The sequence below is a fragment of the Moraxella catarrhalis genome (genome assembly GCF_001656295.1).
Lineage (GTDB): Bacteria > Pseudomonadota > Gammaproteobacteria > Pseudomonadales > Moraxellaceae > Moraxella > Moraxella veridica.
The window spans coordinates 1-57671 of sequence record NZ_LXHE01000017.1; the positions used below are offsets into that span (position 1 = coordinate 1).

Below are 57671 nucleotides of genomic sequence, written 5' to 3' on the forward strand. Positions count from 1 at the left end.
ATCAGACATACCCGTTATTAATATAAAAGAACACTAAATCAAAGGCTTTAAAGTGATTCTCGAGTTTTTTGGAAAAGTTACAACTTCGCCTAACTGCTCGTTTTATCCTATGCCGAATACGGCAATTATTTCCTTCGATGCCCACGGTGAAAAATTTACCAATTCTTTGAGTAAAGCCTTTAAAGCCAGTGACGAAGCTATCCCAATTATCACTGGCAATAACAGCACAAGTTACACCCAAGGCTTGAGGTTTTGCGCTTAATCGTTTAACCGTTTTAAGGTCTCGCTTTCCCCATACATAGGCAACAATTTCGCCTGTTTGACGGTGGTAAGCATAGATGAGCCATTGTTTGTTGCTCTTTTTACCTACGAACATCCATAGCTCGTCTACTTCTAGTTGGTCATAGTGACTTTGCTTTGGTATCAGTCGGTAGTTGCATTTTTCCAAAGTAGCTAATACTTTACCTTGGCTAATCCTTTCAACGCAAGCGATGTCTTTTATGCCACTACCTCGTACCATGAGTTGGCGTATTTTGCTTTCTTTTTGAGAGTGACATCCAAGATAACTTAACGCATGGTCGCCAATAAATTGCCGCCTGCAGTCTTTGCATTGGTAGTTCTGCTTACCATAGCTTTTTTTACCGTTTTTCTTTATACTGTCCCCTAAACAGGCTGGGCAGTTGATGTATAGTGTGATTTGCATTTCACTATTTTATCAATTTCTCAGCCTGTTTTTTTACAGCATACTTTTTAAAGCACTACCCAAGTTCAATCGGTGGGCTGTTGTTCATGCGCTTGGTGTAGCTTCACCAAAAATTTGCTTAAGTGCCACTTTATAAAATTCAAAGGCTTCTATTGCCCCTTGAATGGCTGTATCTTGCTCATCTTTACTAAGATTGAGCTGGTTTAAAGATTCACGAAATGCATTCCAATGCTTACCACGACCATCAGGATGGGCATCTAAATGACTTGCACCAAAATTCTCATCAAAACCCAATTTTTCTTTTGTATCTTTAAATAAAAAGGCTGCACCAATATTGGAACCTTCAGCACAATAAAGCCAGCCAATGGCTTTGGCACCCGTTGGTGCTGGTAATTCTGTCTCAAAGGTATTTGGCTGTTGTTCTAGGTCTTTTAAATCATTTAAAACGGCACCATAACGTGCCATTGACGCTAAGTTTTCAATGGATTGGTTTAGTGCTGGGTCTTTGTAAATAGGATCAACAATTTTATGAAAAACAGATTGTAGATTTAAAAACTTAATATAATTTTCGACACTGTCAAAAGGTCTAACTGACATGACCATCTCATCGACGCTGTCGTGTATGTTGCGAGTATCTTCTTTGAGACGCTCGGTGAAAGTTGGTTGTGTCATAAAATCTTTCCAAGGATTGATCAGATGTGTGATAATCTGTGCAACTTAGCTGCCTAATTGATGAAATAAGCAAACAAAATTGAAATAAGCAAACAAAATGAACTGTATCAACAATAAACATCATATATTATGAATGATAATAGTTATCATTCATAATATATGATAACCAAATCAAAGTATGATTGCAATAGGTATTTTTATCAATTTAGCTCAAAATGCCAGAAAGCAAGTTAATCCAAATCTTTTAACGCCCATCGCTCTTTGTCTTTGAACATACATTCATCAAATACCACACAAGCACCACATTTTGGCTTACGAGCTGTACAAGTATAACGCCCATGTAATATCAAATAATGATGCGCATCCACCAAAAACTCATCAGGGATACGCATCATCAAGGCTTTTTCAACAGCAAGGACGGTTTTACCTGTGGCCAATCCTGTGCGGTTACTAACACGAAAAATATGCGTATCTACCGCCATGACGGGTTCACCAAAAGCGGTATTTAGCACCACATTGGCAGTCTTTCTACCCACGCCCGCTAAAGCTTCCAGTTCAGAGCGAGTGCGGGGTACTTGACCATTGTGTTTAGTGATGAGGTCTTGGCAAGTTTTGATGACATTGGCAGCTTTAGAGTTATACAATCCAATGGAGCTGATATAACTTTTTAGGTTATCTAATCCCAAATCCAAAATAGCTTTGGGAGTATTGGCAACTTTAAATAATTTATCGGTGGCAATATTGACACTTTTATCGGTTGCTTGAGCTGATAGCATGACAGCAATCAGTAGCTCAAATTCTGAAGAATAGTGAAGTTCGGTGACAGGTTCTTTGATGTGCTTAGCAAGTTTTTGGAAAAATGCCAAACGCTTGTTGACATTCATGGGGCGTGAGGGTGGCGTGTTAGCCGTTTTGCTCGTAGTTAATTTAGGTTTGGTTGTCATAGTTTTACAGTTTGTGGCATGCTGGTTTAGTTTTTAGCTGTTCGATTGTCTTTATCGTCTTTATCATCTTGTACCCAGCTTTCAAGGCGTTTGACAATTTTGCCAAACAATGTATTACGCTTATACTCGCCATGCTTATTTTTGTCATCAATGGGCATGCCTGACAAAAGGGCAAGGGCGTCGGTAATATGGTCAATGGCATAAATATGAAATTGTTCATCTTTAACAGCCTGTACGATGTCATCACGCAGCATCAGTTGGGCGATATTAGCGCGTGGTAATATGACCCCTTGATTGCCATCAAGTCCTTTATCACGGCAAGCATCAAAAAATCCAGCGATTTTTGCATTCACGCCACCAACCGCTTGAGCTTGCCCTAATTGATTCATTGAACCTGTGATGGCAAGGTTTTGGGCAATGGGAATATTGGCTAAAGCAGATAACAAGGCACACGCTTCGGCAAGCGTTGCACTATCGCCATCAATTTGCCCATAGCTTTGCTCAAATGCCAAAGACGCACTGAAATTTAATTCATGAAATTCGCTAAATAAGGCACGCAGAAAGCTGGACATAATGAGCATACCTTTGGCGTGTAAGCTACCACCAAGCTCAACATCTCGTTCAATGTCTAAAATCTCACCTTGACCAAAGTTGGGCTGAATCAAGGCGGTCAGGCGCGCAGGCAGACCAAATTCGCTGTCGGCATAGCTGATGACGGTAAGCGCGTTGATTTGTCCAACCGCCCAGCCTTTGGTGCAGATGATTTGTTGACCGTTTAGAATTTCTTGCCAATACAGATCTTTTAGATAGCTTGTGCGTTCGGTGATGTCATCAAGCGCGGTTTGCACATGTTTGGCGGTGACGGTTTTGTCATTTTGAAGGGTGGCAATGCGCGCAGATTCCACGATCAAGCCTGCCAATCGGTCAGCGTGCAAATCCAGCTTATTTTTGTCGTCGCTAAGCTCTGATAATTTATCAATTATCACCGCAAACGCTGTATTATCAAAGGCTGGCAGTTGATACGCTTTAATCATATCTACCATCTTTAGCACCATGCCGTGTTCGCTTAGGTCGTCGCGCTTGATGTCGTCATGAAAATCAGCGCGAACTTTAAATACCGAATTAAATTCAGGTTCAAACTCCAAAAGTTCATAATACAAATCAGCTTCGCCCAACAAAATCACCTTAACATCCAGCGCCACGCTGTCAGGCTCAAGCGATAAGCTGCCTGTCAAGGTGAGCATCTGCTCCAGGCTTGAGATTTTGATTTGTTTTGATTGCAAAGCACGCTTTAACCCCTGCCATGCATAAGGATGTTCAAGCAGACTTTGGGCTTCTAATAAAAGATAGCCGCCGTTAGCTTTATGCAGAGCGCCAGCTCGGATCATACTCACATCAGTCAAGACGGTGCCAAGCTCTGTGGTGTACTCAATATGCCCAAGTAAATTAAGATGCGTTGGCAAATCTTCAAACACAATTGGTGCGCCAGCTGAAGGCTTATGACTGACCAAGACATTGACCGCATATCGGCTAGGCACATCAGATAACGCTGCCGCCACAAAATTTTCATCATCTTCATTGATGATCCGCGCGACATTCTTGACCATATCATCTAGCATGGCATTTAGATGGCGCACGGCTTTTGGCTGATGATTAAAGCTTGCCAAAATGGGCTTAAACATCGGCTCAAGCACTTTTTGGGCGGTGCTTTGGTGTAGCTCTTCTAGCTGATCATGCGTGCTATCTTCAAGCTCACCAAGCTCAAGCTGTGCTTCTGAAAGCTGTTTTTGAAGTTTGCTGAGCGCTTGGGTGTCGATCGGTTTTTGGTCATCAATCGCCATAAAATGCACGCGCCCATCAGCAGCTGTCTTTAGCATCAGATTATGATTTTTGGCGTCATCATTGATACTGCTAAAGCGTTCATGTTGCAGTGTCACGGTGGCGGATTTGATGACTTCGATGTGGCTTTGGTGGGTGTCACCAAGCAATTTGGCGGCAAGTTTTTTCTTGGCGTCCTGCCAAAGCTTATGCACTTTTTGCTGAAATACGCTTGCCATTCCTGCAGGAAAATCAATCGCGATCGGACGGCGCGCATCTGCGAAGTGATGGACATACACCCAGTCATTGGGCGTGGGCATCTGCTTGGCACGCTCAGTCAAAAGGCGCGTAACCAAGGTGCGCTTGCCCAGCCCATTTTCGCCCACTGCGAACACATGATAGCCATTGGCGCGGATATCAAGCGCTGTGTTTAAGGCCTTGATCGCACGGCTTTGACCAAATGCCAAATCAGGCTTAGGCAGGCGCGCGCGGCTAGATTTGGGCAGCTTTTTGGGATCGGTATAACGCTTTAAGTCGCAGGCTTGTAATCGGTGGGTGTTTTTTAAAATGTGATATGCGTTATCTTTCATAAAATCGAAATCAGCTCAGCCTGCCTATCCTTTGTGCAAAACGGTAAAATGTGATGAAATGCTCAAAAAACGCAGTGGGTTGGTTAAAAAGGGTATTTTAGCAGATTAAAGCATGATAAAATAGGCTTTGCTGTGCGCAAACTTTTATTTTATGCTGCCGTGTTTGGCAGTCTTGTGTTGTTTGTTGATGTGTTAAATTTATTAAGAACGATGATATGACCCCCAAATTTTCTAAAATCTCCCACAAATCTCAAAGCTTTGCAGCCGCCATTGAGGCAGCCGCTCAATCGCTTGGATTGACCATCACTGACGAGCAGATTGTGCAGATTTTACGGTATTTAGACGGTCTTTTATTGTGGGGTAAAGCGTACAATCTCACCGCCATCACAGATCCTGATGAGGCTTTGGTGAAGCATATTTTTGACTGTATGGCGATCGTCCCAAAATTGCCTTTTAAGACGCAGTCAAACCAATCGTTGCTTGATATTGGCACAGGCGCGGGTCTGCCGTCGGTGATCTTAGCGATTTTAAAGCCTGATTGGCACATTGATGCCCTTGACAGCAATCAAAAGAAAATCCGCTTTATACGCCAAATCACCAGTGAAATTGGCTTAAAAAATATCACACCAATTGCTTCTAGAATTGAGCACCATCATGCCCAGAAGGCGAATGCGTACGATGTGATTACTTCACGCGCATTTGCGTCACTTGCTGATTTTGTCAGCCTTGCCGAGCCGTGCTTGGCTGAGTCGGGTGTCTTATACGCGATGAAAGGCAAAGTCCCGACCGCCGAAGAGATGGCAGATTTACAGGCTTGGCATATAGACATTGAGCCCATCTTAGTACCCAAATTAAATGACGACAGGTGCGTGGTTTATCTCACAAAACAGTAATTTTTAATCATTTTTATTATATATTTTGAAGGTTTTATTATGGAAGTTATTGCAATTGCCAATCAAAAAGGGGGTGTTGGCAAGACCACAACCACAGTCAATTTGGCGGCGGCGTTGGCGATGATTGCCAAAAAAAAGGTGCTGCTGATAGATTTGGATTCCCAAGGGAATGCCACCACCAGTGTCGGCTTGGATAAAAATACCTTAGAATACACGATGGCGGATGTGCTACTTGATGGCGTGTCTCTACAAGATGCCATCTTATCTACAGATATTGGCTTGGATGTCATTGGTGCCAACCGAGATTTGGCAGGGATTGATGTGTCATTGGCTGGTGTTCCTGATGCGCCTTTTTTGCTCAAGCAAGCTATGGCAGATGCCAAGGCGGCAGGCAAGCTTGAGTATGATTATATCGTGATGGACTGCGCCCCAAGTCTTAGCATGATTACGGTCAATGCCTTTGCGGCGACTGATGGCGTCATCATCCCGATGCAGTGCGAGTATTATGCGCTTGAAGGTGTGGCGGACTTGATCGCGACGATTGATAAGCTTAAATCCATCAACGATGCTTTACACATTCGCGGCGTGGTGCGCACTTTGTTTGATTATCGCAACACATTGGCGCAAGACGTTTCTGGCGAGCTTGAACGTCATTTTGGTGATTTGGTTTATCAAACCAGTATTCCAAGAAATGTGCGTTTGGCAGAAGCGCCGAGTTTTGGGCAGTCGATTTTTACTTATGAAAAATCATCCAAGGGCGCGATCGCTTATCATAAACTCATGAATGAAGTGGTTGCACAGACCAAAGCCAAATAAAACGGATACATAGCCATGGCAAGAAAACGCGGACTTGGGGTTAAATACGGGTTGGATGCGCTCTTGAGCGGCACAAAAGTCGGTCGCCAAGTTGTTGATGTGATTGATGATGCCAAACTGGTGATGGCTGATGCAGACAACTCTGCCGATCAGTCGCAGGTGGCATCAGTTACCGCTGAGCCTGATACCGCTCATGATGCTGATGTCTCAAAAGTATCTGAGTCAGCCACTCATGATGCTCATGAAATTACCTTACAAGATGATAGCGCCGATCAACTTGATAGCCATCATCAAGGCGCGGATGATAAGCTTGGGCTGGTTGATGAGTCTGTGTTGCTAGAGGCTTCTGGGCAAACTGATCCAATACTACAAGGTACCGACGAGCCCACTGGCAGCGATGATGCTAAGGCGGTGAGTGTTTTGGATAACCTGCCTGAATATCAACAAAAACAGATCGCTTTGTTTTGGCAGTTTGGTTTGGCTGAGCCGCGATACTCTGATTTGGCGGATGCGCCAAAGATGAATTTTAACTGAATAATCACTAATACAGACTGGAAATTTTCATGATTAAAAAGCGTGGATTGGGTATGAATCGTGGGCTAGATGCGCTGCTTGGCAACATCTCAGCAGAGAAAAAAATCATCGCAGGCGCCCAGTCTTTGGCGGCGAGTGCCGCCAGTGAGCAAACCGAAAATAAGTCTGATCAAGGCGTGGATCAGTCGATATCAGAAGTCGATACTTCCAACTCTTTGGAAGAAGCGCCAAAAAAGACCCCAAAAAGCGATAAAAAATCCAAAAAAAGCAAAAAAACCATCGATGATAACCCAGCTTTAGAGGCTGGCACGGGTGAGAAAGTTGCCCTTGTGCAAATTGCTACCAATCGTCTACAATCAGGCAAATATCAGCCGCGGCGTGACATGAACGAAGCGGCGCTCAATGAGTTGTCGCTTTCTATCAAACAGCATGGCGTGATGCAGCCGATCGTGATTCGTCCGCTTTTGTCAGATGAGGGAAAGTCCAGTGATACGGTAACGCACGAGATCATCGCTGGCGAGCGTCGGTGGCGAGCGGCGAAACTGGCAGGGCTTGAGACCATTCCTGCCATTGAGCGTGTCTTATCCGATGAGATCGCCATTGCCTTGGCATTGATTGAAAATATTCAGCGTGAAGATCTAAATGTCTTGGAGCAAGCGGCAGCGCTGCAGCGATTTCATACCGAATTTGGCATGAGTCATGCCATGATCGCATCTGTAGTCGGTAAGGCGCGCACGACGGTTTCCAATTTAATGCGACTGAATCATCTGCATGATCAAGTCAAACAATATATGCTAGATGGCGTGATGGACATGGGGCACGCACGCGCACTTTTATCGCTATCTCAAGAGCAGCAGCCAGTCATCGCCAAGAAAATCGTTGATGGCGGTATGACTGTGCGAGATGCCGAAAGACTGGTCAAATCAATTTTAGATCCTGATCCTAAGCACACAGTTCAGCCAGACCATGAGGTGTTGGCGCTGTCTCAGCAGATATCGGACGCCTTAGGTGCTAAGGTTAAGCTAAAGCAAGGCAAAGATGGCAAAGGCAGTGTGGAGATTTTCTTTTATAGCCACGATGAGTTTGGCGAGCTGGTAAATAGACTATGCCAAATATCAGATTATTGATCATCAGACATTAAAATCAGCAGGGCAATGGTCATGAAGAAGCTTGAGTTGGTGTTGACGCAGGCGTGGCAAAAAAATGCAGCTTGGCTAAAGGTATTAACACCTCTATCGGGGCTATATCGTGTGGTTACGCATGCCAGAAAATCTTTGTATCACTCAGGTAAATGCCCAATTTATCGGGCAGCTGTACCTGTTCTTGTTATTGGTAATATCACCGTTGGTGGCAGTGGTAAAACGCCATTCATCATTACTTTGACTAAAATTTTACTCAAACAAGGTATCAATGTCGCTGTCATCAGCCGAGGTTATGGCGGTGACAGCACACAAATGCCTAAATTGGTCACGCCAACAAGTACACCCAATGAAGTGGGTGATGAACCTTGCTTAATTGCCCAAAGCCTGCATTCTGATGGATTATTTCTACCCATGGCAGTTGCACCAAATCGTGGTCAAGCCATTGATTTATTACTACAAAATTTTCCTGAGACGACACTTATCATCAGTGATGACGGGCTGCAGCATTATGCACTGCATCGTGATGAAGAGTGGATTGTGGTTGATGTTGCCAGAGGTTTTGGTAATGGTAAGCTTCTGCCACAGGGTTTTTTAAGAGAACCCATTGACCGATTACAAGACGCTTTGGTCATTTATCATGATAAAGATATGACCAAATATCCTAATGAAGCGATGGCAATGAGCCTAACAGCAGGGCGGATTGAGCCACTGATGGACAATCATAAAAGCCCTGTACCATCTGCAGGTACATATGTTCATGCGGTCAGCGGTATTGGGTATCCTAAGCGGTTTTTTGATACTTTATCAGATCAGGGGTTTTTGGTTATTCCGCATCCGTTTGGAGACCATCATAATTTTAGACTTGAGGATTTGGTGGATTTGATCAATCATCCCATCATTGTCACCAGTAAAGATGCGGTAAAATTGCGTCATTTGGCTGCACAAACGACTCATGATATTTTTGATCAGATTTGGGTGCTGCCTGTAGAGGTGGTATTGTCTTGTGCGGTTTTTGAGCAGATCGATCGTTTGATTACCAATTATCAATTAAATTAATCAGCTGTAACTATTTTAAGGGTTTGGATGTCAGTTTTTTCTGTGATTGGTCAGCAGGCGACGCGCTTTACCACGATCATTATTATTTTGGCAACACTGATCGCTATCATAGCTCCCGAGGTTTTTTCTTGGGTTAGGGGCGATATTCAGCTGCTGCTGGTGGGTGTCGTGATGCTAGGAATGGGCATCACATTGGGAAAAAAAGACTATAAGATCCTAGCGCAGCGCCCATTGGATATTTTTATAGGATCTATGATTCAGTACACCGTGATGCCACTTCTTGCCATCGGTATTGGGCGAGGGCTTGGGCTGTCGGATGGCTTAACGCTGGGCTTGGTTTTGGTGGGCTCTTGTCCTGGTGGCGTATCGTCGAATATCATGACATATTTGGCGCGTGGTGATGTGGCTTTTTCGGTGGGTATGACGACAGCCTCGACACTGCTTGCACCTGTGATGACCCCACTTTGGCTCATGCTACTGATGGGTGAGACGGTGAACATGGATGCTTGGGGTATGTTCAAAGTCATGGTTTTGGTGACTTTATTTCCTGTCATATTAGGATCGATCTCAAATATTTCATTGCATAAACAGGCCTGGTTTTCAAGCCTTAAAGATGTGATGCCTGCCGCCGCTGTACTGGCTTTTGCTTGCATTGTCGGTGGAGTGGTGGGGGCAAATGTGCATCGTTTTATGGAATCGGCGTTAGTGATGTTTTTGGCTGTGGCTGTCCATAATACCGCAGGGTATGTTTTGGGATATTACGCAGCTGCGACAGCGGGCATGACCACCGCAAAAAAGCGGACAGTGTCGATCGAAACAGGCATCCAAAATACTGGTCTTGCCACAGGGCTTAGCGCCAAATTTTTCCCCGCCAATGCGGAAGCCGCCATCGCTGCAGCAGTCGCAGTGGTTTGGCATTCGATCTCAGGAACTTTGCTTGGAAATGCCTTTGGATGGTGGGATAAGCGCAAAAATACCTAAATTTAATTTTTAAGGATAGCTATGCAAAAAATTCATCTGATTATTCCAGCTCGTTATCAATCTTCTCGCCTACCAGGTAAGCCTTTATTGCCATTGCATGATCAGCCGATGATTCTGTGGACAGCAAAAAAAGCCTTAAAAGCAAGCTTTGCAGATACCATCTGTGTGGCTACCGATAATGAGCGGATTTATCAAACTTGCGCTGATGCAGGCATACCTGTGGTGATGACCGACAGCGCTCATCCATCTGGAACGGATAGATTGGCTCAAGTGGCATCGGACTTAGGCTTTGGTGATGATGATATTATTGTCAATATGCAAGGTGATGAGCCTTTGGTACCAACGGTGCTACTTGAGCAAGTGACGCAGTTGTTGATTGATAATCCAGATTGTGCAATGGCGACTTTATGTGAGCCAATCTACAACCAAGAGGAATTTTTTCGCCCCTCTGTGGTCAAAGTGGTGATGAATCAGGCAAAATGCGCCTTGTATTTTAGCCGTGCGCCCATTCCGCATGACCGTGATGGCTTGTTGGATATGCCTAATCATGCATTTCGTCACTTAGGCTTGTATGCGTATCGTGTGCGTATGCTTAAGCAGTTCACAAACTGGGCTCAAGGGGTGCTTGAAAAATTAGAAAGTTTAGAGCAGCTTCGGGTACTTGAAAATGGTGAGCGTATCACCATTGATATCGCACAAGTTGCCCTGCCAGCTGGGGTGGACACACAGGAGGATTTGGACAGACTAAATGCCATGCCGATTGATGAGTTTTTGAAGTTTTAGGAGTGGCGATGACCACAGTTTATTTTATTCGCCATGCCGAACCCAATTATGCCAATCGTGATGAGTTTAGCCGAGAATTGACCCCAAAAGGCATTGCCCAAAGCGAGCGGTTGCTTGATGTATTTGGGGGCATTGATATTGATGTGTTTTTTTCAAGCTCTTACAAACGGGCGGTGGATACGATTTATCCGCTTGCCAACAGTCGCAAAAAAAACATTCATCTAAAAGAGGAGCTGTGTGAAAGGCGGATTGGCACTTGGGTGGATGATTTTGATGAATTTAGCCAAAAGCAGTGGCAAGATTTTGGATTTCATCTAAAAAATGGCGAAAGTTTGCACCGTGTCCAGCAACGAAACATTGCTATGTTGCATGAAATTTTGATAAATTATCCCAATCAGACGATTGTCATCGGCACGCACGGTACAGCATTATCTACCATCATTAAGTATTATCAGGCGGATTTTGGTTATCAGGATTTTAATGCCAATAAGCATAAATTTCCGTGGATAATGGCATTTGAATTTGACGGTATCATGCTAAAACACTACCACGAAATTCACATGGATGATACGCCATGAGCGAGCAAGAACAGTTGCCCTATTTTGCCTCGTTACTGCCTTGGCAAACCCACGCTTGGGAGCAGCTGACAGGTCAATTTATTGAGCAGCATTTGCCACATGGCTTACTTGCTGCAGGTCAAAAAGGCATCGGTAAGCGTGAGTTTGTTTGGCGATTTGTGGCGTATTTATTGTGTTTGCAAAAAAATCAACATGGTGCGTGTGGTCACTGCCAGAGCTGTCAATGGTTGCGTTCTGGAACGCATCCTGATTTATTGGTGCTGCCGCAAGGCGATAGCATCAAAATTGATGATATTCGTTCGCTCCAAGAATACAGTCAAACCAAAGGGCATGGGGTAAAAGTCATTGTGCTTGATGGGGCAGATACACTGACATTGGGTGCTGCCAACGCATTTTTAAAGACGCTTGAAGAGCCTCGAGATGGGGTATTTTTGATACTCATTACCGACCATCCTTCTAGGCTTTTACCCACCATCAAAAGCCGTGTACAGACAATGCCTTTATCTTATATAGATAAAGTAGAGGCGATTAATTATCTGAATGAATTTATGTCACCTAAGCTAGCAAAGCTTTTATTGGATATCAGCGATGGGGCGGTCTTACAGGCTAAGGGCTTATCTTCTGCCAAATGGTTTGATCAGCGTACACTTTGGCTAAAAACCTACACCGCTCTACAATTATCCAAGCGTACCGCCAGTGCTGCCAGTAGTTACTGGCAAAAAACCTTAACTTTGGCTGAATTTATCACGCTATCAAGAGTCATGTTAATGGATTTGTGGCGTGTATTCTTGGGGATACCAAGCTTACATCAAGATATCGATGTGGCAGCGTTGTTGGCTCAAGTTCAGCTTGACTCTTCAAAACTTGAATCATTGCTAAGCTGTATTGATGATACGCAGATAGCTTATGCCCAAAATGTACAAGAGACTTTGGGATTTGACCGCATTTTAATTGAGATGGCAAAATGACAATCACCGCCATTAATACAAGTCATGGCGGTGATTATTAGTGATTTAAATTTTTAAAATACTTGTCGATAAATGATTAAAAATTTAATCATAATGATATGATAGAATAAAAAGGCTTTGGCTAATAATCTATGAGCCAAAGCCTTTTTTGATGGTAATGTCTTGGTAAGTTTTATTAGTTTGGTAAATTTACTTTTTATTGAAATTACCAGCGAATTGGCGTAATATGTGGCTGGTTGGCTTTGAGATGCTCATAAGTACCCTTGACCAAAATATCAGAATTTACCGTACTGATATTGGTATGACCACAAAATGCCATCGTGACATCACATTCTTTATAGATAATCTCCAGCGCACGACGCACACCATCTTCACCATAAGCACCCAAGCCGTACAAAAATGAACGCCCAATCATCGTACCTTTCGCCCCCAAGGCGATGGCTTTTAGCACATCTTGACCTGAGCGAATACCGCTGTCTAGCCAAACTTCACAGTTAGAATTTTCGGCTTGGGATGCCTGTACGCAGTCAGTCAAAGAAGCAATAGAGCTTGGCGCACCATCAAGCTGACGACCGCCATGATTTGAGATTACCATCGCATCAGCACCAAAGCGAGCTGCCATAATGGCATCTTCAGGTTCCATAATACCCTTTAAAATTAAAGGACCGCCCCACATATCCTTAATGCGCGCCACATCATCCCAGCTAAGGCCTGGGTCAAATTGCTCTGCTGTCCAAGCCGATAAGCTAGACAGATCGGACACATTTTTGGCATGACCTGCGATATTTCTGAAAGTATGGCGTTTTGTACCAAGCATATTGTAGCACCATTCAGGCTTGGTCATTAAGTTTAAGATATTTTTTAGTGTCGGTTTTGGGGGTGCTGATAGTCCATTTTTAATGTCTTTATGACGCTGACCTAAGACTTGTAAATCTGCCGTTAAAATCAGTGCTGAACAATTTGCAGCCTTAGCACGCTTGATTAAATTTTCCATAAATTCTTTATCACGCATGACATACAGCTGAAACCAAAATGGTTTGGTGGTATTTTCGGCAACATCTTCGATTGAACAAATTGACATGGTTGATAGCGAAAATGGAATACCAAATTTCTCAGCGGCACGCGCTGCGTGAATCTCTCCATCTGCCCACATCATGCCAGTAAATCCAGTCGGTGCAATCGCCACAGGCATACTGACATCTTGACCAATCATTTGTGTGGCAAGCGATCGATTATCCATATCAACAAGGACACGCTGACGCAACTTAATGCGATCAAAGTCCGTTTCATTATTACGGTAAGTGGTTTGTGTCCACGAACCTGAATCCACATAATCATAGAACATTCGTGGTACTTTACGCTCAGCAATACGACGCAGATCTTCAATTTCGGTAATTTTACTTAAATCAGCCATGGTAATTTCTCACTTAATTTTTTGAGTATTTAATCGTTGATATCATGTTTTTGGATAATTTTAGCCATCAATGGGTATTTTACTTGGTTTTATCTTAAATCGGCAAGTAAAAACTAAAACCAAATGCTTATTTTTGGCTTAAATGGCATAACCAACCCAACCTTAAGATTGGGTTGGTTTAATGAGTGTTGAAATGCTGTCTTTAGGGGCATGCTAGGCTTTATTACCCACCTTGCTCATGATAAATAAGAATAATATTGGCCAAATGACAGCACCTACCCAATAAGTTGGGTTAAATATAATCGCCATACCAATTAAACCTGCTTGAATCACATAATAGGACATGGCAATTAAGGTTTTACGAATGACATAACCTTCACGATTGACCAAACCAACAACAGCACATGCCGCAACAACATTATGAACCGATATCATGTTGCCCGCTGCACCGCCCACCGCTTGCAAGGAAACAACTTTAGCGGCATCCATAACACCTAAGCCGATTTGGGTTGCTGTCCCCCATTGAAAATGCGAAAACATCATGTTAGAAACTGTGTTAGATCCAGCAATAAACGCGCCAAGACTGCCAATCCAAGGTGAAACCAAAGGCCACATGCCCTCAAATGCTTGTGCTGCTGAGGTAGCCAATACTTTTGGCATGGCAAGAATCTGTACAGCAGCATCTGGCGATGTGCCTGAATTGATAAATACCTGCACCATCGGCACCGAAAATAGTAACGCAGGTGCGGCAGCAAGCATGGTTTTGCCTGACTCTGACCAGCTTTTTTTGACCATATTGCCTTTCATGCCAAAAATAAAAATACACAAAATTGACACCAATAAAAGCACGCCACCAGGAGAATAAAGCAACTGGGTTTTATTGGTGATATTTGTGCCCAAAATGTTGGCAAAAACGATAGAAACCGCATCACTGGTGAGCCATGCCTTTAATGGTGCAATCGTCCGTGTGATGATTAAAATGGTAATGATGAGTAGATAGGGTGAAAACGCACGCATGACCGAAAATTTTGGGGCGACATTACTGGTTGAATTGGTGATGGTAAATTCGCTGACCCATTCTTTCTCCCAGCCTTCTCGTGGACCAAAGTCAAAGGTTTGTTTTGGGGTTAAAAATCCACGCTTGGCAGCAGGAATAACCAAGGATAAACCAACGACCGCTCCCACAATAGATGGTAGCTCAGGGCCGATAAACTTAGCGGTCAAGGCATAAGGAATGGTAAACGCCAAGCCTGCAAAAATCGCAAAGGGTGCCGCTTTTAGACCTTCGGTAAATGAGCGTTTTTGACCAAAAAATAGTGTCAAAAATCCACACAATATCAACGGAATTAAAAATCCGACCATACCATGAATCATGCCCACATTACCTGAGATGTTGAAAATATAGGCAGGTAAATCCATACCAATACTTGCCAGTGCTTGAGTAAGGTCGTCTTTATTTTCAAGACCTGAATTGACACCAATCAAAAGTGGCGTACCAACAGCACCATAAGATACAGGTGTGGACTGAATGATTAAAACCGCCATCACACACGCCATCGCAGGAAACCCCAACGCAAGTAGGAGTGGTGCTGCCACTGCCGAAGGCGTACCCCAGCCTGTTGAACCTTCGATTAAACAGCCAAATAGCCATGCTACGATAATCATTTGAACTCGGCGGTCTGCAGAGATATCCATAAAGCCTTGACGAATGGCATTAATTGCACCACTGTATTTTAAGGTATTTAAAATCAAAATGGCAGAAAAAACGATGAATAAAACATTCACCGCAGTCAGTACGCCATGGATAGTTGCAGCGGCAACTTGGTTACCGCTGGTTTGCCAAACAAAATATGACAAAGCAGCCGTTGCAAGGTACGCCAAACTCATGGCATATTTGGCTGGCAGACGCATCACCACCAAGAGCAAAAAAACAATCATGATTGGCAACATCGCCAAAAAAGTAAGCATGCCCACTCCTTGTTTGCATAAAATTGAGCCAAAAAAGTCGCCTGCCGAGAGATGTTCAGGCGACTTTTGGAAAGATAGATTTGTGATGATGCTTTTTAACAAGTGTCAAAACCTGTGAGCGATATACAAGCAGTTGTGCGGTGAACGCTTAAAGAGACAATGTTAAAAACTCATGAAATCTACTAGACAAATAAAAATGCGGTATTTTACCTAAAAAATTATCTAATAGCTAGATTTTAAATTAAAATAAGAATTATTTATAAATAAATCTATGATTTATTTTATGTTTTCGTCATGTGATGATAATTGATAATCAATGATCACAGGTGCATGGTCGCTAAACCAAGAATCTTTATAGACCCAAGCGTTCAAAGTGCGTTTTTTCCAATCAGGTGAGCAGGCGTGATAATCGATACGCCACCCCACATTTTTGGCACGGGCTTGACCACGATTTGACCACCAAGAATAAATATCGGCATCCTTGCGAACCACTCTGAATGTATCAACATAGCCAAGTTCGTCATAGATGTGATCAAGCCAAGCTCGCTCATGTGGCAGGCAGCCTGATGCTTTTTGATTACCCGACCAGTTTTTGATGTCAATGCGTTTATGCACAATATTATAATCACCACAGACAATAAGTGATTTATTCTCATCTCGCCACTGTTTGAGAATGTGGCGGTATTTTTCTAAAAAAAGATCTTTTCTGGCTTGAGCTTCTTCGCCCGATGAGCCAGAAGGTAGGTATAAAGAAGCAATGTACACTGGATGGTCGATGCCTTGGGCGGACAAATCAAACTGTGCACAGATAAATCGCCCCTGACTGTCGGCAAGATCAAAGCCCAAGCCATCTACCACCGACACAAAAGGTAGGCGGCTATAAATGGCTGTGCCAGCATAGCCTGCTTTTTGGGCAGCAAATAGATGCGTGTGCCAGCCCTTGGGGCGAAATTTATCCGTCCACTGTTCGTGAGTGATGCGTGATTCTTGGATGCAGACCACATCGGCATCACTGATAGCTAGCCACTCAAAGAATCCTTTTTTTTCAGCCGCACGCAAGCCATTGACATTAATAGAAACGACACGAAGCACTTGATTGGCATCTTGATAGATTGACTTAGATGGCACAATGTCATTTGGCTTAACGGCGACAACCTGAGATTTGGGTGTTTTTTGCACGCTTTTAGTGGTCAAAGTGGCAGCTTGTTTGGGCAAGATAGTGCCTAATGTATCTTCTTTTGGGTTGATTTGAGACTTGGTCTGGCTGTTATTGAGAATAGATTTTGGTTTATTTGGCGTATTGAGAATGTTTTGGGTCATGATAGTGCTTAATATTAGTATTAAAAAAAGGGCGAGATGATCGCCCAGATATGGCAGATTAGGTATTGGCAGGTTCATCCAATAAAGTTTCTTCGCTGGATTTCCAGTTATAAGCACCATACAGCACCATTTGCATTTGGCGTGTGCAGCGGTGTAGCATTTGCTGTTTTTTGGTGTCCAGCTCACAAGATGATAATCGTTCTTCTTCGTCCAAAAAAATTGGCATATGCGTCAAATCCAGCCACTCAATAATCCATGAAAAAGACAAATTTACACCCGTTTCTGCCAATAAATAACGGTCATAGCTGTTGATATGCTCAAAAGCAGGCTGTAATGCCAAATCAGCGCTCATAATTTTGGCGAAGGTATTGATTTGTTCATTGATGGCACGGCGAACCGCTTCTGACCCACCAAACCGTTCACTGGCGATAAATTGCCAATAACGCGGCTGAGCATTAACCGCTTTAAAAAATAGCTGTACACTTTTGGCGATCTGGCGGTCAAAGCTTCGCTTGCGTCCAAGCTGCATATGCTCACGAAGTAAAGCAAGCGCGCTTCCAAGCTCATCTTCAACCAAGGCTTTACCAAGGCTCTCCATGTCATCAAAATGGCGATAAAAGGCTGTCGGTACGACACCAACCTCACGCGTCACTTGACGCAAGCTGATTGAGCTATAGCCTTGACCGCTCATACACAGATCAAGCACGGCATTAAAAAATGCTTGGCGAGTTTGACGCTTTTTTTGTTCACGGTTGGTTGTTTTTTCGATGCCCATAGTCCGTCCAGTGATAAACTTAAAGGTTGAGTGAATAACTGTATATTATGGATAAAAACCTCGCCAGTTGCAAGTCATTCAAAAAAGCTTGCCAAAATTTTATAGCATCAGTGCTCTTATGTGCATGACAGCGATGACTTTAACAGACAAATAAAAATCACTCATTGCTAAAATGAGTGATTTAAAATCAGTATTAAGATACTAATCAGCTGGCTTTGACGCAGTCAAGCAGAACTTGATTGGTGTCACCAGTTACGACAGCCTTGTTGCCATCAATGGTGAGTATGGTTTTTTGGTTATCAGCAAATCCATGATTGCTGGTGTATTGATTTTTATTGCTGGGATCTTGATTAAAATCATACTCAATGCCATCATGATTTAGGTGAGCCTCAATTTCACCTTCATGATTATGAACGACAATATGAACTGTCTGATCGCCACATTGATACGCATCACCATCAGCGTGGACATGCATATGACCTGCATGGTCATCATGATGCTCGTGTGCGTGATCATGCTCTTCTTGCATAGTTGCATGCTCTGCTGCATCATCTGAGGTAGCAGGATTGGCAACTTGCTCGGCTGGGGGATTTGCTTGACTAGACTCATCGGCAGGTTTGCTACATGCGGTCAAAGTTAGCGCAGCCACGACAGAGGCTAAAAGTAATTTTTGGTTCATAATCATCCTTTGAGATAACATTAACATCATTAAAAATATTGACCGTGATAATATAACAAAACCAACCAACAATTTCAAATCAAGCCAAAATTTTTTATGAGATAATGATGGATTTAATACCACACATCAATAAAATCAGCCAAGCATAACTTGGCTGACAAAATTTGACATATTGATTGATTATACATTAAATCTAAAATGCATCACATCGCCATCTTGAACAATATAGATTTTGCCTTCTAAGCGAGACTTACCAGCGGCAGCGGCACCTTTTTCACCACCGTATTCAATAAAATCATCATAGCCGATAACTTCAGCACGGATAAAGCCACGCTCAAAGTCGGTATGAATCACACCAGCAGCTTCTGGAGCGGTCGCTCCGACAGGCACTGTCCAAGCACGCACCTCTTTGACCCCTGCAGTAAAGTAGGTTTGTAGGTTTAACAGTTCATAGCCTGCACGAATGACACGGTCAAGACCTGCTTCACTCATGCCCATGCCCTCCAAAAACTCTGCTTTTTCTTCTTCATCAAGCTGGGCGATTTCAGCCTCAATTTGATTACATAAGGCAACCACGATGGCGTCTTCATTGTTAGCAAATTCACGCACCGCATCTAAATGTGGATTATTGTCAAATCCATCTTCTGCCACATTGGCAATATACATGACGGGTTTTAAGGTGATAAGACCATAGCTTTTAATCAGCTTTTTTTCATCGGCATCTAAGCCCGCCAACCGTGCAGGCTTGCCATCAGCAAGTAAAGGTTCAATTTTTTGGAAGACCGCAAGGGCGGCTTGAGCGTCTTTATCACCGCCTTTGGCTTTTTTATTTAAGTTTGTAATGGCACGAGTGACCGCCTCCAAATCCGCCAAAGCAAGCTCTGTATTGATGGTTTCAATATCAGATAACGGATTGACCCGCCCATCAACATGGATAACATTGTCATCATCAAAACAGCGTACCACATGGGCGATGGCGTCAGTTTCACGGATATTGGCTAAAAATTGGTTGCCCATACCCTCGCCTTTAGAAGCACCTGCCACAAGACCTGCAATATCGACAAACTCCATACTGGTTGGAATGGTGCGTTCAGGATTGACAATAGCCGCCAGTGCTTTTAAGCGTGGGTCTGGGACAGGGACAATGCCAGTATTTGGGTCTTTGGTACAAAACGGAAAATTCTCAGCAGCGATACCTGCTTTGGTGAGTGCATTAAATAAGGTAGATTTACCAACATTTGGTAAGCCGACAATACCACAATTAAAACCCATAATAAATTCTCGTATGTTGTGTGAAATTTTGTCATTATACCAAAATTTATCAAATTAAGGTATCAAAAAAGACGAATTTGCAAGCTAAAACCGTGCAGATAACTTGTTTAGAATGATTTGATAAGTCTATAAACCAGCGGTAAAAATTTCACTAAAAACTGATTTAAAAAGATGCAAGTTGCTAGAAAAATTGTTATAATCAATCATGATTTTACTGTCACTTAACCTAGCATAAGGAAAAACTATGGCTATCGAACGCACTTTATCTATCATCAAGCCAGACGCTGTTGGCAAAAACCATATCGGTGATATCATCGCTCGTTTTGAAAAAGCAGGGCTTAAGCCAGTTGCCATGAAATATAAGCATCTATCCCAAGCTGATGCGGAAGGTTTTTATGCTGAGCATAAAGAGCGTGGCTTCTTTGGTGATTTGGTGTCTTTTATGACATCAGGTCCTGTCGTTGTGTCAGTGCTTGAAGGTGAAAACGCTGTTTTAGCCCACCGTGAAATCTTGGGTGCAACCAATCCACAAGAAGCTGCACAAGGTACTATTCGTGCAGATTTTGCTGTCAGCATTGATGAAAATGCAGCTCACGGTTCTGACTCTGTGGCATCTGCCGAACGAGAAATCGCTTACTTCTTTGGTGATGACGAAGTTTATCCACGCACTCGCTAATCGCTCAGGCGTCCAAGCACTTATGAAACAGCCGTCATATGATGGCTGTTTTTTATACAAAATTTTTGAGTATTAATATAAGTATTGATACATGCTTTAAATAACCTGCCATAGTATCTTCAATAAATTGCCATCATTTGCCCCACTAATAGAACCAAATAAGCGTTTTTATTGATTAATTATTTTAATTATTGGCAGCGAAATTTTACGGTATATTCAAAATCATCATCACGGCTCAGTTTTGGTGCTGATTGACCAAAAATAGCACCTGCAACACTCACACCTTGCTCAATCATACGACCTGTATGCTCATCAAGAATACCATTATAAGTCATCTTATCAGATACCACGATGGGCGATCGGATACCGCATTGCTTTTTGGCAGCTGCCAAGGCAGACTCTCGTGCCTTGGTTTTGGTTGCACCCAAACCTGTTGTTTCGTGAACGCCATCAGTGCGTGTGATGACAGGTGCGGTCGTAGATGTGCTGGTGCAAGCTGATAATAATCCGCCCAAGATGGCAACTGCTAGTAATTTTTTCATCATAAATTCCCAATGCCCAATGATAGATCAATTTATTTAATCAGTATAACAAGAAATCACGGCATTTCAAGTCAGGTATTTTGTGCCACTGTGGGATTTTTGTATATCATACTAAGTTTTGCACAATCGTAAATTATGTTATAATGCGATTCATTTACCAAACTGATTTTAACGATGAAACAAGAGATTTTACTGATTGATGCACCTGCAGGTGTGCTAGAGGTGGATGCCATTTGGCAGTCGGGGGAGCGGCAGGCCAAAGATGGCTTGGCGATTCTTTGCCATCCCAATCCTGCCCAAGGTGGCACGATGAATAATAAAGTGGTTAGCACCATGTATCGATTTTGTCGTGATGCTAGTATGGATGTGCTACGGTTTAACTTTCGTGGTGTGGGTCAGTCAACTGGAGTCACGGGTACCGGCGATGGCGAGCTTGAAGATGCGCTGACGGTACTGCGTTATGCTTTGGATAAAACCAAAGCCCGTAAGCTTTGGTTAGGGGGCTTTAGTTTTGGTGGATATACTGCCGCACGCTTAGCAAGTCTGATGACGGATAATGAAGAATTTGCCGATGTGAATTTGCATAATTTAGCGCTCATTGCACCTTCAGTGATGCGTGTTGGCATGGCGTCTTTACGCTGGCAAGCTGACCATACTTTTATGATTTATGGCGATCAAGATGAACTGGTCAGCCCTAAGCATTTGGCACAGTTTGCCAAACAAAGAGACATTGCCACTACCGTGCTTTCAACAGGTCATTTTTTTCATGGTAAACTGGTTGAGCTTGGGCAGATTTTACAAGAACACACCAAAATTTAAATGAAAAATATAACAAGGATTTATTATGTCAAATCAAACGCCACTAGAGCGTTATCAGGCTGCTTTGGCTACTGGCGATTTTAGTGAAGATGCCGTTCAACTGGCGGCAGTGACTTATATGGATAATTTGTATCACGAAATTATCAAAGCAGAAGATAATGCAGGCGGTGGGTGGTTTTCAAGCCTATTTAAATCCAAGCCAGTCATGCCAAAAGGTCTGTATATGTGGGGCGGAGTGGGGCGTGGTAAGACTTGGATGATGGACATGTTTTATGAAAGTCTGCCAATCAAGCGTAAGATGCGAATGCATTTTCACCACTTTATGCAGCGTGTTCAGCGCGAATTGGTGGCACTTCAAGGGCAGGCTGACCCCCTTAAAAAAGTTGCCGATATCATTCATCAAGAAGCTGTAGTTATTTGCTTTGATGAATTTTTTGTGTCAAATGTATCAGATGCAATGATTTTGGGCGATTTATTTAGCATGTTGTTTGATCGTGGCATTACATTGGTGGCAACTTCTAACATTGAACCATCAGGGCTATACAAAAATGGGATTCATCGTGATCGATTCCTACCTGCGATCGCTCAAGTTGAAAAACATACGACGGTCATGAATATTGATGCTGGTATTGATTATCGTCTCAGGCTTTTAAAGCAGGCCAAACTATACAGCTCACCTTTGACTGATGACACAAAAGATTGGCTGTCGGAGCGATTTGATACTTTGGCAGGGGGTCAGACCATCAGCACATCGCCCATTGAGATTGGCGGTCGTAATATTGATATTATTAAGCGTACAGAAACCATGCTACTGGCTGATTTTCGAGCGCTGTGTATGCAGCCGCGTTCGGCAGCGGATTTTATTGAGATTGCCAATGATTTTGATACCGTCATGGTGGATAATGTGCCTGCGCTGAACGATACTCTCATGGATCCGACGCGCCGCTTTATTTATTTGGTGGATGAATTTTATGATCGCAGGGTAAAACTCTTGATACGAGCTGAGCAGTCTATTTTGGAGCTTTATCAGGGCGAGAAATTGGCGTTCGAAATTGAGCGGACGCGTTCACGCTTATTGGAGATGCAGTCAGAAGAATACTTGGCAGAAGAGCATCGCTTGGATTAATAGGGTGATATTGATTTTTAATAAAAATTAAGGATAAAATAATGACAAATGAGATTTTGACTATCATTCACCAGCGCCGTAGTATCGGTAACTTATCCTTGCCCATGCCTAATGAAGCTGAACTAAAAGCGGTATTGGAGGCTGCGATGGTCGCACCAGATCATAAGCAGCTTAAGCCATGGCGATTTTGGGTATTGACAGGTGAGGCGCTGGCCGAATTTGGTCAAGTACTGCTATCAGCAGCGGAGCATGAAGCGGCATCACGCGGTGAGGTTTTGGATGAAGTTGCCATCAAAAAAATGCTGAATATGCCACTTAGAGCACCCATGATTATTGTTATCGCAACGCAATATCAGTATCACGAAAAAGTGCCACCATTTGAGCAGTTGTTGAGCGCAGGGGCGGCTGCCCAAAATATGCTACTCACGCTTGAGTCTTTGGGCTATCGAAGTGTCTGGCGCACAGGTCCTTTGTGTAATACGCCTAAAGTCAAAGATTATTTTGGTATGACAAAAGAAAATACCATTTGTGGCTTGATTTATACTGGTTCAAGCAGCGTTCAGATGCCAGATCGTGAGAGTGTGGATTTGTCTGACTATGTTGAATATCGCCAATAACTGATTATTTATGACCATTGAAAGGATGCATGCCGTATGAAGCTGCGCAAACCGAATGTCAAAAACCAAAAAGTACAAAAAATTGTCGATGCTGCCAGCACTGGTATTGATGATGCGGTCAGCGCTATCAAAGAATCAGGCTTGCCGAACAAACCACTGATTTCAAGCATCGCTGAGCTTGCCGGTCTAAAAAAGAAAAAATCAGCTCAGCTTGCTGAATCGATGCAAGCGGCAGAGCAGGCAGCGTCGGATATTAATCAGATGAGCTTTGCCTTTTTGGGTGGTGGCAGTTTTGGGACTGCCATGGCAAATTTGGCAGCCAAAAATGGTTGTGATGCGACATTGTGGGTACGAGATAAGCGCACTGTCAAGTCTCTGCACAAAACTCGAATCAATAAAAAATACCTGCCAAATCATAAGCTTGATGAGCGTTTGAAATTCAGCCATGATCTTCAATCAGCAGTGGCAGGCGTGGACGTGATTTTTGTTGCTGTGCCTAGTTCAGCGTTTCGCGAGATGCTGACCAATATTAAGCCATTTATAACCCACCAAGCGGTAGTTTCATTGACCAAAGGCATGGAAAAAGAGACGTTTGCGATGATGAGCGATATCATCCAAGAGGTATTGCCTGAGGTGAATTTTGGCGTCATGAGCGGACCAAACTTAGCGGTAGAAATTATGGATAATATGCCTACTGCGACAGTCATTGCTTCAGAATCAGAACCGCTTAGAAAAGCCGTTCAAACCGCTTTACATAGTGCATTTTTTCGTGTTTTTGCCAGCAGTGATATTAAGGGAGTGGAGCTTGGCGGGGCGCTAAAAAATATCTATGCCATTGCCATGGGTATGGCGGCAGCGTATGATGTGGGTGAGAATACTAAAGCCATGCTACTCACTCGTGCATTAGCCGAAATGAGTCGTTTTGGTGTGGCGGTGGGTGCTGATCCTTTGACTTTTTTAGGTCTGTCTGGCGTGGGGGATTTATATGCCACGTGTAGCTCGGTGCTCAGCCGAAACTATCGCATTGGTTATATGCTTGGTCAGGGTGTCAGTCTTAATCATGCCATCAAAAAACTGGGTCAGACTGCCGAAGGTGTCAATACCATTCTTCAGGTGCACTCTCGCGCCAAAGAGCTGGGTATTTATATGCCCATCACTCATGCTCTGCACGCGGTATTATATGAGGATAAATCTGCGCTTGGTGTGGCACTCAATTTGATGGAGACAGGTTTTAGAAGTGATGTGGAATTTGTTTTGCCACATGATGAAAGCAATGTACGCTTGAGCCATGAGTTTAGTGAGGTGCTAAAGACCAGTGCTAATGCTAAGCCCAAAGATGAAATTCAATCCAGTGATATGCCTTAGTGTTGGTATATCAACGGTATCAAGGATTAATTATGAAAGTTATTTTTGTACGACATGGAAAAGCGGCACCATATTGTGAAGATGATGCGGGGCGTGATCTCACCGACTTTGGGCGTCTGCAAGCACAGCAGACAGCTGATTATCTTACCGAGCATTACAAGCTTGATCTTATCATCGCCAGTCCCTACAATCGTGCCGATCAGACTGCCAAGATTTTATTATCACAGGCGCTTGCCTTAGGTCAAAATCCAAGCTTTCTTAGTTTAAGCAGCATTACGCCTGACGATGATCCTGTGATTGCCATCGATGATCTTGAGTATGCAGTGCGCACCAAGTTAGGCGAAGATTTGACGGGTAAATGTGTTGCGGTGGTCTGCCATATGCCGATTGTGGCATCTATCGTTGCTAAGCTTGAGAATTTAAATCCTGCATCTTTTGAGTTAGCAGAAGCGCGAGTTTTACAGATGTCAGTTTTGGCTCAAGGCTTGGCAACGACCCAAGATACATTTATTCCTGATCAGCCCAATAGCCGCTGCAAATGATCAAATTTTACTTGCAAATTAGCAAGAGATTAATTATAATACTGACTTGGCTTCATCGGTAGCTTCGCAACTATGTACTATGAACCCCGCCAGGACCGGAAGGTAGCAACGGTAGTAGATACACAGTGTGCCGGAGATGTGCTGATGAAGTCATTTTTTTGCTTATTAATTGGTAAGACCAATAAAGACAAAGCCTCGCCACATTCAGCGAGGCTTTTTTAGTAAAGTAAACACTCGGTCAGGATTCAAGATAGGGATTTTGTATCCCAAGCTTTTCTAGGATTTGGATCTCAAAGCTTTCCATCTCATCAGCATCAGCATCATTGATCTCATGATCAAAGCCCAATAAGTGGAGTACGCCATGGATGATCAAATGGGTCAGATGCGCTTCGAACGTTTTGCCTTGTGCGCGTGCTTCATCATCAATGACTTGGTGGCACAGAACCAATTCTCCAAGCTCAATCACTTCCATCATGTTTAAAATCTCTGATGGCAGGGCGCTTGGGTATGACAGTACATTGGTGGCATAATCCTTGCCGCGCGCTTCAAGATTTAAAGCTTGACCCTCAGCGGTATCAACGATGTACAGGCTTAATGATTTGGGCTTATCCCAGATCGTCTGCGCATCGGGAAAGTAGGGGAATGGGGTGCCTTGATGAAGCTTTTGAGTCATGACCGATAATGCTGTGTCCAAGACCGCTGTCCAATCTTGACTTGAATATACTGATCGAACAGCGGGCTCTAACCCATCGGAAAATCCCAAATCAATCTCATTTGGCATCAATATCACCTGCTTGGGCGGCAAGCTTTTCAGCGATACGCGCCGCTTTTCTTTCGGCAGCTGCTACCTCTTGTTCTTCGTCAAATTGATCATAAGCTTGAACGATTTTTTGAACCAAATGATGGCGCACCACATCTTTACTATCAAAGCGAGTGATATGAATTTCATCAATCTTGGATAAAATCTGCAAGGCTTGAGCTAAGCCAGATTTGTGACCGCGGGGTAAATCAACTTGCGTCATATCGCCTGTAATTACCGCTCGAGAACCAAAACCCAAACGCGTCAGGAACATTTTCATCTGCTCTGGGGTGGTGTTCTGCGCTTCATCAAGGATCACAAATGAATTATTCAGCGTCCGTCCGCGCATATAAGCAAGCGGCGCAACTTCAATGACTTGGCGTTCAAGTAATTTGCCAACCTTTTCAAAGCCTAGCATTTCATACAGTGCATCATATAAAGGGCGCAAATAAGGGTCGATTTTTTGAGTCAAATCACCCGGCAAAAATCCCAATTTCTCACCCGCCTCAACCGCTGGTCTGACCAGTAAAATTCGTTCGATCTCTCCGCGCTCAAGCATATCCACTGCACAGGCTACTGCTAGATAAGTCTTACCCGTACCCGCTGGACCAACGCCAAAAGACACATCCGAAACTAAGATTTTTTTGACGTACTCTTGCTGATTATAGCCTCTTGGCGTGATCTTGCCTTTGCGTGTGCGCAAAGAGATATCGGCATAGCTTTTGTCTTTTGAGTTGCTGCCATTTTTCTTGCCCAGAGTTTCATCATGATCACTATCACGCGATAAGCTGGATTGAACAATTAAATGAAGCTCTTCTCCACTAATATCATGCTGTTCGCCAGCAAGCTCCGCCAATTTATCAATGATGATTTCGGTGCGCTCAACAGGAGTAAGCTCACCTGTAATAATAAACTGATCTTGTCGCTGAGTGATTTGGACCTCAAGTCGTTCCTGAATGTATTTGATATGCTTGTTATATTCGCCAAGCAAAGTGCGTAATTCATGCGTGTTTAGATTGGTTTGGATGGTGCGAGTGATGCTCAAAGAATATTCCTTTTATTGTGGCAAATACCTTGGCTGACAGTGATAAATTACAATCAAATAATCAACCAATTGCCATGTGATGAAATTAAACAACGCTTACATTGGGATTGTTAGCGATAAATTCAATCTTTTGAGTAGATTTTAGCGATCGTCTTTTTGGTGTATCAAATAATTATGCTAAAATAATGAAAAGCAGTCAAATTTTGACTGCTTTGTAACATATTGAAAAATGCCTAATCACTGCGTTTTTAGCATATGACCTTCAAGATAATGAATATTTTGTGCCTCTTCACAAAATGCCTCATCTTGCAAGATGACATCTCGATGTAAAGGAATATTAGTTTTGATACCCTCAATAACCAGCTCATCTAAAGCGTGCAATGTCTTAGCAATGGCTTGTCGGCGAGTTTGGGCATGGCATATGAGCTTACCGATTAAAGAGTCATAGTAGCTTGGGATGGTATATCCCTGATAAAGATGTGAATCAAAGCGAATCCCTGAACCACTTGGGGTAAATAAACGCTGAATTTGACCAGGTGATGGCATAAAAGTTTTTGGGTCTTCAGCATTAATACGGCATTCGATGGCATGACCTCGAATCGTAATTTCATCTTGATGATAGGATAAGCCATACCCTGCGGCGATTTTTAATTGTTCGACCACGATATCGATGCCTGTAATCATCTCGGTTACGGGGTGTTCAACTTGTACACGGGTATTCATCTCAATAAAGAAAAATTCACCATTTTCGTATAAAAATTCAAAGGTGCCTGCACCACGATAACCGATTTTTTTACAGGCGTGAACACATGCTTCTAAAATTGGCGTACGAACCTCATCAGGAATATCTGGAGCGGGTGCTTCTTCAAGTACTTTTTGATGCCTGCGTTGTAATGAACAGTCTCGGTCAAATAAATGTAAAGCATTACCATCACCATCACCCAACACCTGTACCTCAACATGGCGAGGATTTTTTAAAAAACGCTCCATGTAGACGGTATCATCACCAAAGGCATTTTGAGCTTCGGTTTTGGCGGCTTGAACTTGGTTTAATAGCTCTTCAAAACGCTCAACAACACGCATACCACGTCCACCGCCACCGGCTGCAGCTTTGACAATCAATGGAAAGCCAATTTCACGGGCTTGCTCTTCAGCATTACCTAAAGTGATTGCACCGATAGAACCTGGTACAGTTGGTACGCCAGCTTCTTTCATGGCATTGATTGCAGAAACTTTATTGCCCATTAATCGAATGTGCTCTGGGTGCGGACCGACAAAAGTCAAGCCTGCTTCTTCGACCCGTTCGGCAAATTCAGCATTTTCTGACAAAAATCCATATCCAGGATGAATGGCATCAGCTGCGGTAATCTCAGCTGCAGCCAGCAGGGCATTAATATCCAAATAACTTTGAGAGGAGGGTGCATTACCGATACATACCGCTTCATCAACAAAGCGTAAGTGCATCAAGTCTTTATCAGCAGTAGAGTAAACGCCTACTGTCGCAATACCCAATTGCTTGCACGCACGAACGATGCGTAGAGCAATCTCGCCACGGTTTGCAATGAGAAGTTTTTTAATCATAGTGTCTTCCTGTTAGGCTTTGTAGCGAATGACAGGCTGACCAAATTCGACCACTTCGGCATTCTTAACCAAGATTTCTTCAATAATACCGCTTTGGGTAGCTTCTAAAGGATTCATGATTTTCATGGCTTCGATGATACCAAGCGTATCGCCAGCCTCAACTTTTTGACCCACTTTGACAAAAGGAGGGTCATTAGGGCTGGGTGCTGAATAAAAGACGCCAACCATGGGCGAAGTTTCAAGCTGACCACTTGGCTTGACGGCAACAGGCATGGTGGCTGAAGGTGTTGCCGAAACAACTTGGGTGGTAGCGACTGTCTGCACGGCGGTATTACGAGTAAGGCTGATGTATTTGTCATCATGACCATATTCCAAATTTAACAGATCTTTTTCTTCCATCAGATCTACCAGTTCACGAATTTTTTTGATGTCCATCAGCATCACCTTTAATATGAATGTTAATACAAAACCAACCACCAGCTGATATGCTAAAGCGAGCAAAGAAATACAATCAGTAAATCAGCTTGCGCGATTGCTAAAATTATCTTTATATAGTGTACATTCGTTTTATTTTATTGCAAGTGTTTTTTGTCATATTTTGTACAATTTGGCAAACTGATGCGTGCTTAAGTAAATTTGGGCGCAGTATAAGCCGATGTATCATCCATCCAACTGGGCTTGACCCATTTTTGAGATTCGCTAAACTGATAATTTGCCATTTTTGTCAGCAGTGCAGGGATGTTATCAGCCACACAAATCAAATCAATGTTTGAAATGGGCATAAATCCTGCCTCTGCCGTCTGCTCAAGTAGCTTAAGAAAAGGATTAAAAAACCCGTCAATGTTAAGAACGCCGATCGGCTTGGCGTGCTGACGCAATTGTGCCAGTGATACGACCTCAAAAAGCTCTTCATAGGTACCAATACCACCAGGAAGAGCAATAAAAGCATCTGCTAAGGATATCATCTTTAGTTTGCGACTTGCCATATCTTCTGTGATGATCAGCTCGCTTAGGCCATGATGAGCGACTTCTTTATCCCTCAAAAATCTGGGAATGACGCCGATGCTTTTGCCGCCATGTGCGATGATGCTGTCTGCAATGGTCCCCATCAAGCCGACATTGCCACCACCATACACCAAAGTGATACCATGCTCCGCCAAGGCTTCACCCAAGCTCTGGGCGGCATGATAATAAGCAGGTGTATCGCCAAAGTTTGAACCGCAATACACGACCATGTGCGCAAATTTGTCTTGGTAATTCATGTTTATGATCAGTAATTATATTCAGGTGTATTTAAAACTTCTAAAATATGTGCTTTATAAGGTCTTAACGTCGGTAAAATGCCGTTTACGATCAAATCCTTACGATAACCTAGTAATTCTGGCGGTAACTCTTCGACCAAGCCATCATAAGCAACCAAGAGCAATAAGTCATTTATCCAACGATTTTTTAATAATAAATTGGAGGGAATGTGATGGCTTTGACTGTAAGTATTAATCACATCATTTAAGTCGTTCTTAAAAGGCTTGGCTTTACTGTGATAAGTCGGCGGTGGCAACGGTGGCAGTGCGTCTTCATTGGCGCTTTTGACTTGACTGATAATACGCACGATTTCATCACCATAGCGCCTTAATACAGCTCGGTTAATGGTCGTGCGAGCCAAAAGCTTGATGCTATCAGGCATCTCTTGGACAATTTCTCTGAGTGCTTGTTTACCGATAATAAAGCTTCTAGGCTCATTGGTTGCTCGTGCCAAAGCTTCGCGCCAGATGGTCAGCTGCTGAAGCACACCCAATTGACGGCGATTATAAATCGGCGCTAATAAGTCTAAATACAATATCTCATCGGGCTGATTTTGAATGGCATGTAATTCACGAGCATAGTGGCGACTGTCTTCGATGACGCACTCTAGGATTTTACGATTGCTGAGTTCTGCCTTGACGGCTTCATACAGTTTGAGCAGGTAGCGCACGTCATTGGCAGCATAAGTTTCTTGTTCATAAGACAAAGGTCGCGCTAGCCAATTTGATTGACTTTCGCCTTTATCAATCTCAATGCCCAATATCTCATTGATGGCTTGGCTATAGCCTGCTTGCAATTTACCTGATAAATACGCCACACCAATTTGCACATCAAACACATTTGTCAGTGGCGGACATTTGGCAAGTAAATAAAAAATCCCCAAATCTTCACCACAGGCGTACCACACCATCGTCGGCACTTCAGCAAGCGCTTGCCAAAATTCAGTCAAATCAAGCTTAGGGGCATCAATCAAATAAATTGCACTGCCAGTATTGATTTGTATCAGTGCCAAAATTGGATAGTAGGTGGTTCGTTTGATAAATTCAGTATCAAGTGCGACCACATCGCTCGCATCAATCTCATCGATCAAAGCGTATAATTCATCATCAGTGCGCACCCATAGCGTGGGCAAATCATCACAAGCCGTTTGATCGATTGTAAATTTTGGGAACTCGAAAGTTGGTGTCGTCATAATTGTAATTATATATTGCCGCGATTTTGTAGCGCTTGATGAAGGGTGATGCTATCCACATATTCAAGTTCACCGCCCATAGGGATGCCCTGAGCAAGACGGGTGATCTTGGGCACATGGGCACGGATGGCATCATGAATAAAAAAAGCGGTCGTTTGACCTTCGACTGTGGCGCCAGTGGCTAAGATGACTTCATGAATCGGCTCATGTCTGACACGATGAACCAATTGATCAATGTGTAAATCACTGGCATTGATGCCATCGATGGGCGATAAATGTCCGCCTAACACAAAATATTTACCACGATAAGCGCCGCTTTGCTCAATTGCCATCACATCTGAGGCGCTCTCAACGACACATAGTAGCCCATCATCACGGCGATGATCCAAGCAAATTGGGCAAATCTCATCATCACTAAAGGAGTGACACTGCAAGCATTCTTTAATGTCGTGCATCGCAGTCTCAAGTGCAGCCGCCAAAGATAATCCTTGGGTGCGTTTTTTGGTCAAAAGTTGTAGTGCCATTCGCTGAGCTGATTTTTGTCCCACACTTGGCAAGACTTGTAGCTCTTTGATGAGTTTATCCAGTTTTGGGGTGAGCATTTAGCCAAACAAGCCTTTCATGCTAGGTGGCAGACCCATGCCAGTTGTCGCACCAGCCATCACCTCTTCATACAATTCATCTGCTTGACGCACCGCATCATTGATCGCTGCAGCTACCAAATCTTCGATCATGTCAGGCTCATCATCCATAAGATTTGGGTCAATGGATAAGCGCTTAACCACATGGCGACCTGTCATGGTAACTTTGACCAAGCCATTGCCTGCTTCGCCTTGTACTTCCTTGGTTGCAAGAGTTGCTTTGGCGGCTTCAACATTTTTCTCAACTTGTTTTTGCATGGCTTGGGCTTGTTGCATTAATGCTTGAATATTCATGGGCAATCTTCCTAGTGATATAGATAATTGACACATTATAGCATATAATTTGAGTGATAAAAATGCAAGAAAATCCAAACTCAGCAATTCATGATTAAGGGATATTATGCCATAAACATAAAATTAGCCCAACTTGTCAAACAAATTGGGCTAACTCTCAAAGCTTACACGCACCACCTGCACAACCATCGTCCAAGTCACCTTGGGCATCATCAGCACCATCACGAGTATTATGGTAATACAAGGTTTTGACGCCAAATTTATAAGCGGTTAGCAGATCTTGAATCAGCACTTTCATCGGTACTTTGCCACCTTCAAACTTGGTCGGATCATAATTGGTGTTGGCAGAGATGGACTGATCAATGAATTTTTGCATGATTCCAACCAAACGCAGATAGCCATTATTATCAGGAATATTCCAAAGCAGTTCATATTGACTTGCCAAGCGTTCAATCTCAGGCACGACTTGCTTTAAAATACCATCTTTAGACGCTTTGATGGATACCAAACCACGCGGCGGTTCAATGCCGTTGGTTGCGTTGGCAATCTGAGAGCTGGTCTCTGATGGCATCAAGGCGGATAGGGTAGAGTTACGCAAACCGTAGGCTTTGATATTTGTGCGTAGACTCTCCCAATCAAAATGCAAAGGTTCGGTACAAATGCTGTCCAAATCCTTTTTGTAGGTATCAATGGGCAAAATGCCTTGGCTGTAGGTGGTTTGATCAAACCAAGGGCAAGCACCTTGTTCTTTGGCGAGTTTGTTTGATGCTTTGAGCAAATAATATTGCAGTGCCTCAAAGGTACGATGGGTTAAACCAAGTGCCGCTGCATCGGAGTAACGGGTGCCATTTTTTGCCAAATAATACGCATAATTAATTACGCCAACGCCCAAAGTGCGACGATTCATACTGCCTTTTTTGGCGGCGATGACAGGGTAGTCTTGATAATCAAGCAACGCATCAAGCGCACGAACGATCAGCTCAGCAGGCTCTTCGATATCAGATAATTCTTCGATCTTACCTAAATTAATCGCTGATAAAGTACACAGGGCGATCTCGCCTTTTTCATCATTAATGTTATCCAAAGGCGCTGTCGGTAGGGCAATCTCCATGCACAAATTAGATTGGCGAATCGGCGCGACCGTCGGATCAAAGGGGCTATGTGTGTTGCAGTGGTCAACATTTTGAATATAAATACGGCCTGTGCTTGCTCTTTCTTGCAGCATTAGGCTGAATAAATCACGGGCAGGCACTTTACGCTTGCGGATGCTCTCATCGGCTTCATATTGGGTATATAATCGCTCGAAAGTTTCTTGATCGGCAAAGAATGCTTCATAAAGCCCTGGTACATCTGAGGGTGAAAATAAAGTAATATCAGTGCCTTTAATTAATCTGGCGTACATGGTTTTATTAATCTGTACGCCATAATCCATATGACGCACTCGGTTATCTTCAACACCACGATTATTTTTTAGCACCAATAAGCTTTCAACTTCCAAATGCCAAATTGGGTAAAATAAAGTCGCTGCACCGCCACGAACACCGCCTTGAGAACATGATTTAACGGCAGCTTGGAACATTTTGAAAAATGGAATGCAGCCTGTGTGCTGAGCTTCGCCGCCACGAATTGGGCTGCCAAGCGCACGGATAGCACCAGCATTGACACCAATACCAGCACGCTGTGAGACATAACGCACAATGGCAGACGTGGTGGCATTGATGCTATCAAGATTATCACCGCATTCAATCAAAACGCATGAACTAAACTGACGCGTCGGCGTACGCACGCCAGACATGATCGGTGTGGGTAGCGAGATATAAAAATTTGAGGTAGCATCATAAAAACGCTTGATATAGTCAAGACGCTCAGCCTGATCGTAGCCTGCAAATAAACACATGCCAACCAACATATATAAAAATTGAGGGCTTTCATAAACGCGCTTGGTGACACGATCTTGTACCAAATATTTACCCATCATTTGCTCAACGGCAGCATAGGCTAGGTTCATGTCACGGCTATGATCAATATAATCATTTAGCTCATTAAACTCATCAATGCTGTAATCTGCCAAAATGTGCTGATCATATTTGCCTTGTTCGGTGAGATGCTTAACATGAGCATAAAGATGTGGTGGCTCAAACTCTCCATAAGCAATCTTACGCAGGTGAAAAATTGCCAAACGAGCTGCCAAATACTGATAATCTGGCGTTTCTACCGAAATCAGGTCAGCGGCGGCTTTGATGATGGTTTCGTGAATGTCACGGGTGCGAATTCCCTCATAAAATTGAATATGAGATTTTAGCTCAACTTGAGAAACAGACACATTATTTAAGTCTTCAGCAGCCCAAGCAATGACTCGGTGAATTTTATCAAGATTAATGGGTTCAAGGCGACCATCTCTCTTGGTAACTTTAATTTGATCAATATGTGTCATTATTGCTCCAAAGTTTTTTATGCAGTTTTGCCAAGTGGATTTTTGGCATATACACGCAATGTAGTAAGAAAATGAGTCAGTATAGTCCAATAAGGCTTATCAGCTGTTTTGGCAGGTTATACACTATATCTAGTGTATGGATGGTTGTGAGGCAACAATATAGCCTATTTTTTGTTAAAATAAAAGATTGATTATTTAAAAAATTTGTGATTCAAAATGGCTGTTCTTGTATAATACTAGGCAAATCAAAGCGTTGCTTCATAAAAGCTCTGTCAACTTTTTTTGTAACCGAATCATGAATAATTTTTATGATAAATTTTATAAAAATAACAATGTTTATAAATCAGTTTATTCAAATGGCTTTGTCATAAAATCATCATAAATGTGTGCTAATGAAAAAATTAAAACACAAAAAAAGCCGCCCAATGGCAGCTTTATGTTTTATCAATAATTTAGAATAACTAATTAAATTTGCGTAAATTTAGCGGTTTTTAGATTTGGGGTGCGTTTTTTACGCTCTTCACGGCGCTCATAAGCTTCATGCTTTTGGCGGCGGACTTCGCGAGATTTTAAAGGTTTTTTATGAATACGCGCCTGCTTTTCTTTGGCGGCAGTATTTAAGCCGGTACCCTGACGCTGACGCAGACCTACAGACTCGACAAGTTTGCCAATATCTTTGGCGTCAAGCTCAATAAAACGACCTGTGCGCAGCTCTTTGGGCAAGATGACCGTACTATATCTTGTACGAATCAGGCGAGATACTTTTAGCTCTTGGCTTTCAAACATTCGGCGAACTTCACGCTTGCGACCTTCTTTGATGGTGACGTGATACCATTTATTGACGCCGGTACCGCCGCCTTCTTTGATATCATCAAATTTAGCCATGCCATCTTCAAGCGCCACGCCTTGAGTTAGCTGACTGGCAATTTGCGGTGTGACTTCGCCCAGCACTCGCACCGCATATTCTCTGACCACTTCATTTGAAGGGTGCATCAAGCGATGCGCAAGTTCTCCATCATTGGTGAATAGCAGCAGGCCTGATGAATTGATATCTAACCGACCCACCATCACCCAGCGATCACCGGTAAGCTTAGGCAGACGATCAAATACAGTAGGGCGACCTTCAGGATCAGACGCTGAACAAATCTCGCCTTCAGGCTTATAATAGGCAATGACGCGGCGGCGTTTTTCACGCTCGGCTTTTAGGCGTACCAAGCGACCATCGACGCGTATCTCGTCAGTTAGGATAGCTCTATCGCCCAATGTGGCGACTTTGCCATTGATTGAGATGCGACCAGCTTTGATGACTTCTTCAAGTCCGCGGCGTGAGCCCAGACCCATTCTAGCGAGTAGTTTTTGTAGTTTTTCACCCACAGGCTTTTCTAGCTCAGCTGTGGTTTGTATGGTTGGGTTATTCATAAAAAATTCCAGAAAATTGGTTATAACATTATCTCAATGTGAAATATAATCGGTTCAATGATCAATGAACCTAAGTAACATTGCCCATTTAAGACGATTTGATTACCAGCTCGATAAATCGGCTACTAAACTTGCCATCATACGTGATTTATCTCATTTTGACAAGTTAATTATAAATTTATTGTCTGACTTTTAGGCGCTCAAGGTCAGGCAGAGGCGGCAGCTCATCCAAGCTATGAAGCCCAAACGCATCTAAAAATGCCTGCGTGGTATGCAATAGTGCAGGACGCCCCAAAGTGTCCTTATGCCCATTTTCAACAATCCAGCCTTTATCAAATAATTGACGCAAAATGTTGCTAGAGACTGTGACGCCCCGCACCTGTTCGATGTCTGAACGAGTGACCGGCTGTCTATAAGCAATCACGCTCAAGGTTTCAAGCAGGGCTTGACTTAAGTTTTCTAGCCGCTCAGGGAAAACCTGCTGAATTAGGCTACTATAGCTGTCTTTAATTTGCAAGCGATAGCCGCTGGCGGTCTGATTGAGTGTAAGCACGCCATGAGACAGCCGCTCTTGAAGGACAGCCAGAGCATCTTTGAGCTCACTACTACCAATCATAAGATGCTTTTTTAGGTCATTATCAGTCAGTGGCGTCTCACTGGCATGCAAAAGCACCTCAATATAACGGCTGAATGTTTCGGCTTGCTTATGTGCTTGCAAAAATTCTGTAGAAGTATTTTGGGTCATAAAGAGTCGTATGATGGTGGTGACAGTTAGTGTAGCCAATGTAGGCTTTGCTCAGCCAAATTCTGTCCGTGATTGAATATTTCGGGTGCAGATTTTGGATTGGTGGTCGAAGCTTTGGTGTGATCATTTAACTCAGATTCATCAAACCCAATTAAGCCACGCTTAATCAGCTCAAGCACAGCGACAAAACTCACCACAATGCCAATTTTACCTTGAGATTTGTCAATCAGTTCGGCAAACGTGCTCACGCCTTTTTCGCTCATTAGTCGTGTAATGCTCGCGATACGCTGAGGTAATGGCACGCTGTCTGCTTGAACGGTATGGGCGGCGGTTTCGGGACGGATTTGCATATTAACCAAGCTGTTTACCAAAATTTCAGGCGAATAATTGGGTAGCTGTTTTTGCATGGCTTCAGGACTTGGCATGCTAGCAAATGCCAAAAAAACATCTCTTTCAAGTCGAAGTAGGCGATCAATGCGCTGAGCGGCTTCTTTGATTTGTGCATATTCCTCAAGCCTTTGAATCAGTCTGGCTTTTGGGCTGGCTTCTTCATCGCTAATCTCAGGCTGGGGCAGTAATAGCTCAGATTTGATGGCAATCAGCGTACTTGCCATCAATAAATAATCGCCTGCCAGCTCAAAATATGCTTCATCCAAGTCATTGATATAGCTCAAATACTGCTCTGTGATGGGCAAAATCGCTGTCTCGGTCAAGTCAAAGTTATTTTTCTTAACCAAATATAATAAAAAGTCCAATGGTCCTGCAAACTGCTCAAGCCAAATGGCGAACGCCTGCGGTGGGATGTATAAATCCTCAGGCAAGCTCAAGACTTGCGTATCAAAAATTCTAACACTTGACTGGCTTGGTGAATTGACAGGATTTGCCTTAAGAGTATCGCTCATTTTAGCTTAGCAAGGGGCTTGATGCCAATGGCGCGGCGAGTTTTGTCCAGCTGCTTTTGTGCCTGACGACGAGCCTTAGCGGCACCCATCTGCAAAATCTCTTCAAGCTCTTTTGGATTACTCATAAGCTCTAAATAGCGAGCGCGATACGGGGCGATTTCGTCATTGATTTTATTAAATAAAATTTCCTTGGCTTCACCCCAACCTATCCCGCGGCGATAATGCGCTGCCAGTGCTTCAATCTCTTCAGGTGTCGCAAAGGCTTTGTAAATTTCAAAAATGGTGCAGTCATTTGGATCTTTTGGCTCTTCGGGGGGCTGTGAATTGGTAACAATTTGCATGACAGCCTTTTTCAGCGCCTTTTCAGGATCGACTTGCGGATTACCATCGCCAAACAGTGGAATGGTATTACCGTAGCTTTTTGACATTTTTCGTCCATCCAAACCAGTCAGTAACGGCGTATTTTCATCAACAACCGCCAAAGGCTCGGTAAATAATGGCTTATATTTAAAATTAAATGTCCCAGCGATGTCCCTTGCCATCTCGATATGCTGAATCTGATCCTTGCCCACAGGAACATGCGTGGCATTAAACATCAAAATATCAGCCGCCATTAACACAGGGTAGCCAAACAGACCCATGCTGATCCCGTAGTCAGGATCGGTATCTTCTTTGCTTAAATTGATATCAACTGCAGCTTTATAAGCATGAGCGCGGTTCATCAAACCCTTGGCGCATGAGCAGTTGAGCACCCATGCTAACTCGGGAATCTCAGGAATATCCGATTGACGATAAAAGGTGACTTTTTCAGGATCAAGTCCACACGCAATCCAAGTCGCAGCAATGGCTCGTGTCGATCGATGAATTTCATCAGGATCAAAGCACTTGATGATACCATGATAATCTGCCAAAAAGAAAAATGCATCACCCTCATGATTTTCAAAAGCTGTAGTGGCTGATGCGATCGCAGGGCGAATAGAGCCAACATAATTTCCCAGATGCGGAATGCCCGTCGTCGTGATGCCCGTCAAAATGCGTTTTTTGGTTTCGCTCATAATTTTACTCTTATTTGATGCTTAAAATTAATAAAACTAATTAAAATATATCAGATTGTCTTTAATAGATTAGATAGGGCGTCGCCTGCGTCGCCTGTCTTCATAAACTGTTCACCGATTAAAAAATGGTGAATGTGATTTTTTTGCATCAAATGAATGTCGGCGGCGTCATTGATGCCACTTTCGCTGACAACAAGTGCGTCTTGTCCAAGTTCATCAAACAGTCGCTGACAGAGGCGAATACTATGTGCCAGATCGACTTCAAAAGTATTTAAGTCACGATTATTGATGCCATAAATGTTATGCGATGATTTGGGTAGCTTGAGCGCGCGAGTCAACTCTTCATCGGTGTGAATCTCAATCAGCACATCCAAACCCAAATCTATCGCTGTTTGATGCAGATGCAAAACGGTAGCATCGTCCAAGCAAGCCATAATCAACAAAATGCAATCCGCGCCCATTGCAGCCGATTCAATAATTTGATATTCATCAACCATAAAATCTTTACGAAGTACAGGCAGGCTAACAGCATTACGGGCTTTGATCAGGTAGTCATCATGACCTTGAAAATAGTCGCGATCTGTCAGAACAGATAGGCAGGTGGCTTGGGCTTTTTGGTAGTCTTGCGCTGCTAAGACAGGATCAAAATTATGGCAAATAATGCCTTTTGAAGGTGAGGCTTTTTTGATTTCAGCGATCACGCCAATATGACCTGCCTGGATATCCACTGCCTGCAGTGCTTTGGCAAATCCGCGAGGCTTATGCGCTTTGGCAAGGTGTAATAGCTCATCTGCAGATCGGCGGGCTTTGGCAGCTGCGATTTCTTGATGCTTGGTTGCAACTATTTTTTGTAAAATGCTTGGTGTATTTGTGGTCATAATATTAGGATGATTGAGTAAATTGAGCCAGTGCATTTAGTTTATCTAAAGCATCTGAGGTGGTCATAACTTGCTTGGCAATGGCGACGCCTTCGGCATGTGTCTTGACACGACCTGCTACATAAATGGCAGCGCCTGCGTTGATGGCGATGAGATCGCGAGCCTTTAAGGTGATGTCATCAGAGGCTTTGCCGCCAAGTGCATTTTGGATGATGTCAAGGCTTTGGGCGGAGTCGGTAACATTCAGTCCATGTAAGGTCTTTGAGACGATTCCAACATCTTCGGGCTGGCAAAGATAAGTACGCACCACACCATCTTTAAGCTCAGCGACATGCGTACCTGCCGCAAGGCTAAATTCATCCAAGCCATCTTGGGAGTGTACTACCATAACATGGGTAAGACCAAGTTTATCAAAAACATACGCCAAAGGCTCGCAAAGCTCAGGGCTAAATACCCCAACCACAGCGCGCTTAACATTGGCAGGATTGGTAAGTGGACCTAAAATATTAAAAATAGTGCGAACTTTGAGCTGTCGTCGGACACCGATGGCATGGCGCATGGCAGGGTGATGATTGGGTGCAAATAAAAAGCCGATGCCAAGCGTGTTGATGGCATCAATAGTGCTCGATTTATCTATATCTAAGCGCACACCTGCAAGACTTAGCACATCCGATGAGCCTGACGAAGTCGACACGCCGCGGTTACCATGCTTGGCAATGGTCACGCCTGCCGCTGCCGCCACAAAAGCAGATGCTGTGGATACATTAAATAAATTTGAGCCATCACCACCTGTGCCGACGATATCGACTGCATGATCATCTTCGATCTTAATGGTGTCTGCAAGCTCAATCATGGTCTTGGCGCAGGCGCTGATTTCATCAATCGATTCGCCTTTTTGACGCAGCGCAATTAAAATCGCCCCCATCAAGGCATCAGGGCAGCGACCTTGCATGATAATGAGCATGACTTGGCGCATTTCATGAGCGGTAAGCTCGATATGTTTCAGTAAGCGCGCCAAAGCTTTGGTAAGTATGGCTAAAATCTCATCATCGCTCATTGAGGTGATGTATTCAGGCGTTATGGAAGTATGGGTCATGGTACTTTGCAATCATTTAAGTATAAAATTAAGTCAATATTTTTAAGCGACTTCAGGCAGGGCGTCATTATCGAGCTTTGCCAGACCACAGCGCTTTAAAAAATTATTAAATATTTGATAGCCGTGTTCGCTCAAAATGGATTCAGGATGAAATTGCACGCCTTCTACATCAAGCGACTTATGACGCACGCCCATGATTTCTTGTAATGAGCCGTCAGGATTATTTGTCCAAGCGGTGGCTTCTAAACAGTCGGGCAGGGTGGCTTTATCAATCACCAATGAATGATAGCGCGTGGCATTAAAAGGATTTGGAATATCAGCAAAAACGCCTTGATTAGTATGGTGGACAGCTGACAGGCGCCCATGCATCACTTCGCCAGCACGCACAACTTGACCGCCAAAAGCTTGTCCAATGGCTTGATGACCCAAGCAAACGCCCAAAATTGGAATTTTTCCTGATAATTTTTCTAAAATTTCAAGCGTGACGCCCGCTTCACTTGGACTGCATGGACCAGGACCCAAAACAATCGCTTGGGGCGCAAGCTCAATGATTTGATCTAAAGTGGTTTCATCGTTCCGCCAAACGGTAATCTCTTGTTGAAGCTCTCCAAAGTACTGAACAATATTATAAGTAAAGCTACAGTAGTTATCGATCATCAGTATCATGCTTGCATTCCTTGGTGCTTGATATTATGAGTATCTCATCGAATAAATTGGCTATTTTAGCACGATGAGGCGACGGTTAAAAGTCAAATATCCCAAAACCGCATGCGCCAGATATCGCTGATAAATTAATTCAGACTTGCTGCCACTAAGCGTTTTATTACATGAGCTGGTTTGGTTAAATAGTTTAAAAATTAATCTTAATCAAAATAACCAATAATTAAGCTAAATCAGACAAATGCTGACCTGTCAATCGGCTTTCAAGGTGATTAAATAAGCACTAATTTATAAGCTAGCTAAAGCAGCCTATTTACAAACAGCAAGGCGGTGATGATGGCCGCCTTCTATGAGAGATTTTTAATTACCATACCGTATTGGCGGGCTCATAATGCAGCACATCGGTGATGTGATTGTTCGCATCGACAAGTACCACATTGGGCTGATGTGTCTGAGCTTCACTGTCATTCATCATCAGGTAATTCATAATAATAATGACATCGCCTGGCTGCACCTTACGCGCGGCAGCACCATTTAGACACACCACACCGCTACCACGCTCACCTGCGATGGTATAAGTTTCAAATCGTTCACCATTGTTATTGTTAACGATACTGACTTTTTCATTCACCAAAATACCTGCAGCATCCAACAAATCAACATCAACGGTGATGCTGCCAACATAGTTTAGATTGGCTTGGGTAACGGTGGCGCGGTGAATTTTACCGCCCAAAAGAGTGCGAATCATAGCTTTAGTTTCCAAATCAAAGATTAATGTTAATAGTAGTTGGTGTCATCGGCTTGGTTTTTAAAGCGGCGATGAAACCACATCCACTGACTGATGTCTTTTTTGATGCTAGACTCAATCAAGCGATTGATGCGCTCAGCGTCTGCCACTTCGTCAGCACTTGGATAATGTTCTAAAGCGGCGCTTAGACTAATATGATAATGCGGGCGACGACCGCTTAGGATATGATCAGGGGTTTGTCTGAGCATATCCATCATGATGACTGCAGGGGGATTGGTTTTATCGCCCAGTTTTGCAAGGCGGCGCTGAGCGGTAATTGTCGCCGCGGGCACACCAAAAAAAGTTGCCATCACGCCATGCTCAAGACCAAAATCTTGATCAGGCGAGTACCAAATCACACGACCTTGCTTGATGCGTGTGATGAGCTTTTTCATATCGCGGTTTGAGATTTGTTCATCGAAGATTCGGCGACGCGCGTTATAAATAAACCATTCAAGCAAAGGATTATTTTGTGGGCGATACACACAGTCCGCCGCAAAAAATTGTGTACATAGCCGACCTCCCAAATCAAGTGTGGTATAGTGCCCGCCTAGTAAAATCACCGCTTTGCCTTGCTGCTGTGCGCTAATTAGATGGTGCAGGCCTGAGATGCTAAACGTGCGCTTAAAAACATTGGGCCGAAACCATGCGCATAAACTTTCAAAAATACCAATGCCTTGGTTGATGAATACCTGCCTTGCGACTGATAAGCGCTCCAAATCTGACTGATTGGGAAAAGCAAGCTTTAGATTCGTGAGCGTATCTTGGACACGGCTTTTGGATAATTTAAAGGCTAAAATCCCAATGCGCTTACCGATCCAAAATTGCCAACGAAGCGGCAAATAGATTAGGGGTAAAATTAAGACAGAACCCAACCAAAACCCCCAATATTTAGGGTGTAAAAATTGCCACTCAAATGATTTGGGCTTGGCTTGGCTTGTCTGCTTGTGAGTGTCTGTCAGACTTGGCATATCTTTGATTGAAGGCATTGTGGACTTGCTTTTGTTAGGGTAGCTCATTTGATAATACTCTCAAGCTCATCCCATCTTTCAAGCTTTGTCATCAAAAGCTCATCGATCTGTGCCAAGCGCTCACTGGCTTTGGTTGCGGCTGCCAAATCGGTGTTAAACCATGAACCATCTTCAAGCTTGGCAGCCAGTGTTGACTGCTCATGTTCAAGCATGGCAATCTCATCAGGCAAGCTGTCCAATTCGCGCTGCTCTTTGTAGCTGAGCTTGCGTTTTGGTGCGGTATTTGGGGCGCTTGGCTTGGGTTGAGTAGCAGGCTCGGCTTTATCATCTTTTGGAGGATTAGACGGACTCACGGGCTGACTGGCAAGCCATCTTTGGTGCTGCTCAAGATAATCTTGATACCCGCCAACATATTCCAAAACCACACCATCACCATATCTGTCGGTGTCAAATACCCAAGTTTGGGTGACGACATTATCCATAAATGCACGGTCATGGCTGATGAGCAATACCGTGCCTTCAAAATTCACCACAAAATCTTCCAAAAGCTCAAGCGTTGCCATGTCCAAATCATTGGTCGGCTCGTCAAGGACTAACACATTGGCAGGTTTTAATAATAATTTGGCTAATAAAACGCGTGCTTTTTCGCCCCCTGACAGCGCCTTAACGGGAGTTCGAGCACGATTTGGTGTGAATAAAAAATCTTGCAAATACCCCAAAATATGCGTCTTTCGTCCACCTGCTTCAACATGATCGGAGCCTTCTGAAACATTGTCCGCGACGGATTTTTCAAGATCCAAATCATCTTTTAGCTGATCAAAAAAAGCGATATTAAGATTGGTGCCAAGCTTAACCGAACCTGCTTGAATCGCTGAATTATCCAGTCCCAAGATGCTTTTGATCAACGTGGTTTTGCCAACGCCATTTTTGCCAATGATGCCGACCTTATCACCGCGAAGCAGTACGGTCGAAAACTCCTTAACTAAGGTTTTATTTTCGTATTCTAAAGTTAAGTGATTGACTTCACAAACAATTTTTCCAGATTTTTCGCTACTATTTTGGCTAATTTGGACATTGCCCACGACATCGCGACGCGCTTTTCTCTCTTCGCGCATGGCTTTTAGAGCGCGGACGCGACCTTCATTGCGAGTGCGACGTGCTTTGATGCCTTGGCGAATCCAAGCTTCTTCTTGGGCAAGTTTTTTATCAAATTCGGCAAAAGATTTTTCTTCACTAGCAAGCTCAAGGGCTTTTAATTCTTGATAGCGAGCGTAGCCGCCAACACCTTGATTAACATCATAACTAGACAGCTGACCGCGATCAAGCTCAACGATGCGAGTGGCTAGCGCATCTACAAATCTTCTGTCATGAGTAATGAATAAGACGGTCAATCGCTCATTTAATAAAAATTTTTCAAGCCAGTCGATGCTTTCAATATCCAAATGGTTAGTCGGTTCATCCAGCAGTAGCACATCTGGATTTGTTACCAGTGCGCGAGCTAGTAGCACACGGCGCTTACGTCCACCTGATAATTCAGAAAGGCAGGCATCTGCTTCGAGCCCCATGCTATCAATCAGTGCGCGCGCTCTGCGCTCAAAATCCCAACCGTGCAGCGCATCTAAGGTTTGCTGAAGTTGGCTCATGGCTTGGCAAGCATCGGTATTACCTGAGGCACAGTCGATACTGGCAAGCTGATAAGATTTGAGCGCCTGAGCGACCTTAGCATCACCGCCCATCACCACATCAAGCACGCTGGCTGACTCATTTGGCACATCTTGAGCCAGCATGGCGATCTTTGTGCCATCTTTGATCAAAACTTCGCCATCATCGGCTTGTATTTGACGTATAATAAGCTTAAATAAGGTCGATTTACCTTCTCCGTTTCGTCCAATTAAGCAAACGCGTTCACCCAGTTCAAGACTGAAATTAACGCCATCTAAAATCGGAGCAACGCCAAACGCCAAATGTATATTTTTTAATTGAATCAAAGCCATAAAAGTGTATTGATACTATAATAAATGAATTGACTATCATATCAAATTTTTAAGCATAAATGGTGTGTTATGTCGTAAAATAAGCCATTTGATTGTGTAATTTAATCATTAGGTGGATTTATGTCAAAAATTAACGACTCAGCTTTGGTCGAGCTTCAAACTCGGATCAGCTTTTTGGAAGATACCTGTGATCGATTGAGCGAAATCATCGCTCGCCAAGACCGTGAATTGATCGATTTACAAGATCAGCTAAAAATAATTTATCAGCAAATCCAGACTAAAACTGACGATGTCGGCATTGCACCATTTGATGTGATGGCGGATAGACCGCCACATTATTAAGTCGTAGGGATTTGGCTGAAAAAAATCGGTTGTGGTAAAAAATAAATTAAAAATTGTAAAAAAATGGGCATATTTCGCTTGTTTTGTGATTAAATTTCATTTAAGATACAAACGTGTAAGACTTTTTGTACTGTTCTATAATAAGAAAGTATAGACAGTTTTGCATATTTCTAAGGACTGATCTTTTGGAGAAAATAATGAGCTTAAAATTTGGATATAAAGCGCTCAGCTTAGCCGTCATCTCAACATTAACCGCTACAGCAGCTCATGCTGCAGGTCTAGACCGTTCAGGTCAGGATATCACCGCATTCTTACAAGAAGGCACCTATGCAGAAACTGTCTACACCTATATTGACGCTGATGTAACAGGTAAGGACACTTTGGGCAGAGATACTGGTGACGCTGCTGAAGCTTATGATTTTTTCCGTTATGGCGTTAAAGCAGACATCAACGACACCTTTAGTGTGGGTGTGCTGTACGATGAGCCATTTGGTGCAGCGGTTCAGTATGAAGGTAATAGTAATTTTGTCACTGAAAGCGCTGATTCTGCTTATGCTGCCTTGGTTGCAGGCACACCTTTGGCGCTTAAACCCAGAGCTGAAATCGTAAAGACTGCTCAACAATACCAAAATGCTGGTAGTCTGATCAAGAAAGGAATTGCCAGTTTTGTCAAAAAAGATTTAACCGAAGCTGCCAAACTACAAATCCGTGCCCAAAATCCAAACTTACCTGCTAATCAAGTCAATGAATTGGCTAGAAAAGCGGTTACTGACGAAGTTGTTGCAGATGCATTGACCAAAATCGTCGCTGTCGGCAATATTGCAAAAACTGCTGAAACTCACGAAGGTCAAGGTACCAACGTAGAGATTCGCACCAATAATTTAACCATGTTAGTCGGTGCCAAATTGGGTGCTAATAAAAATTTCCAAATCTATGGCGGTCCTGTGGCTCAAAGAGTTAAGGGTGAGGTTCATTTGCGTGGTCCTGCTTATCAAGTCATGACGGGCTATGATGCCAAAATCGCGACAGATACTGAAGTGGGCTGGGCGGCAGGTTTGGCATTTTATAAACCCGAAATTGCCCTAAAAGCAGCTTTAACCTATCGCTCTGAGATTGAGCATGACTCTGAAATTACCGAAACCATTCCTGTAACTGGTTATCAGGGCACAAAAGACTTTAAAGTTACGTTGCCAGAATCATGGAACTTAGACTTCCAAACTGGTGTAAATCCAACAACGCTATTAACTGCCAAAGTGCGCTATGTGCCATGGTCTGATTTTGACATTCGCCCAACACAATATACAGAAACTACAAAACTTCGTTATCCACAGGGTTTACCAATCGTTAGCTATGATAAAGACCAGTGGTCGGCTGAAGTTGGTTTGGGTAAGCGTGTGACTGACCGATTGGCAGTTTCGGGTGCGGTAGGCTGGGATAGTGGTGCGGGCAATCCTACAAGCACATTAGGACCAATTAAAGGATACTATTCACTGGGCCTAGGTGCGCGTTATAACTTCACACCTGAATGGTCGCTGTCTTTAGGCGGTAAATACTTTAAATTTGGTGATGCAGACGCTCGTATTCCTCCACAAGTGGCCGATAATGCTGGCACATCAGGTCGTTTCGAGGATAATGACGGCTATGCTGTGGGTGTTAAATTGGCTTATCACGCCAAGTAATTTAAGCAATCCCATTAAACAGAAAAATAAAAATAGCTTGAATATTTTCAAGCTATTTTTATTGGTTGGTTAAAAATTAACGAATCTCAACTGTCGCACCATTTTCGATGACAGCGACCAATTCTAGCACATCCCAATTGGTCAGACGAATGCAGCCCAGCGACGATTGTCGACTAATGCCCTCTGGTATGGGCGAACCATGAATACCATAGCTGGGTTTATTTAATCCCATCCAAACCACACCGACAGGACTGTTTGGTCCTGGTGGTAAATAATAGACTTTTTTGTCTTCGCCCTCACGATTGACCGTCGCCTTGTAAGTCGGCATTTTGACTTTATTGATGATTTTGTACTTACCGCCTGGCGTTGTGCTTGCCTCACCGCCAACCGTCGTTGGGTAAGTGGCGACAAGCTGATCTTCATGATAAGCATATAAAATCTTATCCTTACGATCGGCAACCACACGCGTAACAACGCCCTCAAATGGCTTGCCAGTATTAATCACCGTAATGCTTTCGCCAGCGACAAAGCGTTTATTTGGATTGAGTTTTTTTAGGTATGCCACATCCATATGAAATCTTTCGCCAAGCATCTCTTGAATACTTTCATAGCCTAAAGCTTTTAACTTTGAACGAGATTCTGCATCATTGGGTAGGGTTTTATAAGGACCTTTAGCATCAGCTTCGGTAATGGTATAACTGACCAAGACTGGCTGATCGGCAGGAACGTCACCAATCAATGCATCCCAAGTCGCTTGATTCATCTTACCAGTCGGTTCCAAACCTTTGATTTTTTGAAAGTTTGTCAATGCCTTTTTGGAATTCATGCCCCAACCACCATCAATAGGACCAGGGGAGACATGATTCCAATCAAGCAATACTTGCATTTTTACGGTCATGGCGGTATTGACTTTCATATTTTCTGTCCAAACCGACTCATTGACACGGCGAGCATATTCATCCAAACCATGGATAGTAGTGCGCTTACCACCTTGTTCGATGCTGTTGATTGTGCTGTTATCACTTTGGGCTTGGATAACCACCTCGCCAGATACGATGTCACCATCAGTATTTGCGTGGGCTGCGCTGATCATTAGTAGGCTTACGATAGCCAGGCTTAAGGGTTTAATGAATGTCATAATAAATCCTAAAAAATATTTTCACCATTATATCACGACCAAAAACCCACCACAATTTTTAACATTGCTGGTGGATTTTTTGGTGGATAAGGTTTTGGGGTTAAATTATTTATCAACTTCAATGGTGCCATTGGCTGAATAATTCAGCGTCGTTGTCCCTGCTTCCAAATTTTGAGCAGGAATACTTGCATCAGATGCATCCGCAAACTTTGCAGTTGCCATGACAGGCATGGGATGGTAATAATTATTGCTACCCAAGCTAACCTTGACAATCTTATAGCTATTGGCGCCAAAAGCTTGGCTAATAATTTGTGCATCACTAGTAAAGCGAGCAATCGCTTGTAGCTTCAAGCGTTTTTCTTCAGAATCGAGAAGCTCCTTAGAAACGCCAAAGCCAATATTTTGAATCACTAAAATGGACTGTAAGTCGGCTATGAGCTGACTTGCTTTTTCAAAATCATTGCTTTTGATATTCAAAGATGCCGTACCTGTAAAGCCAACAATTTTAGAGCTATTGTTGGCGTATCTTGGGTAAGTGCTTTGTCTACCGGTCGTAACGACGACTTCTGGATAGCGTTTAGCGATTTGCATTGCCGCATTGATGCTATTGTTCAATTCCTTGGCGATCGCAGCAGCTGTCGAAGCTTGAGCAGTTTTGGTCATGACTGCGTGCATTTCATCATTGGCAATTTCACTTTTGACTTCGGTGCTAAAGCTGACGCGATTGTATTCTTCAGCTTGCGCTGGCATGACAAAGGCGCTTGCAATTAATGCAGAGCTAAATAAAGTAAAGGGAATTTTTGTCATTTTTTCAAATCTCGCCAAACAGTTGAATAAACAGTTATAAAATTATCAACTGATACTTATACAAAGTATAGCTATCATTATAAAACTTATTTTATTTTAATTTGTATCTGACTTTAATAAGATTTGTAAAATTATACTAATACCGCGCTCATTTAACATGGTTGACTTAAAACAGCATAGCCATTTGCTAGCTAATTGGACTTTACCTAAGAATCATCTTGCATTTATGAATTTAGATTAATTTTGTCTTTAAGAAGAAATTCCATCAGCGCTTTTTGGGCATGCAGTCGATTTTCGGCTTCATCCCAAACCACAGAACGGGGATCGTTCAACAGATCAAAGCTGATTTCCTCGCCACGATGGGCAGGTAAGCAGTGCATGAATAAGACGTCAGGATCGGCTTTATCAAGCATGGCAGGGCTGACCTGATAAGGGGCGAATCGGCGCGCACGGGTCATTTGCTCAGATTCTTGACCCATGCTTGCCCACACATCGGTAGCAATCAGATGTGCACCTTTAGCAGCCTCTTGAGGGTCTTCAACATAGGTGACGCAGTGGCTGTATTCTTCGATGAGGTCAGGGTTGGGCTCAAATCCATATGGCGCTGTCACACGCAGCTGAAAGCCGAATTGATGAGCTGCCAAAATATAAGAGGCACACATATTATTGCCATCACCGACCCAAGTGACAGTTTTGCCTTTGATACTGCCTCGATGCTCATGAAAGGTCTGCATATCAGCAAGCAACTGGCACGGATGAAAATCATCAGTCAACGCATTAATCACAGGTACAGATGAATGCTTGCAAAATAAATCCAGCTTGGCATGCTCAAAAGTGCGAATCATGATGATATCAACCATGCTTGAAATCACTTTGGCGGAGTCTTCGATAGGCTCGCCTCGACCAAGCTGCGTATCTTTGGGCGATAAAAAGATGGCATGACCACCAAATTGACCCATACCAGCCTCAAAAGAGATGCGTGTGCGAGTTGAAGATTTTTCAAAAATCATGCCAAGCGTACGCCCCACAAACGGACGATAAATCTCGCCACACTGCTGCATTTGACGCAGCTCACTTGCACGGCTGATGATAGCCTCAAGCTCGGCAGGCGTCATATCTAAAAGATTACGAAAATGGCGTACGCTCATGATGAAATATTCCTTTAACAATCAGGGCAAATTTGTAGTATAGCACTGGATATGGGGCTTGGCTATCATCTAACGATAATTTGTTTTTTGAGTGATACGGGTTGTGATGTTTAAGAAATTTGCCAAATGATCGTAACTCACTGAAAATTAATTATTTATTTTGATTTGGCAAATATTTTATGTAAACAAGCGTATATTTTTACAACTCGTTACATTTATTTGTGATAAAATTATTGAGATTAAAAATTTACCAAAAGGATATGCCATGGGTTTTATCCATGCTAAGCCAATGATGACTAGGAGTAATTTATGGGAATTTATTTAACGGCAACAGGTCTTTATAAGCCTGCTTATCAAATTAGCAATGATGAGTTGGTGGCTGCATTTAATACTTATGTTGATAATTATAATGCCGAACACGCTAAGGCAATCGCAGCAGGTGATAAGGTTGCACTTCAGCACTCATCAAGCGAATTCATCGAAAAGGCATCTGGTATCAAATCTCGTTATGTGATTGATAAAAAAGGAATTTTAGACCCCAAAATTATGGCACCCATTTTTCCTGCTCGCAAGCTTGGTGAGGAGCTGTCCGTGATGGCAGAGATGGGTTTGGCAGCACTCAAAGATGCTTTGGCAAGTGCTGATCTGACGGCTGATGAACTAGATGGTATTATTTGTGCATCATCAAATTTCCAGCGTTGCTATCCTGCCATTGCCATCGAGATTCAACATGCCATCGGTATGCAGCATGGCTTTGCTTATGATATGAATGTGGCTTGTAGTGCGGCGACTTTTGGCATTGCCCAAGCGGTAGGCAGTATCAAAGCAGGACTTGGTAAAAAAATCGCCGTGCTAAATGTTGAAATTACCTCAGCACATCTTAATTGGCGTAATCGTGATAGCCACTTTATTTTTGGTGATGTGGCGGCTGCGACGATTGTTGAGGAATTGTCAACCCCAAAAGGTTATGAAATTCTTGATAGTAAGCTATATACACAATTTTCTGCCAATATCAAAAATGAGTACGGTTTTATGGATCGTAGCGAGTTTTTGGCAGCAGATACACAAATGTATGCAGACATCAAAGAGCCAGTTACTGATAAGCTTTTCTTACAAGAAGGGCGTAAGGTATTCCGTGAAGTTTGCCCCAAAGTTTCAGAAATCATTACCACGCATTTGATCGAAAATAACTTATCAGCCGATCAAATTAAGCGTATGTGGCTACATCAAGCCAATATTAATATGATTGATTTGATTTTGCGTACGGTTGTTGGAAAAGATGCAGATAAATCTATTGCACCTGTTGTCATTGCAGAATATGGCAATACCAGCTCAGCGAGCCCTGTGGTAGCATTCCATGAAACTCAAGAAGGTGTTGAAAGCGAAGATCTATGCGTAATGTGTTCTTTTGGTGCTGGTTATTCAATTGGATCGGTGTTACTCAAAAAAGTATAAAATTATAATTCATTATTAATTTAATATATTAATTAATAAGACCAATCAAAAGCATCCCCTCTATCAGTTGGGATGCTTTAGATATTTTGCATATAAATTAATTGCAGCGGATCGATTGTTATATTAATTAAAAATACGATCAATAAATTTAGGTAGTGCCTTTATTTGCCAGATATTTATGCTTATGCTATGATTGTTGGTTTCTTTAAAATTTTAACACAATATGAATCAGCTTAAACCTCACAATCCATCAATGGCGATTGTTTATCATTCAAATTATGGGCATACTCGCCGTGTCGCCCAAGCCATCGCTCAGGGTGCTGAAATGCTTTTACCTGTGCATTTGGTGGATATTGCCGACATTGGCGAATCAGACTGGCAGCGAATTGATGAGGCTTCATTAATTGTATTTGGCAGTGCTGTTTATATGGGCAGTGTGACCGCCGAATTTAAGATTTTTATGGATAGCACCTCAAAGCGGTGGGTGGATCGTCGGTGGCAAGGTAAATTTGCGGCAGGATTTGCTAATTCAGGTGGGCTTAGTGGGGACAAGTTAGCGGTGCTACAGCAGCTGTGTCTTTATGCCATGCAGCATGGCATGAATTGGGTTGGTCTGCCACTGATGCCGACGGGTAGCAGTGAGCAGGATTTAAACCGCCTCAGCAGTTTCTTGGGGCTGATGACCCAGTCTATTGATGCGCCCCCAGAGGTGACGCCTTGTGAGGGCGATATTAAGACAGCCGAGTGGTTTGGTGATCATTTGGCGAAAACGATACTCAAGTTTGGCTAATCCCTCTATTCTTAAAAGAGGCTTTTGCTTGGCAGGCAAGCACTTAAATAAGCATTTGTACAGACAAAAGGCATGGCGATCATGTCTTTTTTATTTTGGGCTTTTGGTTTACAATAGCTCTATGATAAGAATTTATTTTAATTGAGTGATTTATGAAAATTTATTTGGCAAGAAATCAAGTGCAGGCAGGACCGTATACACTCGAAGAGCTTAATACCATGTTAGCATCTGGCGAGGTGATTCTTGATGATTTGATTTGGCACTCGCCAATGACCGCTTGGCAACGCTTGGGCGACTTAACCCAAAATCAATCCTATTATCAGCCTAAAAATACGCTGCCGCCTGAGCCGGCAACATTGGCTGAGATCAAAGAAAAAACTGAGCCAAGAGGGTTTGGTGATAATGTGGATTTTAACCCAAATCACGCTCAATCAGCCGATAAACCTAAGCGAGTGAGCGTCGAAGAGCTATATGGTAAAAAACCTGTTCAGCCCGCTGTCAATTCAGCTCATCAGCAGCCTGGACAGCCGTCTGATGTCGTGGTCAGCAAAGATACGCAGGCAGTCTTAGCAAGTATTGGTTCTAGATTCATGGCAGTGATGATTAACTTTGTGCTATTTATGTTGGCACTGATGCCTTTTTTACAGCAATTTATGGCACTAAATCCTGATCCAGTTCTACTAAACACAGGTGATTTTGAGACACGCATGGCTTATGCTCAAGAATTGGCAACGCAGATACCTGCACAAACGATGACACTATCTAGCATTTTGATTGCTGCATACTTAATCATTCAGCTTATCTTAATTATAGCTCGAGCACAGTCATTTGGTAAACTGGTCGCAGGCATTCGTACTGTAGATACACAAACTTTAGAAAAACCAAATTTTTTCAAGCGGTTCGTCTTGCGTGTTGTCGTGCTATTTTTTATCTATCAGTTGGCAAGTGCTTTGCCAATCGCCATTAATATGGCATTGATTTTATTGATGATTAATTATATTATGGCAGCACGCAGTCCGATTAAACAAGGTTGGCATGATAAATTGGCAGGTACTATTGTTGTGAAGACATCTGAGGTAAAATTTAAGAAAAAATCAGATGAGTGAGAAAATCATGACGCCAGAACAACAAGCAATTCTTGATCGAGTACAGTTGCCCAATGACTGGAAGCAGGCACTTGCACCTGCCTTGATTAGCGAAAATATGGATAAATTGCGTGATTTTTTAAAGATGCAATATCATCAACAAAAAAATATTTATCCCCCAAAAAATCAAATATTTAACGCATTTCATTTAACGCCATTATCTCAAGTTAAAGTGGTCATTTTAGGTCAAGACCCCTATCATGGCACAGGTCAGGCCATGGGATTATCTTTTTCGGTGCCTAAACTTATCCCAAAACCGCCCAGCCTTCAAAATATCTTAAAAGAGCTATCAAATGATTTGGGTGTGCCCATCAGCCGTCATGGTGATCTTAGCTTTTGGGCTAAGCAAGGCGTATTACTGCTGAATGCTACCTTGACCGTTGAGGCAGGTCTTGCTGGCAGTCATCAAAAACAAGGTTGGGAGGAGTTCACTGATGCCGTCATTGAAGCCATTAATGATTATACCGACCAGACGGTTTTTATATTATGGGGCAGCTATGCCAAACATAAAGGTCGATTTATTGATACATCAAAACACTTGGTGCTGACCGCAAGCCATCCTTCGCCTTTGGCAGCAAATCGTGGGGGATTTTTTGGTACTCGACCATTTTCACGCACAAACGAGTATTTGCAACGCCATGGCAAAACTCCGATCAATTGGGCTTTGCCTCAATAGTTACCAAATATGATAGTGCCATTTCATGACATTAATAATTCTGATATCAGTTATGATCAGTATCACTTTTGGTTGATGCGTGATGTTGAGATGATGAATTATGCTTTGGAAATCGCCAAACAAGGTGCTAAGTTTGGTGAGATTCCTGTGGGTGCAGTGGTTGTGCATGAGGGTAGGATCTTAGGTGAAGGCTATAATTGCCCAATCACTACCCAAGATCCGACGGCTCATGCTGAAATTGTGGCAGTACGGCGCGCTTGTGAGAGTCTTAATAACTATCGCCTACCAAAAGGCTGTACACTTTATGTGACGCTAGAGCCTTGTACGATGTGCTTTGGCGCCCTGATTCATGCTCGGGTGAGCCGTGTTGTATTTGGTGCATTTGAACCGAAAGCTGGCGCTGTGGTCAGTCAGCTAACATTGCCAAACCAAGCATTTTATAATCATAGCTTGGATATACAGGGCGGGCTTTTGGCAGGGAAGAGTAGCGCCTTATTGAGCGGTTTTTTTAAACAGCGTCGCCAAGAAAAAAGAGCAGCCAAAGCCCAAGCCTAAAAATTACAATTCATCATTTATTAATACATAGCCAAATTATTATGACTTATTCACATTCAAACCCAAATAAACCAATCATCATCACCGTTGACGGTCCAAGCGGTGCAGGTAAAGGCACGCTCGCTTATCGGCTGGCAGAGCATTTTGGTTTTGAGCTATTAGATAGCGGTGCGTTATATCGTATTGTTGGGCTGATGGCGCATCAGGAAGGACTGCTTGATGGCGCCCCAGATGAGCTGGCTTTGTCTGATCTGACACAGTCGCTTGATTTGAGTTTTTGTCCAAATTCAAAAACCCGCGCCATTGATATCTATATCGATAAAAAGCCACTGCTTGATGATATCCGTAATGAGACTGTCGGCGGTTATGCTTCTATTGTCGCAGCATTCCCAAAAGTGCGTTCGGCGCTACTTGATTTACAAAGAAATATCGCAGATAACAAGCTTGGCTTGGTGGCGGATGGGCGAGATATGGGTACGGTGATTTTTCCTGATGCACATGCAAAAATTTATCTCAGCGCAAGCGCTCAAGCTCGTGCTAAAAGACGTGTTATCCAACTGACTCAAGCGGGTAAGGAGACGAATTTTGATGACATCTTAGCAGACATTATCGCGCGAGATGAACGAGACGAAAATCGATCGGTTGCCCCAAGTCGCCCTGCAGATGATGCGCTATTAATTGACAGTTCAAATAAATCGGCTGATTTGGTTTTTGAAGAAGCCTTGCAATTCATCAATCAAAAATTATCCAAATGATGCAAGTTTGGCATGGGATAAATCTTATAAAGCAGTGTTATTTAAGTAATAAAACATAAAAAATACTACCCATTGCGATTTTAATCTGATATAATTGACAGGTTTACTGTATTTTTGTGTTGTCATTAAGTTTAAAACCAGCATCCCTTAATGGTGCACATCATTTGAACCGTACTGTGCTGGACAGGATACGGCTAATTTTAAGGTATTACTAATGAGTTTATCATTTGCTGAACTGTTTGAAGCAAGCCAATCAGAACAAGGTCTTAACATTGAGCGTGGCTCAGTGATCTCAGGTACTGTGGTTGCAATCGATAGCGATTGGATCACAGTTGATACAGGTCTTAAGTCTGAAGGTATCGTTGCTCGTGAAGAGTTCCTAAACGAAGCTGGCGAGCTTGAAGTGGCAGTAGGCGACAGCATCGACGTTGTGGTTGAAGCTGTGGACAACGGCATGGGTCAAACTGTGCTTTCGCGTGAAAAAGCGAAGCGTGAAGAAAGCTGGCGTGCGCTTGAACAGCTTCACGAAAACGATGAAATCGTTAAAGGTGTTATTTCATCTAAAGTTAAAGGCGGTTTCACTGTTGAGATTGGTTCAGTTCGTGCCTTCCTTCCAGGTTCATTGGTAGATGTTCGCCCAGTCCGCGAAACGACTCACCTAGAAGGTAAAGAGCTTGAATTCAAAGTCATTAAAATTGACAAACAACGCAATAACATCGTTGTATCACGTCGTGCCGTTATGGAAGCTGAAAACTCAGCAGAGCGTGATGAACTACTAGCCAAGCTAGAAGAAGGTATGGAAGTAGAGGGTATCGTTAAGAACCTAACCGACTACGGCGCATTCGTTGACTTGGGCGGTATCGATGGTCTATTGCACATCACCGATATGGCGTGGAAGCGTATTAAGCATCCATCAGAAGCGGTAGAAGTTGGTCAAGACCTTAAAGTAAAAGTTCTTAAATTTGACCGTGAACGCAACCGTGTTAGCTTAGGTCTAAAACAGCTTGGTGCTGATCCTTGGACTGAAGTTGAGCAAACATATCCAGTCGGTACCATCACTAAAGCACGCGTAACCAACCTAACAGATTATGGCTGCTTTGCTGAAATCGCTGAAGGTATCGAAGGTTTGGTACACGTGTCTGAAATGGACCACACCAACAAAAACATCCATCCGTCAAAAGTTGTTCAAGTGGGCGATGAAGTCAATGTGATGGTTCTTGAGATTGATGGTGAGCGTCGCCGTATTAGCCTTGGTATCAAACAAACTATGCCAAACCCATGGGCTGAGTTTGATAAGAACCATGAAAAAGGTCAAAAAATCAGCGGCACAATCAAATCAATCACTGACTTTGGTCTATTCATTGGCCTAGAAGGCGGTATTGATGGTTTGGTACATCTGTCTGATATTTCATGGACCGAGTCTGGCGAAGAAGCCATCCGCAATTACTCAAAAGGTGATACCGTTGAAGCGGTTGTATTGTCTGTTGATGCAGAAGCAAACCGTATCAGCCTAGGTATTAAGCAGCTAAATTCTGATCCATTTAACGAATATCTACTATCAAATGATCGTGGCGCTATCGTTAAAGGTACGGTAAAAGAAGTAGACGCTAAAGGCGCGGTAATTACTTTGGCTGATGAAATTGAAGGTTATTTGCGCGTTGCAGATATTGCTCGTGAGCGTACCGAAGATGCTTCTAAAGTCTTGAGCGTTGGCGATGAAGTAGAAGCTAAAATCGTTGGCGTTGATCGTAAATCTCGTAACATCAGCCTATCAATCAAGGCAAAAGATGAAG

Annotated in this window: 57 protein-coding genes and 1 other RNA gene (1 of these 58 running past the window's edge); 25 read left to right on the forward strand and 33 right to left on the reverse strand. The window is 43.1% G+C overall.

The window, feature by feature from the left end; all coding sequences use genetic code 11:
* Window position 1: 1 nt before the first annotated feature.
* The 4 genes from AO382_RS07415 to AO382_RS07430 all read right to left on the reverse strand — a co-directional run bounded on the left by AO382_RS07415 (window position 2) and on the right by AO382_RS07430 (window position 4727).
* A complete protein-coding gene (locus tag AO382_RS07415) occupies window positions 2–703 on the reverse strand; it encodes an IS1 family transposase (protein WP_064618156.1) in 702 nt (233 codons plus the stop codon).
* A gap of 84 nt (window positions 704–787) precedes the next feature.
* Entirely contained in the window at window positions 788–1375 is a 588-nt protein-coding gene (locus AO382_RS07420; RefSeq protein ID WP_064619644.1) for a biliverdin-producing heme oxygenase, read from the reverse strand.
* Window positions 1376–1605: 230 nt separating this feature from the next.
* Entirely contained in the window at window positions 1606–2259 is a 654-nt protein-coding gene (gene nth / locus AO382_RS07425) for an endonuclease III (protein WP_064619647.1), read from the reverse strand.
* Between the two features lie 86 nt (window positions 2260–2345).
* Entirely contained in the window at window positions 2346–4727 is a 2382-nt protein-coding gene (locus AO382_RS07430; protein WP_064619650.1) for an ATP-binding protein, read from the reverse strand.
* Window positions 4728–4942: 215 nt separating this feature from the next.
* Here AO382_RS07430 and rsmG point away from each other — a divergent pair, with 215 nt between their 5' ends.
* Genes rsmG through AO382_RS07475 form a run of 9 tightly spaced genes read left to right on the forward strand, consistent with a single transcriptional unit; the run spans window position 4943 to window position 12478 of the window.
* A complete protein-coding gene (rsmG, locus tag AO382_RS07435; protein WP_064619653.1) occupies window positions 4943–5620 on the forward strand; it encodes a 16S rRNA (guanine(527)-N(7))-methyltransferase RsmG in 678 nt (225 codons plus the stop codon).
* A 39-nt stretch (window positions 5621–5659) separates the two neighbouring features.
* Window positions 5660–6436: a ParA family protein gene (locus tag AO382_RS07440; protein ID WP_064619656.1), complete on the forward strand. Its 777-nt coding sequence runs from the start codon at window positions 5660–5662 to the stop codon at window positions 6434–6436.
* Window positions 6437–6451: 15 nt separating this feature from the next.
* Window positions 6452–6970, forward strand: a complete 519-nt coding sequence (locus tag AO382_RS11080) for a hypothetical protein (RefSeq protein WP_227513657.1) — start codon at window positions 6452–6454, stop codon at window positions 6968–6970.
* Window positions 6971–6999: 29 nt separating this feature from the next.
* Window positions 7000–8097, forward strand: a complete 1098-nt coding sequence (locus AO382_RS07450) for a ParB/RepB/Spo0J family partition protein (protein ID WP_064619659.1) — start codon at window positions 7000–7002, stop codon at window positions 8095–8097.
* Window positions 8098–8130: 33 nt separating this feature from the next.
* Entirely contained in the window at window positions 8131–9168 is a 1038-nt protein-coding gene (gene lpxK / locus AO382_RS07455; RefSeq protein ID WP_064619662.1) for a tetraacyldisaccharide 4'-kinase, read from the forward strand.
* Between the two features lie 27 nt (window positions 9169–9195).
* On the forward strand, window positions 9196–10149 hold the full coding sequence (locus tag AO382_RS07460; RefSeq protein ID WP_064619665.1) for a bile acid:sodium symporter family protein: 954 nt from the start codon (window positions 9196–9198) through the stop codon (window positions 10147–10149).
* A gap of 21 nt (window positions 10150–10170) precedes the next feature.
* A complete protein-coding gene (gene kdsB, locus AO382_RS07465) occupies window positions 10171–10932 on the forward strand; it encodes a 3-deoxy-manno-octulosonate cytidylyltransferase (protein ID WP_064619668.1) in 762 nt (253 codons plus the stop codon).
* Between the two features lie 8 nt (window positions 10933–10940).
* Window positions 10941–11510, forward strand: coding sequence for a histidine phosphatase family protein (locus AO382_RS07470; RefSeq protein WP_064619670.1), 570 nt, complete (start codon window positions 10941–10943; stop codon window positions 11508–11510).
* Complete coding sequence (locus AO382_RS07475; protein ID WP_064619672.1) at window positions 11507–12478, forward strand: DNA polymerase III subunit; 972 nt, start codon at window positions 11507–11509, stop codon at window positions 12476–12478. The genes AO382_RS07470 and AO382_RS07475 overlap by 4 nt, the downstream gene beginning before the upstream one ends.
* A 205-nt stretch (window positions 12479–12683) precedes the next feature.
* Here the strand turns inward: AO382_RS07475 and AO382_RS07480 are convergent, their stop codons facing one another.
* The 6 genes from AO382_RS07480 to ychF form a co-directional block, all read right to left on the reverse strand.
* Window positions 12684–13892 (reverse strand): alpha-hydroxy acid oxidase, encoded by a 1209-nt coding sequence (locus tag AO382_RS07480; protein WP_003658363.1) that lies wholly within the window; start codon window positions 13890–13892, stop codon window positions 12684–12686.
* Between the two features lie 213 nt (window positions 13893–14105).
* Complete coding sequence (locus AO382_RS07485) at window positions 14106–15860, reverse strand: L-lactate permease (protein WP_064619675.1); 1755 nt, start codon at window positions 15858–15860, stop codon at window positions 14106–14108.
* 276 nt (window positions 15861–16136) lie between these two features.
* Window positions 16137–16991: an exodeoxyribonuclease III gene (locus AO382_RS07490; protein WP_064619990.1), complete on the reverse strand. Its 855-nt coding sequence runs from the start codon at window positions 16989–16991 to the stop codon at window positions 16137–16139.
* Window positions 16992–17238: 247 nt separating this feature from the next.
* Window positions 17239–17955 carry a TetR family transcriptional regulator gene (locus tag AO382_RS07495; protein ID WP_064619678.1) on the reverse strand — a complete coding sequence of 239 codons (717 nt, stop codon included), beginning with the start codon at window positions 17953–17955 and terminating at the stop codon, window positions 17239–17241.
* Window positions 17956–18160: 205 nt separating this feature from the next.
* Entirely contained in the window at window positions 18161–18634 is a 474-nt protein-coding gene (locus tag AO382_RS07500; RefSeq protein WP_064619682.1) for a hypothetical protein, read from the reverse strand.
* Between the two features lie 180 nt (window positions 18635–18814).
* Window positions 18815–19906 (reverse strand): redox-regulated ATPase YchF, encoded by a 1092-nt coding sequence (gene ychF / locus AO382_RS07505; protein WP_064619685.1) that lies wholly within the window; start codon window positions 19904–19906, stop codon window positions 18815–18817.
* A 244-nt stretch (window positions 19907–20150) separates the two neighbouring features.
* Here ychF and ndk point away from each other — a divergent pair, with 244 nt between their 5' ends.
* Window positions 20151–20582, forward strand: coding sequence for a nucleoside-diphosphate kinase (gene ndk / locus AO382_RS07510; protein WP_003658352.1), 432 nt, complete (start codon window positions 20151–20153; stop codon window positions 20580–20582).
* Between the two features lie 188 nt (window positions 20583–20770).
* Here the strand turns inward: ndk and AO382_RS07515 are convergent, their stop codons facing one another.
* Window positions 20771–21124, reverse strand: a complete 354-nt coding sequence (locus tag AO382_RS07515) for a hypothetical protein (RefSeq protein ID WP_064619688.1) — start codon at window positions 21122–21124, stop codon at window positions 20771–20773.
* A gap of 174 nt (window positions 21125–21298) precedes the next feature.
* Between AO382_RS07515 and AO382_RS07520 the strand changes: the two genes are divergently transcribed.
* From AO382_RS07520 to ffs, 6 genes are all read left to right on the forward strand, one after another.
* The gene (locus tag AO382_RS07520; RefSeq protein WP_064619691.1) at window positions 21299–21943 is read left to right on the forward strand and encodes an alpha/beta hydrolase; all 645 of its coding nucleotides are present in this window, start codon (window positions 21299–21301) and stop codon (window positions 21941–21943) included.
* Between the two features lie 25 nt (window positions 21944–21968).
* Window positions 21969–23069 carry a cell division protein ZapE gene (gene zapE, locus AO382_RS07525; RefSeq protein WP_064619694.1) on the forward strand — a complete coding sequence of 367 codons (1101 nt, stop codon included), beginning with the start codon at window positions 21969–21971 and terminating at the stop codon, window positions 23067–23069.
* 41 nt (window positions 23070–23110) lie between these two features.
* Window positions 23111–23686 (forward strand): nitroreductase, encoded by a 576-nt coding sequence (locus AO382_RS07530; protein ID WP_064619697.1) that lies wholly within the window; start codon window positions 23111–23113, stop codon window positions 23684–23686.
* 36 nt (window positions 23687–23722) lie between these two features.
* A complete protein-coding gene (locus AO382_RS07535; RefSeq protein ID WP_064619700.1) occupies window positions 23723–25051 on the forward strand; it encodes an NAD(P)H-dependent glycerol-3-phosphate dehydrogenase in 1329 nt (442 codons plus the stop codon).
* A gap of 32 nt (window positions 25052–25083) precedes the next feature.
* Window positions 25084–25593, forward strand: coding sequence for a phosphohistidine phosphatase SixA (gene sixA / locus AO382_RS07540; RefSeq protein ID WP_064619703.1), 510 nt, complete (start codon window positions 25084–25086; stop codon window positions 25591–25593).
* Between the two features lie 53 nt (window positions 25594–25646).
* Window positions 25647–25743, forward strand: an RNA gene (gene ffs / locus AO382_RS07545) — signal recognition particle sRNA small type.
* An 88-nt stretch (window positions 25744–25831) separates the two neighbouring features.
* Here ffs and ybeY read toward each other — a convergent pair.
* The 19 genes from ybeY to abc-f form a co-directional block, all read right to left on the reverse strand.
* Window positions 25832–26374 carry an rRNA maturation RNase YbeY gene (ybeY, locus tag AO382_RS07550; RefSeq protein WP_064619706.1) on the reverse strand — a complete coding sequence of 181 codons (543 nt, stop codon included), beginning with the start codon at window positions 26372–26374 and terminating at the stop codon, window positions 25832–25834.
* Window positions 26364–27437 (reverse strand): PhoH family protein, encoded by a 1074-nt coding sequence (locus AO382_RS07555; protein ID WP_064619710.1) that lies wholly within the window; start codon window positions 27435–27437, stop codon window positions 26364–26366. The genes ybeY and AO382_RS07555 overlap by 11 nt, the downstream gene beginning before the upstream one ends.
* Before the next feature lie 237 nt (window positions 27438–27674).
* Window positions 27675–29018: an acetyl-CoA carboxylase biotin carboxylase subunit gene (gene accC, locus AO382_RS07560; RefSeq protein ID WP_064619714.1), complete on the reverse strand. Its 1344-nt coding sequence runs from the start codon at window positions 29016–29018 to the stop codon at window positions 27675–27677.
* 12 nt (window positions 29019–29030) lie between these two features.
* Window positions 29031–29453: an acetyl-CoA carboxylase biotin carboxyl carrier protein gene (gene accB, locus AO382_RS07565; protein WP_064619718.1), complete on the reverse strand. Its 423-nt coding sequence runs from the start codon at window positions 29451–29453 to the stop codon at window positions 29031–29033.
* A 191-nt stretch (window positions 29454–29644) separates the two neighbouring features.
* Complete coding sequence (locus AO382_RS07570) at window positions 29645–30280, reverse strand: TIGR00730 family Rossman fold protein (RefSeq protein WP_064619721.1); 636 nt, start codon at window positions 30278–30280, stop codon at window positions 29645–29647.
* Between the two features lie 8 nt (window positions 30281–30288).
* Window positions 30289–31512, reverse strand: a complete 1224-nt coding sequence (locus AO382_RS07575) for a ribonuclease D (RefSeq protein WP_064619724.1) — start codon at window positions 31510–31512, stop codon at window positions 30289–30291.
* Between the two features lie 8 nt (window positions 31513–31520).
* A complete protein-coding gene (gene recR / locus AO382_RS07580; protein ID WP_064619727.1) occupies window positions 31521–32114 on the reverse strand; it encodes a recombination mediator RecR in 594 nt (197 codons plus the stop codon).
* The gene (locus AO382_RS07585) at window positions 32115–32447 is read right to left on the reverse strand and encodes a YbaB/EbfC family nucleoid-associated protein (protein ID WP_064619729.1); all 333 of its coding nucleotides are present in this window, start codon (window positions 32445–32447) and stop codon (window positions 32115–32117) included.
* A gap of 157 nt (window positions 32448–32604) precedes the next feature.
* Entirely contained in the window at window positions 32605–34881 is a 2277-nt protein-coding gene (nrdA, locus tag AO382_RS07590) for a class 1a ribonucleoside-diphosphate reductase subunit alpha (RefSeq protein WP_064619732.1), read from the reverse strand.
* Between the two features lie 465 nt (window positions 34882–35346).
* On the reverse strand, window positions 35347–36300 hold the full coding sequence (gene rluB, locus AO382_RS07595; protein WP_064619735.1) for a 23S rRNA pseudouridine(2605) synthase RluB: 954 nt from the start codon (window positions 36298–36300) through the stop codon (window positions 35347–35349).
* A gap of 178 nt (window positions 36301–36478) precedes the next feature.
* Entirely contained in the window at window positions 36479–37045 is a 567-nt protein-coding gene (gene scpB / locus AO382_RS07600) for an SMC-Scp complex subunit ScpB (protein WP_064619738.1), read from the reverse strand.
* A gap of 26 nt (window positions 37046–37071) precedes the next feature.
* Window positions 37072–37947, reverse strand: a complete 876-nt coding sequence (locus AO382_RS07605; RefSeq protein WP_064619741.1) for a segregation and condensation protein A — start codon at window positions 37945–37947, stop codon at window positions 37072–37074.
* The gene (gene trpS, locus AO382_RS07610; RefSeq protein WP_064619744.1) at window positions 37944–39002 is read right to left on the reverse strand and encodes a tryptophan--tRNA ligase; all 1059 of its coding nucleotides are present in this window, start codon (window positions 39000–39002) and stop codon (window positions 37944–37946) included. The genes AO382_RS07605 and trpS overlap by 4 nt, the downstream gene beginning before the upstream one ends.
* A gap of 50 nt (window positions 39003–39052) precedes the next feature.
* A complete protein-coding gene (trpC, locus tag AO382_RS07615) occupies window positions 39053–39880 on the reverse strand; it encodes an indole-3-glycerol phosphate synthase TrpC (RefSeq protein WP_064619993.1) in 828 nt (275 codons plus the stop codon).
* Between the two features lie 4 nt (window positions 39881–39884).
* Window positions 39885–40976 (reverse strand): anthranilate phosphoribosyltransferase, encoded by a 1092-nt coding sequence (trpD, locus tag AO382_RS07620; protein WP_064619747.1) that lies wholly within the window; start codon window positions 40974–40976, stop codon window positions 39885–39887.
* A 42-nt stretch (window positions 40977–41018) separates the two neighbouring features.
* Entirely contained in the window at window positions 41019–41642 is a 624-nt protein-coding gene (locus AO382_RS07625) for an anthranilate synthase component II (RefSeq protein WP_064619750.1), read from the reverse strand.
* Between the two features lie 358 nt (window positions 41643–42000).
* The gene (gene panD / locus AO382_RS07630; protein ID WP_049235926.1) at window positions 42001–42384 is read right to left on the reverse strand and encodes an aspartate 1-decarboxylase; all 384 of its coding nucleotides are present in this window, start codon (window positions 42382–42384) and stop codon (window positions 42001–42003) included.
* Window positions 42385–42413: 29 nt separating this feature from the next.
* Window positions 42414–43442, reverse strand: coding sequence for a lipid A biosynthesis acyltransferase (locus AO382_RS07635; RefSeq protein WP_064619753.1), 1029 nt, complete (start codon window positions 43440–43442; stop codon window positions 42414–42416).
* Window positions 43439–45388 (reverse strand): ribosomal protection-like ABC-F family protein, encoded by a 1950-nt coding sequence (abc-f, locus tag AO382_RS07640; protein WP_064619756.1) that lies wholly within the window; start codon window positions 45386–45388, stop codon window positions 43439–43441. Before abc-f ends, AO382_RS07635 begins: the two co-directional genes overlap by 4 nt.
* A gap of 120 nt (window positions 45389–45508) precedes the next feature.
* On the opposite strand from abc-f, the gene AO382_RS07645 reads away from it, so the two are divergent.
* Both AO382_RS07645 and AO382_RS07650 read left to right on the forward strand, forming a co-directional pair.
* Window positions 45509–45730 carry a SlyX family protein gene (locus AO382_RS07645; RefSeq protein WP_064609921.1) on the forward strand — a complete coding sequence of 74 codons (222 nt, stop codon included), beginning with the start codon at window positions 45509–45511 and terminating at the stop codon, window positions 45728–45730.
* Between the two features lie 197 nt (window positions 45731–45927).
* The gene (locus AO382_RS07650) at window positions 45928–47409 is read left to right on the forward strand and encodes an outer membrane protein transport protein (protein WP_064619759.1); all 1482 of its coding nucleotides are present in this window, start codon (window positions 45928–45930) and stop codon (window positions 47407–47409) included.
* 76 nt (window positions 47410–47485) lie between these two features.
* On the opposite strand, the gene AO382_RS07655 is transcribed toward AO382_RS07650, so the two are convergent.
* The 3 genes from AO382_RS07655 to argF all read right to left on the reverse strand — a co-directional run bounded on the left by AO382_RS07655 (window position 47486) and on the right by argF (window position 50502).
* A complete protein-coding gene (locus tag AO382_RS07655) occupies window positions 47486–48547 on the reverse strand; it encodes a L,D-transpeptidase family protein (protein ID WP_064619762.1) in 1062 nt (353 codons plus the stop codon).
* 105 nt (window positions 48548–48652) lie between these two features.
* Window positions 48653–49354 (reverse strand): SIMPL domain-containing protein, encoded by a 702-nt coding sequence (locus AO382_RS07660; protein ID WP_064619765.1) that lies wholly within the window; start codon window positions 49352–49354, stop codon window positions 48653–48655.
* 224 nt (window positions 49355–49578) lie between these two features.
* A complete protein-coding gene (gene argF / locus AO382_RS07665) occupies window positions 49579–50502 on the reverse strand; it encodes an ornithine carbamoyltransferase (protein WP_064619768.1) in 924 nt (307 codons plus the stop codon).
* Window positions 50503–50811: 309 nt separating this feature from the next.
* Here argF and AO382_RS07670 point away from each other — a divergent pair, with 309 nt between their 5' ends.
* From AO382_RS07670 to rpsA, 7 genes are all read left to right on the forward strand, one after another.
* The gene (locus AO382_RS07670) at window positions 50812–51957 is read left to right on the forward strand and encodes a beta-ketoacyl-ACP synthase III (protein ID WP_064619771.1); all 1146 of its coding nucleotides are present in this window, start codon (window positions 50812–50814) and stop codon (window positions 51955–51957) included.
* 223 nt (window positions 51958–52180) lie between these two features.
* Entirely contained in the window at window positions 52181–52747 is a 567-nt protein-coding gene (locus AO382_RS07675; RefSeq protein ID WP_064619774.1) for a flavodoxin family protein, read from the forward strand.
* A gap of 152 nt (window positions 52748–52899) precedes the next feature.
* Window positions 52900–53853, forward strand: a complete 954-nt coding sequence (locus tag AO382_RS07680; RefSeq protein WP_064619777.1) for an RDD family protein — start codon at window positions 52900–52902, stop codon at window positions 53851–53853.
* A gap of 7 nt (window positions 53854–53860) precedes the next feature.
* Window positions 53861–54568 (forward strand): uracil-DNA glycosylase, encoded by a 708-nt coding sequence (ung, locus tag AO382_RS07685; RefSeq protein ID WP_064619996.1) that lies wholly within the window; start codon window positions 53861–53863, stop codon window positions 54566–54568.
* 9 nt (window positions 54569–54577) lie between these two features.
* Window positions 54578–55123, forward strand: a complete 546-nt coding sequence (tadA, locus tag AO382_RS07690; protein WP_081261391.1) for a tRNA adenosine(34) deaminase TadA — start codon at window positions 54578–54580, stop codon at window positions 55121–55123.
* Between the two features lie 41 nt (window positions 55124–55164).
* Window positions 55165–55878 (forward strand): (d)CMP kinase, encoded by a 714-nt coding sequence (gene cmk, locus AO382_RS07695; protein WP_064619780.1) that lies wholly within the window; start codon window positions 55165–55167, stop codon window positions 55876–55878.
* Between the two features lie 214 nt (window positions 55879–56092).
* Window positions 56093–57671: the 5' portion of a 30S ribosomal protein S1 gene (gene rpsA / locus AO382_RS07700; protein WP_064619783.1), read on the forward strand. Its footprint extends 98 nt past the window's final position; 1579 of the gene's 1677 nt are visible here — the first part of the coding sequence; its start codon is at window positions 56093–56095; the stop codon falls past the right edge of the window.

Excerpts from the sequence above, each read along its gene's own strand:
- AO382_RS07670 (WP_064619771.1), top strand. The coding sequence starts at position 50,812 with ATGGGAATTTATTTAACGGCAACAGGTCTTTATAAGCCTGCTTATCAA.
- AO382_RS07660 (WP_064619765.1), bottom strand. The coding sequence starts at position 49,354 with ATGACAAAAATTCCCTTTACTTTATTTAGCTCTGCATTAATTGCAAGC.
- AO382_RS07440 (WP_064619656.1), top strand. The coding sequence starts at position 5,660 with ATGGAAGTTATTGCAATTGCCAATCAAAAAGGGGGTGTTGGCAAGACC.
- AO382_RS07415 (WP_064618156.1), bottom strand. The coding sequence starts at position 703 with ATGCAAATCACACTATACATCAACTGCCCAGCCTGTTTAGGGGACAGT.
- AO382_RS07520 (WP_064619691.1), top strand. The coding sequence starts at position 21,299 with ATGAAACAAGAGATTTTACTGATTGATGCACCTGCAGGTGTGCTAGAG.
- AO382_RS07625 (WP_064619750.1), bottom strand. The coding sequence starts at position 41,642 with ATGATACTGATGATCGATAACTACTGTAGCTTTACTTATAATATTGTT.
- nth (WP_064619647.1), bottom strand. The coding sequence starts at position 2,259 with ATGAATGTCAACAAGCGTTTGGCATTTTTCCAAAAACTTGCTAAGCAC.
- rsmG (WP_064619653.1), top strand. The coding sequence starts at position 4,943 with ATGACCCCCAAATTTTCTAAAATCTCCCACAAATCTCAAAGCTTTGCA.
- AO382_RS07650 (WP_064619759.1), top strand. The coding sequence starts at position 45,928 with ATGAGCTTAAAATTTGGATATAAAGCGCTCAGCTTAGCCGTCATCTCA.
- lpxK (WP_064619662.1), top strand. The coding sequence starts at position 8,131 with ATGAAGAAGCTTGAGTTGGTGTTGACGCAGGCGTGGCAAAAAAATGCA.
- AO382_RS07515 (WP_064619688.1), bottom strand. The coding sequence starts at position 21,124 with ATGAAAAAATTACTAGCAGTTGCCATCTTGGGCGGATTATTATCAGCT.
- AO382_RS07460 (WP_064619665.1), top strand. The coding sequence starts at position 9,196 with ATGTCAGTTTTTTCTGTGATTGGTCAGCAGGCGACGCGCTTTACCACG.
- AO382_RS07680 (WP_064619777.1), top strand. The coding sequence starts at position 52,900 with ATGAAAATTTATTTGGCAAGAAATCAAGTGCAGGCAGGACCGTATACA.
- tadA (WP_081261391.1), top strand. The coding sequence starts at position 54,578 with ATGATAGTGCCATTTCATGACATTAATAATTCTGATATCAGTTATGAT.
- AO382_RS07570 (WP_064619721.1), bottom strand. The coding sequence starts at position 30,280 with ATGAATTACCAAGACAAATTTGCGCACATGGTCGTGTATTGCGGTTCA.
- accB (WP_064619718.1), bottom strand. The coding sequence starts at position 29,453 with ATGGACATCAAAAAAATTCGTGAACTGGTAGATCTGATGGAAGAAAAA.
- ndk (WP_003658352.1), top strand. The coding sequence starts at position 20,151 with ATGGCTATCGAACGCACTTTATCTATCATCAAGCCAGACGCTGTTGGC.
- accC (WP_064619714.1), bottom strand. The coding sequence starts at position 29,018 with ATGATTAAAAAACTTCTCATTGCAAACCGTGGCGAGATTGCTCTACGC.
- ung (WP_064619996.1), top strand. The coding sequence starts at position 53,861 with ATGACGCCAGAACAACAAGCAATTCTTGATCGAGTACAGTTGCCCAAT.
- AO382_RS07475 (WP_064619672.1), top strand. The coding sequence starts at position 11,507 with ATGAGCGAGCAAGAACAGTTGCCCTATTTTGCCTCGTTACTGCCTTGG.
- kdsB (WP_064619668.1), top strand. The coding sequence starts at position 10,171 with ATGCAAAAAATTCATCTGATTATTCCAGCTCGTTATCAATCTTCTCGC.
- AO382_RS07500 (WP_064619682.1), bottom strand. The coding sequence starts at position 18,634 with ATGAACCAAAAATTACTTTTAGCCTCTGTCGTGGCTGCGCTAACTTTG.
- nrdA (WP_064619732.1), bottom strand. The coding sequence starts at position 34,881 with ATGACACATATTGATCAAATTAAAGTTACCAAGAGAGATGGTCGCCTT.
- AO382_RS07645 (WP_064609921.1), top strand. The coding sequence starts at position 45,509 with ATGTCAAAAATTAACGACTCAGCTTTGGTCGAGCTTCAAACTCGGATC.
- AO382_RS07675 (WP_064619774.1), top strand. The coding sequence starts at position 52,181 with ATGAATCAGCTTAAACCTCACAATCCATCAATGGCGATTGTTTATCAT.
- zapE (WP_064619694.1), top strand. The coding sequence starts at position 21,969 with ATGTCAAATCAAACGCCACTAGAGCGTTATCAGGCTGCTTTGGCTACT.
- AO382_RS07655 (WP_064619762.1), bottom strand. The coding sequence starts at position 48,547 with ATGACATTCATTAAACCCTTAAGCCTGGCTATCGTAAGCCTACTAATG.
- trpC (WP_064619993.1), bottom strand. The coding sequence starts at position 39,880 with ATGACCACAAATACACCAAGCATTTTACAAAAAATAGTTGCAACCAAG.
- AO382_RS07450 (WP_064619659.1), top strand. The coding sequence starts at position 7,000 with ATGATTAAAAAGCGTGGATTGGGTATGAATCGTGGGCTAGATGCGCTG.
- sixA (WP_064619703.1), top strand. The coding sequence starts at position 25,084 with ATGAAAGTTATTTTTGTACGACATGGAAAAGCGGCACCATATTGTGAA.
- trpD (WP_064619747.1), bottom strand. The coding sequence starts at position 40,976 with ATGACCCATACTTCCATAACGCCTGAATACATCACCTCAATGAGCGAT.
- ybeY (WP_064619706.1), bottom strand. The coding sequence starts at position 26,374 with ATGCCAAATGAGATTGATTTGGGATTTTCCGATGGGTTAGAGCCCGCT.
- AO382_RS07480 (WP_003658363.1), bottom strand. The coding sequence starts at position 13,892 with ATGGCTGATTTAAGTAAAATTACCGAAATTGAAGATCTGCGTCGTATT.
- AO382_RS07605 (WP_064619741.1), bottom strand. The coding sequence starts at position 37,947 with ATGAGCGATACTCTTAAGGCAAATCCTGTCAATTCACCAAGCCAGTCA.
- AO382_RS07495 (WP_064619678.1), bottom strand. The coding sequence starts at position 17,955 with ATGGGCATCGAAAAAACAACCAACCGTGAACAAAAAAAGCGTCAAACT.
- AO382_RS11080 (WP_227513657.1), top strand. The coding sequence starts at position 6,452 with ATGGCAAGAAAACGCGGACTTGGGGTTAAATACGGGTTGGATGCGCTC.
- AO382_RS07485 (WP_064619675.1), bottom strand. The coding sequence starts at position 15,860 with ATGCTTACTTTTTTGGCGATGTTGCCAATCATGATTGTTTTTTTGCTC.
- AO382_RS07470 (WP_064619670.1), top strand. The coding sequence starts at position 10,941 with ATGACCACAGTTTATTTTATTCGCCATGCCGAACCCAATTATGCCAAT.
- AO382_RS07585 (WP_064619729.1), bottom strand. The coding sequence starts at position 32,447 with ATGAATATTCAAGCATTAATGCAACAAGCCCAAGCCATGCAAAAACAA.
- rluB (WP_064619735.1), bottom strand. The coding sequence starts at position 36,300 with ATGAATAACCCAACCATACAAACCACAGCTGAGCTAGAAAAGCCTGTG.
- AO382_RS07635 (WP_064619753.1), bottom strand. The coding sequence starts at position 43,442 with ATGAGCTACCCTAACAAAAGCAAGTCCACAATGCCTTCAATCAAAGAT.
- trpS (WP_064619744.1), bottom strand. The coding sequence starts at position 39,002 with ATGAGCGAAACCAAAAAACGCATTTTGACGGGCATCACGACGACGGGC.
- AO382_RS07430 (WP_064619650.1), bottom strand. The coding sequence starts at position 4,727 with ATGAAAGATAACGCATATCACATTTTAAAAAACACCCACCGATTACAA.
- panD (WP_049235926.1), bottom strand. The coding sequence starts at position 42,384 with ATGATTCGCACTCTTTTGGGCGGTAAAATTCACCGCGCCACCGTTACC.
- argF (WP_064619768.1), bottom strand. The coding sequence starts at position 50,502 with ATGAGCGTACGCCATTTTCGTAATCTTTTAGATATGACGCCTGCCGAG.
- ychF (WP_064619685.1), bottom strand. The coding sequence starts at position 19,906 with ATGGGTTTTAATTGTGGTATTGTCGGCTTACCAAATGTTGGTAAATCT.
- AO382_RS07420 (WP_064619644.1), bottom strand. The coding sequence starts at position 1,375 with ATGACACAACCAACTTTCACCGAGCGTCTCAAAGAAGATACTCGCAAC.
- AO382_RS07575 (WP_064619724.1), bottom strand. The coding sequence starts at position 31,512 with ATGACGACACCAACTTTCGAGTTCCCAAAATTTACAATCGATCAAACG.
- cmk (WP_064619780.1), top strand. The coding sequence starts at position 55,165 with ATGACTTATTCACATTCAAACCCAAATAAACCAATCATCATCACCGTT.
- abc-f (WP_064619756.1), bottom strand. The coding sequence starts at position 45,388 with ATGGCTTTGATTCAATTAAAAAATATACATTTGGCGTTTGGCGTTGCT.
- recR (WP_064619727.1), bottom strand. The coding sequence starts at position 32,114 with ATGCTCACCCCAAAACTGGATAAACTCATCAAAGAGCTACAAGTCTTG.
- scpB (WP_064619738.1), bottom strand. The coding sequence starts at position 37,045 with ATGACCCAAAATACTTCTACAGAATTTTTGCAAGCACATAAGCAAGCC.
- AO382_RS07530 (WP_064619697.1), top strand. The coding sequence starts at position 23,111 with ATGACAAATGAGATTTTGACTATCATTCACCAGCGCCGTAGTATCGGT.
- AO382_RS07535 (WP_064619700.1), top strand. The coding sequence starts at position 23,723 with ATGAAGCTGCGCAAACCGAATGTCAAAAACCAAAAAGTACAAAAAATT.